Here is a 55,637-nt window from a genome sequence, read left to right on the forward strand (position 1 = left end):
GCGGCCAGCGCGGCGCCCCACGCGGCGGCCTGCGGCCGTGGCCGGACCCGCCCCAGCGCTGGCCACAACCACCACGACACGCGGCACAACAGCGCACCGAATCCAGCCACCACGCCCACGTGGAATCCGGAAATGGCGACCAGATGGGTCAGGCCCAGCGCGCGCAGGTGGTCCCAGTCGGCATCGGACACGCCACGGGTGTCGCCCAGCGCCAGCGCCTGTACGAACCGCGCAGCGGGATGCGCCACCTGCGTGGCAATCACGGCGCTGCTGCGTTCACGCCAGGCCTGCAGACCTTGTGCGGGCAGCCGCTCACGTGCGCTTGCCGGATCACGAACCGTGCCATTGCCGGAAATGCCCCGCTGCAATGCTTGCCGCTCGGCATCGAAGCCGCCCGGATTGATCCGTGAACGCGGCGCCCGCAGGCGCAGTGACAATTCCCAATGCGCCCCGGCGCGCACCGCGTGGCGCCCGCCTTCACTGCCGGCGTTTGCAGCCCCGCGCCACGGATCATTCCAGGTGACCTGCAGGCGTGTGCCACGCAGCGATGGCAGCGTCACGGCCTCGTCCACATACAGCATGAAGCGCGTGTAGCCAGGCCCGCTGTGGGGAAGGTCGATCACCCGCCCCTGCACCCGCACATCCTGCGCCAGCGCAGCGGGAGCTATCTGGTGGTGCAGCGCCCAATGCCCGTGCAGCGTCGCCCATGCCAGCCCGAACACGGCCATCGCCCAGCCCCGGCCACGCCAGCGCGCAAGCCAGCCGGCGCCAGCGGCGACCGCCAACGGCGCGCACAGCCACAGCGGCAGCAGCACCGGCAGCTGCATGCAGGCCAACGCGCCCAGCACCAGCCCTGCGGCACTGCCCCCGCCGAACAGGGGTGGGGCGGATCGTTCGGGAACCATCCGTGCAGCCTGCAATCGACCACGACGGCCTGCCTATCGGGCAATGCCCCGCGCGGGTGTCAGCGCCGAACGGTGCCGCGATGGAAATTCACCCGGAAGCTGGCGCCACCGCCGGCCGCTTCGCCGACACTGACCGAGCCGCCGTGGTGCTGCACGATCTCCTTCACCAGATGCAGGCCCAGCCCACTGCCACTGCCGGCCGCGCGCAGCCGATGGAACGGCTCGAAGATCGCCTCGCGGTCATTGACTGGAATACCGGCACCCTGGTCGCTGACCTCCAGCAGGCCACGCTCATCCAGGCGCACGCAGATGGTGCCGCGACCACCACCGTGGACGATGGCGTTGTGCACCAGGTTGGCGATCACCCGCCCCAGCGCCAGGCTGTCGCCGTGGATCCACACCGGCGCGTCCGGCGCATCCACCTCGAAGCCATAGCCCGCCCCTACCACCAGTGGCGCCAGCTCGGCAGCGGCTTCGCGCACCAGCAGCGCCAGGTCCAGCCGTTGCAGCGCACCGACATTGCGGTCAAGCCGCTGCAGGTCGAGCAGATGCTCGGCCACGTTGCCAAGGCGGGCAACGTCGGTGAGCAGCTGCGACTTGAGTTCGCCCTGCGGCAGCTGTGACAGGCGCGCCTGCACCACCGCGATCGGCACGCGCAGCTCGTGCGCGGCATCGGCGAGGAACTTGTCGCGCGCCGCGTAGCCCTGCTGCACCTTGTCGATCGCATCGTTGAACGCTTCCACCAGCGGCGCAACCTCGGTCGACACCAGCTGCGCGTCCAGCCGCGCGCCCGGCTGGCCGATATCCAGCTCCTTGGCCTGCTGCGCGGAACGCCGCACACCGCGCATCGCGCGGTGGATCACCGTCGGCATCACCAGCAGCGTGACCACGATCAGCGGCAGGAAGAACCACAGGCCGATCAGGCGCAACACCATCAGTGCGCCATCCAGCAGCCCGCCCTTCGGTGCGCCACCCACCATCACCGTGATGCGTCGGCCATCCTCGTTGCGGATCATGACCCTGGCCACATCCAGGTAGGGCGGCACCAGCGAACCGAGTTCGGTGGCACCCAGCGTCGGCAACCGCGCCAGCAACGGCGCGTGGATGGCCGGAATCGTGCCGCGTTCCAGCCAGATGCCCTTGTCATCGACCGCCGCGAACCAGAGATTGCCTCCCGCATCCGCGTCCAGCCTGCGCCAGCGCGCTTCATCCAGCACCAACCGGCCGCCCTCACTGTGCACGGCCTTGGCCACCGCCTCGGCCATGAACATGTCCATGCCCCAGGAGTCCTTGTCACCCCAGGTCAGGATCAACGCAACCACCGCGAACAGCACGGTGAATGCCTGCGCCAGGAACAGGCGCCAGGCCAGGCCGAGCGTGATGGAACGGATCGGGCGTGCCATCTCAGGCCTCCGCCAGCAGGTAGCCGACGCCGCGGATCACGTGGATCTCCACGCCCGCCCCGGCCTGTTGAAGCGCCTTGCGCAGCTTGGAGATATGCGCGTCCAGCGCATTGGACTGGATCTCATCATCGAAGCCGTATACCGCCGCTTCCAGCGCACTGCGGGTAACCGTGCGCCCCTGCCGCATCGCCAGCGCCTGCAGCACCAGCACCTGCCGGCGCGGCAGCGGCAGCGGCTGGCCCTCCACTTGAGCCTGCAGCGATTCGAAGTCGAATTCGAGCCGTCCCAGACGCAGGCTCGGTGTCACCATCGCAGAGGGCCGCCGCGACACCGCGCGGATGCGCGCCATCAGTTCCTCGATCGCCACCGGCTTGACCAGGTAGTCATCGGCACCGACATCCAGCCCTTCGACCTTGTCCGACAACGTGCCCTTGGCCGTCAGCATGATCACCGCCAGGTTCGGGCGCAGTGACCGCGCAGTGGCGACAAAACCGGCGCCGTCACCATCGGGAAGCTGGCGGTCGAGCAGCATCAACTGGTGCACCGGATCGCGCAGCGCGATGGCCGCTTCGGCCAGGCTGCCGACCACATCGGCCACCACGCCCTGCCGCTCCAGGCCCGATTGCAGGGCACGGGACAGATCAGGATCGTCTTCGACCAGAAGGATGCGCATCAGGGACTCGGCTGCCGGAAACGGTGCCGATCATAGTGCCTGGCGCCTGCTTTGGGCGTCATTGCGTGCCGATTGTCCAGGCGCAATGTTCTGACAATGTTGGGCCCGCACCATGCGCAGCCATCCCCCGCAAAGTGGCTGATCGATGTCGTCGCTGTCCCCGACCCTGCTTCGCCCCCTGCTGTTCTCCGCTGCCATCGGCCTGCCGTTGATCACGCATGCAGCCGACCGCAGCCCGGGCGTGCAGGCCGGCATCACCGCAGGTGCGACGTCCGGCGCGTATGCGCACTACGACGTCAAGCCACTGGTCGTACCGGCGATTTCCTGGCAGGGCCAGCGCTTCTTCGCCAGCCCCGGCTCGCTGGGCATGTACCTGTACAAGGGCCAGGGCCTGCGGCTGTCGGCAGCACTCACGCCCTACACGCTGCGCTTCAAGACCGACGACGTGAATGATCCGCAGCTGCGCCGCCTGCACAGCCGGCAGATGTCGGCCATGGCAGGAATCAACGGTGAATACAGCGCCGACTGGGGCATTGTCGAGGCCGGCGTGATGCGTGAGATCACCGGGCATGGCGGTGGATTCGAATCGCGCCTGCATTACAGCTATCCGATCCAGGCCGGCCGCTTCACCTGGGTGCCGCGGGTGGGCGTGGTGCACTCCAGCGCACGCCTGCTGGAGTACTACTACGGCATCAGCGACGAGGAAGCACTGCGCTCGGGCCTGTCGGCCTACCGCCCAGGCAGCACGACATCACCGAGCCTGCAGATCGCGGTAAGCACGCCGCTGGGCACCAAGTGGCGTGCGACAGGCGTGGTCGCCAACCAGTGGTTCGGCGATGCGGTGAAGGACAGCCCGATGGCACGACGTGGTACACAGACGTCGGCCTTCGTTTCCCTGATGCGCTCGTTCTGATCGAGCGCCTGCTACGGACAAGGACCCCCCCATGGCCTCCGTCTCCCCTGCTGCTGAAGCGCACGCGATCCTGCGTGCTCCCGACCTGGAAAGCGCCGAGCGCGCCTACCTGGGCCTGATGCCCGACCTGGAACACGTGAACGCGCTGGCGCGGCGCGCGCTGGGACTTTCGCGCGTTGCCGATGCGGCGCGCGGCTACGCGCTGTCGATGACCCTGGTCGGGCTGCGCCTGCAGGAGCTGGAAATGGGTGAGGCCATCGCGAAGGAACAGCGCCAGGCGAGCCTGCGCAGCCTGCGCCAGGCCTTCAACGCCTGAGCGGGCCGCAACGGCGCCTGCAGCCGGTGCTGCAGCGCCGCGCAAGGACTCAGCGGAAGGTGGTCCAGGCCAGGACTGCAGCCAGCAGGGCCACCCAGACCACCGCCTTGAACGTGCCCTCCAGCATGTTGCCGCCAAACAGCAGTTCAAGAACTGGATTGGGCCGGGACACCGGGACATGATCGCTCATCGGGAAATCCTTCTGGTAATGGGAGGAAGGCAGGCGCGCATGCCTGCGCGGGTGCCACTCTAGTACAGGCACGACACCCGTGCGCGCGTGGCGAACATTGGCTTAACAACCTGTGCGCCAGTTCCGGTATGTTCGGCCCAACGCTGCGTTCAAGGATGATCGATGATCAAGCGCGTCCTGTTCCCCATTGTGGCCCTGCTGCTGTCTGCGCTGATCGTCGCGCTGGGATGGCAGAACCGCCAGCTGCGGCAGATCAACCAACAGATGGCCTCGCAGCTGCAGGCGATGCGGCTTGAAGCGCACGGCCTGGCACGCGGCAGCGTTCCCGCCCCGCTTGCGCTGAAGACCACGCAGCAGGCCCGTGTGCAGCTGGGCGGCCCGCGCGCTGCGCCGCAGATCCTCTACTTCTTTTCCACGACCTGCCGCTACTGCCTGGCCTCGATGCCACATGTGCGGAAGATCGCCGCTGCACGGGGTGCCAGCGAACTGATCGGCGTGGGACTTCCTCCCTACGATGAACTGGCCGACTACGCCGGCGCGCACGATCTGCGCTTCCCGGTCGCCATCGACAGCGAAGGCGATGCATCGAAGCGCTATCGCGCAACGGTCACCCCGATGCTGATCGTGCTGGGCAGCGATGGTGGCGTGGCCTACAAGCATGTGGGCCAGCTTGATGAGCAGGTCGTACAGGCCGCCATGACGTCGTTGGCGCCGGACCTCGCCCTGCCCTGACCAGACAGACACCAGCACCTCGACATTACTCCCGCGCCACCACTGGCACTCACGTGCCTTCGGCAACTGCAACACCACAACGCCAACCAAGGAGATACACATGATCGGAAAGAAAGTCCTTTCGTCCGTCGCCGGTATCGTCGTTGTCGCCGCCATGGCCTTCGGCGCCGCCCAGGCCTTCGCCGTCGCGCCCAAGACCGGCTACGCGCCGGGCTGCGAACCGCACCCGAGCTGTCCGTTCGGAAATTCCGGCAAGCCCGGTCAGGTACTGTGCTGTGATCCGTTGTAATCCCATCCGTTCCGAAGCCCGGGTTCTCTGACCCGTTGCCACCGCCGCGACGCTGTTCCGGCTCCGCGGCGGTGGCAGGGCCAGGGGGTACTGGCCACCCCGCCCCGGATTCATCCTCCCCGGACCCGCTTGACGCACGCTTTACCGGCTTTCGTCGCATACCGGTTTCACCGGGCAGGAGGCAGTGCCACGCTGGACTCCCTTCTCCGGAGCACCGTGCCATGCCGATGCTTGCCCTGCTGCTGTTGTGCGCTGGATTGTTCGGCCGCGACGCCGACGCCGACGCCGGGGACACCTCACTACGCCGCCAGATCCTGCAGGCCGACGCCGAACACGCAGGCGCGCCGGCGGCACGCGATCCGGCGACCCTGCAGCTGTACCGGCTGCGCCAGGACCGCGTTCTGCGCGTGGGCTACCAGCCTCTGGCCGCAGACGGCCAGCAGCAACGGTCCAGGTCGGCGCGCTACGCGCAGGTCTGGGAACGCGTCGAGGGCCACTGGAAGCTGCAGCGCATGATCAGCCTCGATGAATGGGTCGCCCAGCGTTGATACGCAGCGAGGCAACCATCACACATGAAAAAAGCCGGCCCAAGGCCGGCTTTCATCGTGATCCACCGCTGCACCGGTCATGCCGGGAGCCAGGTGGTGGGCGGTACAGGGTTCGAACCTGTGACCCCTACCATGTCAAGGTAGTGCTCTACCGCTGAGCTAACCGCCCATCTTGTTCTTGCCGCCCGAAAGCTGGCCTTGCTACGTAAAAACCCGGCGCCAGGGCCGGGCTTTGCAGTTCACGACAGCCCCTTTGCAGGGACTTCGTGGTGGGCGGTACAGGGTTCGAACCTGTGACCCCTACCATGTCAAGGTAGTGCTCTACCGCTGAGCTAACCGCCCGTTTTGCTTCTGCATTTCCGCGATTGCGTCGGTGCAGGCCGCGTATATTACGGATGCCGGCCGTGAAGCGCAACACTTTTGTGAAGATGCGGCTGCGCCGCCGCGTTCAGCCCAGGCTGGCTTCCTTCAGCTGCCGGATCTGGTCGCGCACGCGTGCCGCATCCTCGAACTCCAGGTCCTTGGCATGCTGGTACATCTGCTGTTCCAGCGCCTTGAGCCGGGTGGCCAGCTGGGCCGGGCTGAGCGACCGGTAGTCGGCCCCTTCCTCTGCCACGCCTGCCCGGCTCTTGCCCTTGCCCTTCTTGGCTTCCTTCTCCGCTGCGTCGGACCGGGCGCCTTCCAGAACGTCGACAATCGGCCGCGCCACCGAGCGCGGCACGATGCCGTGCTCCTCGTTGTACTCGACCTGCTTGGCGCGGCGGCGGTCGGTCTCGTCGATCGCCGCCTGCATCGACCGGGTGATCTTGTCGGCATAGAGGATCGCCTTGCCGCGCACGTTGCGCGCCGCACGGCCGATGGTCTGGATCAACGAACCCGTCGAGCGCAGGAAGCCCTCCTTGTCGGCATCGAGGATCGCCACCAGCGACACCTCGGGCATGTCCAGGCCTTCGCGCAGCAGGTTGATGCCAACCAGCACGTCGAACTTGCCCAGGCGCAGGTCGCGGATGATCTCCACGCGCTCGACCGTGTCCACGTCCGAATGCAGGTAGCGCACGCGGATGCCGTGCTCGGTGAGGTATTCGGTGAGGTTCTCCGCCATGCGCTTGGTCAGCGTAGTGACCAGCACGCGGTCGCCGGCCTTGATGCGCTCGTTGGCCTCGCTCATCAGGTCGTCGACCTGGGTGCCGACTGGACGGATCTCCACTACCGGATCGATCAGGCCGGTCGGGCGCACCACCAGCTCGGTGATCTCGTCACCCGCCTCACGATATTCATAGGGGCCGGGCGTAGCCGACACGTAGATCGCACGTGGGCAGCGCTCTTCCCACTCTTCGAAGCGCAGCGGACGATTGTCCAGCGCCGATGGCAGTCGGAAGCCGAACTCGACCAGGGTCTCCTTGCGCGAGCGGTCGCCCTTGAACATCGCGCCGATCTGCGGAATGGTCACGTGCGATTCGTCGATCACCAGCAGTGCGTCGGGCGGCAAGTAGTCGAACAGGGTCGGCGGCGGCTCGCCGGCATTCTTGCCGGTGAGGTGACGCGAGTAGTTCTCGATGCCGTTGCAGAAGCCGACCTCGGCCATCATTTCCAGGTCGAACTGGGTACGCTGGGCCAGGCGTTGGGCCTCGACCAGCTTGTTTTCCGCGTACAGCTGCTCCAACCGCTCCTTCAGCTCGACCTTGATGGTGTCCACCGCCGCCAGCACACGCTCGCGGGTGGTCGCGTAGTGGGTCTTCGGGTACACGGTGAAGCGCTGCATGTTGCGCAGCGTCTCGCCGGTGAGCGGGTCGAACAGGGTGATCTTCTCGACCTCGCCATCGAACAGCTCCAGGCGCAGCGCCTCGCTGTCCGACTCGGCCGGGAACACATCGATCACTTCGCCGCGCACGCGGAACGTACCGCGCTGCAGTTCGTACTCGTTGCGCGTGTACTGCAGCTGGGTCAGGTGATTGATCAGGTCGCGCTGGTCGATGCGCTCGCCCTTGGACAGGATCAGGCGCAGCGACAGGTAATCCTCGGGCGCACCCAGGCCATAGATCGCCGATACGGTCGCCACCACGATCGCATCCGGGCGCGACAGCAGGGTCTTGGTCGCGGCCAGGCGCATCTGCTCGATGTGCTCGTTGATCGAACTGTCCTTCTCGATGAAGGTGTCCGACGACGGCACATAGGCTTCCGGCTGGTAGTAATCGTAGTAGCTGACGAAGTACTCCACCGCGTTGTGCGGGAAGAACGCCTTGAACTCGCCATACAGCTGCGCCGCCAACGTCTTGTTCGGCGCCATGATCAGCGTCGGCTTCTGCACGTTCTGGATGACGTTGGCGATGGTGTAGGTCTTGCCCGAGCCGGTGACGCCCAGCAGGGTCTGCTTGGCGATGCCCGCTTCGAAGTTGCTGGTCAGCTTCGCGATGGCATCGGGCTGGTCGCCCGCCGGCGAATACGGCGAGACGAGTTCAAAACGGTCGCTCATGGTGTTGCCAGTTCCCGGGAAGGGTGAGTATACGGGGCCAGGAGTGACGGCCGGCTGAGGGGTTTCCGGGCAGCCGAGCGCGGCGCTACCTGATGGCGCAGTCCCTGCGAGGCAGCGAGGCTGGATGCATGCGCCTCCTTCCTGCTTCCAACCCCGACACACAGCACGGCATGCATCTGCTCGAACTGCTGGTGGTGGTGGCGGTCCTTGCTGTCCTGCTGGCAGCCGGCTGGCCCGCGCTGCGGGAACTGATGCTGCATCAACGCGCGGAATCCACCCGCCTCAGCCTGCAGTCTTGTCTGGCCACGGCGCGTTACCAGGCCATCATGCGCAGTGCGCTGATCGGCCTGTGCGCAAGCCCCGATGGGCACCACTGCGGCGACGATTGGAGCCAGGGCTGGATCGTGTACAGGACCGACGGCCGGCGACAGCCCCCCTCCTCCGTCGAGTCCATCCTGCTGCACCAGTCCGGCCTGTCCAGCGTCAGGATCAGCGCCGCCAGCAGCAGCGGCCGGCCGCAGATCTACTTCCAGCCGGATGGCCGCAGCCCCGGTGCGAACCTGACGCTGCGCATCTGCGCGGACGACCGGGAGCGCGCCCGGGTCATCGTCGGCAACAGCGGCAGAATCCGCTCGACCCGCAGCCAGGACGGCCCACCCTGCTGACAACAAAAAAGGCCTGCGGATAACCGCAAGCCTTTGATGCGTAATGCTTGGCGCCCGAAGTTGGACTCGAACCAACGACCCCCTGATTAACAGTCAAGTGCTCTAACCGGCTGAGCTATTCGGGCGGGGAGGCGCATTGTAATCACCTCGAACAGAGAGTGCAACACTCTTTCACGCAGCCCTGCAGGCAGCTTCCTGCTCGCGTCACCAGCAGTCGGACAGTGTTGCCTGCGACGTCTTCACGTTGGCCTGGTTGAGCGTCAGGTCGCCACATTTGTCCTTGGTCTGCGCATTGGCCGCCGCTGCAGTGAACGTGAACGTCGACTGCCCGGTCTCCATGGACAGGGTGTAGGCCGCGGTGCCGCCCTCGCGTGGCGAGTTGATGGACTCAGCTCCGCCGGGGAAGGTGAAGCCCACATAGGTGTTGTTGATGGTGTGGTAGCGCTCGGCCAGCTGCGCGTACTCCACCAGATCGGCCTTGGCCTGCGCACGCCGCGACTTGAGCACATGCGCGCTGTAGTTCGGATAGGCGATCGCAGCAAGGATCGCCACGACCGCCACCACGATCATCAGTTCGATCAGGCTGAAACCGCGGGCCAGGCGGCCCGCCATGAACGGTGTGCGCATTGCGGTGGCTCCTGGTGCCGGCGAAGAAGGAACGTCGATCACTGGATCTGCCTCCACGACTGGCGACCGCAGGGGTACGGCAGGTACATCGGATCCGCGCCAGCCACCGAAATCTGCATCACGCAGGCATCGCCCGGAGGTTTCGGCGGCGGACTGCCAGGCTTGCCCGCGTCCGGCGGCGCCAGCCGTGGCACCACCGAGGTGGTGACATCGCGTACCGGCGCGTTGCCGCCGGTATTCAGCGCGACACCCGCCGTCCCTGCGCCCTGCGATTTTCCGTCCGGTGCACCAAAGCGCACCTGCGACATCGATGCCTCGCCACTGCTGGCCTGGAGGCCGAACAGCCAGTTCGAGCCATCCACCGAACAGCCCTGGGCCTCGGAAGGAATATAGGTCGGGAAGAACACCACGCCGGAGACGATGCGCGGATTGCCCACGGCCCGCTCCTTGTTGGCGAGCGTCACTGTCCAGCCACGACTGACCGTGGGAATGCTGCCTGCACTCAGCGTGCGCAGGTTGTCACTGATGCCGGCCGCATACGAACGCAGGTTGGCCGAAGTCAGTGTCGCGGTCGACAGGCCGGCCTCGGTGTCGTTGATGCCGTACAGCGCCTGCAGCGCCGAATCGTTCTCGTCGCCGTAGTAGGAGAAGCTGCCGGTGCCGAAGATCAGCATCACACCGCCGGACGGCCCCGTGGTCACGGTCATGCCGCCGGTGATCGGCTGACGATAGGTCAGGCGATCACTCGCATCGACATGCGTATCGGTGGTGAACAACGGCACCGTCGGTGCAGCATCGTTACGCAGGTCGAACTTCCAGACCGCGCCGCGCTTGTCGGCCGCATAGACAGTATCTGCCAGGCCATCGCGCACCTGTTCGTTCTGCCCCGCTCCACCCCAGCGATCGACCACGACGATGTTGCCCAGCCCATTGCTGCCGGCCGGCAGGTTGGTGCCGGACTCGACGGCTTCGATCATGCGGATGGTCGGCGTACTGCCGGCCACCATGTCGACCACGAACAGGACCGCCTTGCCGCTGCTGCTTTCATAACCATTGCCGAAGATCGCGCGGAAACTCACCGAACCGTCTGCGTTCTTCATCGGCACGATCACCGGCTTGCCCAGCACATGGCCGATGTTGGCCCGAACTTCGCTGTCCAGCGCCGAGTTCAGATCGCTGATCTCCCACAGCAGCGAACCGGTTCCCCCGAAGCTGCCTGGATCGGACACATCCAGTGCGAACACGCTGCGCCCGCCCGCACCTGCAGTACCCACCAGCGAGGTGGTCCAGCCATTGCTGCCGTAGGTGTCGCTGACCGTTATCGGGCCATCGACGTAGTAGCGATGCTGGAAGCGCTGGGTGTTTTCATTGGTCGGATCGTAGGGCAGCAGCAGATTGCCCATATGGCCCAGCGCGGTGGACGGAATGTAGGCGAACAGTTCCTTGCCGCCGTCACTGTCCATTTCCCCGGTCGCGCCCATGCCGCCATCGAAGGCATGCAGCATGCCGTCATTGGCACCGGCATAGACCATGTAACGACGATCATCCCGCTTGGTGGTCATGTACTCGGCGTAGCTGCTGCCGATCGCACCCGGCAGACGGCGGAAACCGTAGTCGTCCAGGGGCGAACTCAGCACCGGCGTGGAGGTGATGATGTCGCCCAGCACGGTGGTGCGGTCACGCAGCTTGCCGCCATTGCGCTTCTCGTTGCCGGTAGCACCCCGCAGATAGGCCACCGCCGTTGCCGAGTCGGTGGCCAGCGTGGTGATCTCCGATTCAGAGCAGATCTTCATGCCCGGATACAGCGAGCCCGACTTGTCGCACAGATTGGCCAGGCTGACGTTGCCACTGGAGAAGTCCACCAGCGCGCCGTTGCGCCAGAAACGGATGCGGCGTGAATCGGCCGCCGGCATCTGCGCGGAGGCTTCCCAGGCCTCCTCCGAAATGACCTTGCGGGTGGATTCTTCCACCTTCAGCTTGAAGGCGTGCAGTTTGCCGTACCAGTCGGTGCCGTTGTTGGTCGCTTCGTAGAACGGCTCCACCGACAACGAGCCTACGCCGATGCGCGCGCCGGTCAGCGAACGCGAGCCGGACGGCGTGGCGCCCTGGGCGACGTTGCTGATGATGCGGCGCATTGCAGCGGTGATATCGCCCGGACGCGTGGCATTGACCATTTCGCCGCGGGTGTCATACACCGCGTTCCACAACTCATCGACCGCTTCCGGCTTGAGATCCTGCGTCGACGTGGGGAAGTTCGGCTTGTTCACATAGGGATTGGGGCTGAGTACCCACGGCCGTTTGGGATCCGGCAGGTACTTGACGCCGAACTCCTTGCCCAGCGTACCCAGGGTCACGCCGTAGAAATTCATGTGCAGGTGCGTCTTGCAGTCCAGCGCCGGGTCCGGATTGGCCCCCTTGCACTCGGAAGGCACTGGCACGGAATTGGTCTCCTTGGTATCCACCAGCGACTTTTCGTAGTACGGCGCCACCAGGTCCTTCATCAACGTCCTGTTGCCGGTTTCGTTGATGTAGCCGTCGGTGAACAGCATGCCGGCATTCTTCTGGCACGACAGCAGCACCGGTGCTTTCGCGTCGGTACGCTTGAACTGCTGGCCCAGGTAATCGGCGGCCGATCGATTGGGCGTACTGCTGCTGGCACGCATGTCCTTCATGATGTCAGCGAGAAGCGTCGACTTCTCATCATCATTGGTCATGTTGTACATCGTGACGTTGCGCCGGTTGTTGATGCGGAACCAGCCAACTCGCAGGTTGGTCTGGTCATGCAGCGCAGTGGTGGCTGCACCGATCAGCGATTCACGACGCGTCCGATACAGGCTGAACCAGCGGGCAAAGTTGCCCATGGCCTCGTTGTACTTGGCCGTGTTCTTGCCGAAATTGTCGAGCTTGATCTCGTACTTGTACAAGGTACCCGGGCGACCGCCCACAGGATTGGTCACCGCCACCGGTGACGCGGTATAGCCATACCCCGCTGGCAACGTTGTCCGATCCGCCAGATAGAACGTGGCCGGGAAGAACACCATGGCCGCACTGCAGTTCGAGGTAAGGGTCACAGCCTTGGAACCGACTACGCTGAAACTGCCGTCGTACGTGCTGTTGTTGCGGTTCAGATCACTACAGCGGTCGCGCTCAATACGCGTGCCCGACGGCAATACCATGCCGCTGTAGAACTGGAATCGCCAGGCCAGGTTGCTGCCATTGACCACGATGGCAGTGCTCGTCGAATCGACGGTCAGGTTCAGCGCACCCGTCTTCAGAGAGAAGGCCCCACTCGGCCGAGGGTCCAGCGGCGCACTCTTGGGATCGATACCCAGCTTCGGGAAGTCGGCATTGGGCTCCGGAAGACCCGTCTTCCAGTACGAGTATGTTTCGCGTGGATCGAAGTAGGAAGCGTTGACGTCCGGAGAACGCACGAAACCGTAGGCATCCAGCGGCGGAAGTGCCAGATTGGAGTCCCGACCGTAGCTTGGAAACACATAGTGGTACAACAGCCCACCATCAACGTAGCCGTTGGCCTCGCTGCCCGTGTAGAAGCTCTTCCCGCCCCAGCGGTAAACGCCGTCGCGGGTATTGTTCAGCACTTCCCAAAGCATCGAACCGGAATCATCCAGCGCCATCAGGAACGCCGGGGCCGTCTGCACCTGGATGTTCAGCGGCGCCTGCGCCAGCGTGCCCTGGGCCTGGGCGGCCATCAGGCTGTAGATGAAATAGCCTCCCCCCAGCGCCAGTGCGGCGCCGCCTGCGGCCATGAAGCGGAATTTGCGCGAAGCCATGGCCTGCGTCCTCAGAGTTTGAATACGGTATCGATCACCACCGACGACGAGCTCGCATCGGCATCGTCGGTAGCGAACCCGGTGATCTGGTAGATCGGTGTGGTGTCATCCAGCGGCCGGCCCATGTCCAGCGACGATTCGCCGACCACGCAGCTGTCGATCTGCCGCACGTTGACGGCCGGCGCCGTCTCGTCGCGCCGGTCCTCCGCCCAACTGGCCGGATCGAAACCGTCATCGCAGACACGCGATACATCCCCCGCCTGCAGCAGGCTGCCCTCGCTCACGCTTTCGCGATTGGTGATCTGCTCGACCGAACGCTCGGCCGCCCGCACCACGCCTTCCGAATTCTGGAAAGCGCGGTTGGCCGCCCGGTAGTTGGCCGCCATCTTCTCCTGCATGCCGGCCACCTGCATGCCGGCGATTCCGAGCAGCGCCAGCAGGATGAGCATCACCAGGGCCACATACAGCACCGCACCGCGCTGCTGGGCGGGAGCGGCGACAGGCCGGAAGGAACGCGGGAAAGGAGTCATGGTCAGTTTCCGAACAGGCGATTGCGCAGCGCAATCGACACTTCATAGCTGGAGCGGTAATGACCGTCGGACTTGTCGCCGTTGGCAAAGCCCACGCCGAGCACAGACAGCGCATTGGCCGAGCGGGTCGAAGACGACGGCGACGGACTGCGTGCCAGCAGCCCCACCTGCACCTGTCCCACGCGCAGCCATTGTGCGGCCCCCTTGGCATCGGCATCGGTGCTGACGCCGTCGGCCGCAGCGAACTGCGTGATGTTGCCGGCTGGTGGCGTGTCCAGGCCGATGTTGGCGGTGTTGTCCAGGCCGTACATCAGCTGCAGGCTTTCGATGCCCTCCACCAGTTCTTCGTTGACCGAGTAGGCGCCGTCACTGTTGGCGCGTGCGCGGCGCAGGCCCGGCTGCTTCGTCTCCGGATTGATGCCCACGTAATAAACCATCGACTCGGCGCGATAGAGCATCGTCTGCCCGGTGGGCTGCGCGGCATAGCGCGACAGGTCGAGCGAAGCGGCGGTGACCCGTGCGGCGCTCAACGTGCCCGCGAACACATCCGCGTGGCCGCAGTCGGCGATGCCGAACAGGGTCGGATCGCCCACGCCACCGCCGGTCAGGCGGGCGACGCGGGTGCTGTCCATGTCCAGCAGCGCGTTGCCGCCGTCCGCGGAAATGGCCGTGACCGGCACGCCTTCCGGCGCGAAAAAGCGCAGGACCAGCACGTCGCTGCCGCCGGCCGGTGCCGGGATGAGCCCTTCGATCGCAGTAGGCAGGCCGGTCGGAGCCGACCAGTCCGCCCCCAGCGTCAGGCTACCGCCTGGCGCCGTCTCAGGCGCATTGAAGCCCTGGATGGACACGCTGAAATCCAGCGGACTGCCATCGCCCGAGGTTGCCCCCAGGTGTGACACCGGGTCGCCCTGGTTCTTCACTACGTGGGCCTGGTCGTTGACGCAGCCCATGTGTCCGGCCATGCGGATGTCGCGCTCCAGGAAATCCAGCGCGAAACGTGCGTTCTCCTGCACGCGGGAGGCGCCCTCGGACAGGCGGGAGGCGGTCTGCGAGGCGATGAACACCTGGACCACGCCCAGCATCAGCACGAGGCTGATCACCAGCGCGACCATCAGCTCAACCAGCGACAGGCCGGTCATGGCGGCACGACGGTTCATGGCCATGCTCACAGCTCCGTATCCAGGGCGAAGGTGGTGGCCTTGTCCGGATGGTCCGGATCCCAGCGCTGGTCGCCCCAGCTGACGGCCACTTTCACCTTCCCGCCGTTGTAGGTGACTTCCGCGCCCGCGTCATCACCCAGGGCCTTCACCACCTGGCATTGCCAGCGCGCGACCTTGGCGGAAATGGCGACGTCGCCGGTGTCGGCACTGCACGCCGTCTCCGCGGTCTTGCTGCCTGCCGCGAACGACGCAGTGGTGTACCACGCCGCCTGGTAGCGGTTGCTGCGCATCTGCTCGGTCAGGTCATAGGCAAGATTGGTGGCCTGGGTGCGGTAGTTGGCACTCTGCACGAAGCGGACGTTCATGGTCTGCAGCAGCGCGAAACCCAGCAGGCCGAACGCCAGCACGATGATGGCGATCAGCACTTCCAGCAGGGTGAAGCCCCCTGCCTGCCGCGCGCGGATGGAGCGGGATTTCATGGGCAGGCTTCCTTGGTGCTGCGGATCTGCCCGGAGGCGTTCACCGTCAATGTGCGCTTGTGCAGCGCGTCCTTGCTGCAGACATCCGGCTCCAGCAGGATCTCCTGATCGGTGCTGGCCCTGCGGCGCCCGCGGCCGTCGAAGGCGATCACCTCCGACGGCCCGCTGACCTTCAGCTTCGGGCTTCCATTGACGAAGCGCAGTACGGTCTCGCCCGACGACATCTCGCCGTCACCGTTGGTATCGGCGAAGGCCAGCATGCCGCCGGACCAGCTGCCGTCGCAGCTGGCGCCATCGCTGCTGCCGCACACGCCGCCGCCGCGGTTGCTGCGGATCGCCTCGCTGCGGGCCAGGCTGAGCAGGCCCAGGATTTCATTGTTGCCCGAGGTCACCCGGCTGGAACGCAGGGTGCCCTGGAAGCTCGGAAACGCGATCGCGGCCAGGATCGCCACCACGGCGATGGTGACCATCAGTTCGATCAACGTGAAGCCGTTTTCCCGGCGCAAAGACATTGGACGCTCCCCAGCGTATTGATGGCCACGATGGGCCATCGTCCTGCCACCAGCAAGCGGCGGCAGGATGAACGGTCAATCCGGGACGACGGGCGTCAAAGGCTTGACGACCCGCCCTTCCCTTTCCGGCCCGGCGCGATCCCCATCGCGCCGGTGCAGGCTCAGGCCAGCACCTGGTAGCAGGGCTGGTATTCGCCGGAGATCTTCATCCGGCGCTGCTCGACGAAGGCGCGCAGCAGCGCGTCCAGGGCCTGCATCATGTCGGTGTCGCCGTGGATCTGGAACGGCCCGAACTGCTCGATGCGGCGCATGCCGTCTTCCTTCACGTTGCCGGCCACGATGCCCGAGAACGCCCGCCGCAGGTCGGCCGCCAGCGCATGCGGCGCACGCCCGTGGTGAAGGTCCAGCGCGGCCATCGCCTCGTGGGTCGGCACGAACGGCTGCTGGTACTCCCACGGAATCTCGATCGACCAGTTGAAGAAGAACGAATCCTTCTGCGCCAGGCGGTGTTCGCGCACGCGCTTGATGCCGTTGGCCATCTTCTTCGCCACCGCCACCGGGTCGCCGATGATGATCTCGTAGCGCTCGGCGGCTTCATCGCCCAGGGTCAGGCGGATGAAGCGGTCGATCTGCTCGAAGTACGGCGCGGCCACGGTCGGGCCGGTCAGGATCAGCGGGAACGGCAGGTCCTTGTTTTCCTCGCGCAGCAGGATGCCGAGCAGGTACAGGATCTCCTCGGCGGTACCGACGCCACCGGCGAACACGATGATGCCGTGGCCGATGCGGACGAAGGCCTCCAGGCGCTTCTCGATGTCCGGCATGATCACCAGGTGGTTGACGATCGGGTTCGGCGACTCGGCGGCGATGATGCCCGGCTCGGTCAGGCCGATGTAACGCGTCACGGTACGGCGCTGCTTGGCGTGGGCAATGGTGGCACCCTTCATCGGGCCCTTCATCGCGCCCGGGCCGCAGCCGGTGCAGATGTCCAGGCCGCGCAGGCCCAGCTCGTAGCCCACCTGCTTGGTGTACAGGTATTCGTCGCGCGAGATCGAGTGGCCGCCCCAGCACACCACCAGGTTCGGATCACCCGGGTTGAGGATGCGGGCGTTGCGCAGCAGGCCGAACACCGCGTTGGTGATGCCTTCGGACGACTCCAGCTCGGCCGCATAGGCCGGGCCCATTTCGATGGCCATGTAGGCCAGGTCGCGCACCACCGCAAACAGCAGTTCAGCGACGCCGCGGATGATCTCGCCATCGACGAAGGCCATCGCCGGCGCGTTGACCAGGTCGATGCGCACGCCGCGATCCTGCTGCGCCACCTGGATGTCGAAATCGGGATACAGATCGCGCGCCGCGCGCGGATCGTCAGAGGCACTGCCGCTGGTCAGCACGGCCAGCGCGCAGCGGCGCAGCAGCTCGTGCATGCCGCCGGCGGAGGCATCGCGCAGGCGCGCCACCTCGGCCCGCGACAGCACATCCAGCCCACCGCGCGGGTAGATCCGTGCGTCCTGCACCGGCAGCGCGCGGGCTGCTTTTTCGTTCGTGGTCATATCCAATTTTTCGCTTCCTTCAAGGTTTCCGACTGTACTGCCGCCCCCTTAAAAAGCAAAACGGCCGGGAAACCCGACCGTTGGATATGTGCCGCCCGTGATCACCTGTCCGGGACCGCTTCGGCGGCAGTGGCGCCGCGCACATTTCTGGATGCTACGCCCATGCAGGGCCGCCTGCAAGGACTTTCGCCTGAACGGAAAACGGCCGGGTTTCCCCGGCCGTTTTCCGCACCGCGTCGATCACACGAGATCAACTATCTGCGGCACTCGAATCCAGGAACCGGATTGGGGGCTATCGGAACAGATGAAGACGGATCCGTGATGGTCCAGGACTCAAAGGCCAACCGCCCATTCAACTCCGCGATTCCGGTGTACATCGCGTGGAACTCTCCGCGCGGACTCTGCTCATAGTAGATAACCCGTGCATAGATCGGATCCGCCAAATATGCAGCCAAGACTGCGGCGTAGCGCTCCTGCACAGGCGAGTCACAGCTCACCACGCCGGCGACGAGCCTATTTGTATCGCCATAGTCTTCCTCTCGGGATGTTTCGCCAGAGCCAGGATAGCCCGGAGTCGGCGGACAGTAGCTAGGGTTGCACCAAGGATCCAGCGCACTAGCCTTCTCGGACACTGCCGTCAGACTCATACCAAATACTACCGAAGCAATAATGACACTCAACTTCATCACGAACCCTCCTTAGTTAAAGTCAGCACTCATCCAATTCAATCAATCAATCAAATGACAACGACTATCGCCGTCGCAAACCCGACCCTCCTTCAGAATCAGAAGCTCAATCAGCCAACGCTCAAATCCACCTGGCTCAGCCAGAAGACGCTGATACATTTCAACCGCAACGGAATGGAAATCATGCAATTCCAACGGAACACCGTCCGCGGCCATTTCAAGCGCATGAACGAAGTTGTCCTGCATAACCTTGATGTAAACCGCAAGGAACGCAAAAAAGTCACATTGAAATTGAATGGAAAACGCGAAGGCAAGCCCTCTCATAAGGCGCCCGTTTCCATCCTCAAATGGGTGAAGGATGTCGATAGCAAGCAGGAGTGCATAAAGGCGCGAAACGGTTTCCATCCCCGCCATCGATCTACACAGCTTCGAGAGGTGCGACTGAACATCTATCTGCGCCGCAACAAAGCTGTATGGCGCCCCCTCGGGCCCTACCCAAACGCGCCTAACCCTGAAGTCACTGCGAACTACGCTATTTGCGGCAAAACGGGAATGCATCGAAATCAACGAACGCGCATGCAAGTCCTGAACACTGCACTTCCCCGCAGACTTCAGATACTCGCCCGCTCTTTTACATTGATAATGCGCTCCACTGTTCGAGCCACACTCGGGACAGAATCGCATTTGGCACGAGAGTACATTGGCGAACATCTCCCTAAATCGCCGGCCCGAAGATTGACCCGAAGCAACCTCATGCAGCAGGAAGTTACAGCCCTTCAATCCGATGATCGCCGACTCGGACAATCCGTACCTGACCTTCATCTTCACCATCCATGGGCAGTCGCGATTCAGCTATAGCAAAGGAAAAACTACTTGTCTATCGCAACAAAGAAAAACGGCCGGGTTTCCCCGGCCGTTTCCACTTACATCTTCAGGCTCTGACGGATCAGAACTTGTACTTCAGGGTCAGCTGCATCGACCAGCGCGACACCGCGGTGTTGCCCTTGTCGTTGTTGTTTTCCCGAACCTGCGCGTTGTCGGTCGAACCGGTGAACGAGTACACGTACTTGCCGGTGGCCGGATCGATACCCGCGTAGTTGGCAACGCGACGGGTCGAGTAGAAGCCGTAGTCGTCGATCAGGCCCCACTTCTTGTTCAGCAGGTTGCCGACATTCATGATGTCCAGGGCAACTTCACCCTTGTGACCCTTCATGAAGCCCGGGAATTCCTGGCTGATGCGGACGTCGAAGCTGTTCACCCACGAAGCGCGGTGCGAGTTCGCCGGGACCACGCTGCCACGGTAGGCATCCAGATCCGGAGTCTTTGCCAGCCAGTCGAAGAACGCCTTCTCCATCGCGGCGCCGCCGGTGAACAGCACGTCGCCCGGGCCCTTCGGCACGTAGAACAGGTCGTTGGTGGTCGCACCGTCGCCGTTCGCGTCGTTGTAGAAGATGTAGCTGTACGGACGGCCCGAACGGCCTTCGTAGAACAGGCCGACGCGGGTAGCGTTGTCACCGAAGAAGTTGTGCTTCCACTCCAGGGTGCCGGTGATGCGGTCCTTCATCGCGTAACGCGAGTTGTAGGCCACGTTCTCGTTGGCGTTGAAGATCAGCGTGTTGTTCCAGTTCGAGGTGTTCTGCGAGCTGGACAGCGGGCTGACTTCGGACGACTTGGTGTAGGTGTAACCCAGCGACCAGCCCCAGTTCTCGGTCAGCGGCTTGGCCAGCGAGAAGGTGGCCTGGGTACCGTGACCCTTGTCGGTGTTGCGCAGGACCAGCACGTCACCGATGTCGGTCGGACGGTTGAAACGATCAACCGCGTTCTTGGTACCGGTGGAGATGCCGTAGTCCACACCCTTGTCGATACGGGTGTTGGCCGAGTTGCGCCCTGCATCGTTCCAGTAGATCGCACGGCCGTCCTGACCGGTTGCGGTCGGAGCCGACACGTCCAGACGGTCGAAGTAGATACCGTCCTTGACCTTGGTGAACAGCAGTTCGGCCGACGCCACGATGCCGTACCACGGCAGCTCATGGTCGAATGCCAGGTTGGCCTTCCACACCGACGGCAGGCGGGTGCCCGGCGCGATGATGTCGACGTTCTGACGGGCCGAAGCCGGGCCACCGGCCGGGATGTACGGGTTGTTGCCATCCGGGGTGAAGGCACCGGCCGGGATGCTGCGCTCGTCGTACTCGATGTAGTTCAGGCCGGTGTTCTGGTAGGCACCTGCCAGCCACACGTTCGGGGCAGCGCCGCCGAACAGGCCCACGCCGCCGCGCAGCTGGGTCGGGCGCTCGCTGTCGAAGGTGTAGTTGAAGCCAACGCGCGGCTGCACCAGGTTCTTGTCGACCAGCTTGGTGTTGTTGAAGCCGTACAGCTGCTCGATGCGCGGGTTGTACAGGCGCTGGGTGCTGAAGTCAGGCATGTCGATGCGCACGCCGAACATCAGGTTCAGGTTGTAGTTGATCGCCCAGGTGTCCTGCACGAACACGCCGGTGTTCTTCAGGGTGAAGTCGGCCGGGATGTCGCTGCGGCTGCCATCGGCGCGCGGCGCACGCAGCTGGTAACGCGACGCCTTGCCCGCCAGGAAGTCGTTGACGCTGTTGAACTCGTACACGCCGTTGAGGTTGCGGCCGTAGAAGTTCATCAGGTCGTTCTTCGAGTAGTCGAAGCCGAACTTGACGGTGTGGTCACCGATGTACCAGGTACCGGCACCGAAAGCGCTCAGTTCCTTCGACTCGACGATGTTGACGTGGGTGTTCTGCTCGGTACCGACGTACAGCGAGTCATTGCCCGACTTGATGCGGATCTGCGGCATGTCGACCAGCGGAACGCGGTTGGCCGAGTAATCCTTGTGCGAGACCTTGAACTCGGTCGAGAAGTTCTCCGACCAGTCACTGAACAGTTCGCCCATCCAGGTTTCGTATTCGGTCGGCTGCTGGTACCAGAAGTTGCTCAGCGAGATGGCGCTGCTGCTGACCTGCGGGAAGCGAACGACGTTCTGCTCCATCTTGTTGTAGCGCAGGGCCGCACGGTGGTTCTCGTTGATGTTCCAGTCCAGCTTGACCGCGTACTCTTCGATCTCGGTCTTGCTGTTCGGCGCAGACAGGCTGCCCGGGTCATAGCCCAGCTTGCCCAGGAAGTTCTGGACATCGGTGATCTGCTGCTGGGTGATCGTGCCACGGCCGATCGGCGTGTCGCTCAGGGAAACGCCAGCCGCCGCGCGCTCGTACTTTTCATAGTTGGTGAAGAAGAACAGCTTGTCCTTGACGATCGGGCCGCCGAAGGTCATGCCGTAGGTCTTCTCGTCCTTGAAGCCGTTGAAGTCCTGCTTGTCACCTTCCAGGCGCGAACGGACCATGTCCTTGTCGCGGTAGGAACCGTAGATGGTGCCGTGGAATTCATTGGTACCCGACTTGGTGACGGCGTTGATCACCGCACCGGTACCACCGGAAATGGTGGTGTCGTAGTTGGCCAGGTCGATGTTGATTTCCTGGATGGCGTCCATCGACACCGGCTGACGCTCGGTCGGCAGGTTGTTGGAGCCCAGGCCGAACGGATCGGAGGCGCTGATGCCGTCGATGCGGATGGCGTTGTAACGGGTGTTCTGGCCGCCGGCCGAGATCGCGCCGTCAGCCTTGCTGACCTGCGAGATGCGCGGGTCCAGACGGATGTAATCCTGGATGTTGCGGCTGGCCGACGGCAGCGCATCCATCGTTTCACGGGTCACGTTGGTGCCGGTGCCCATCTTGTTGGCACTGAACAGGTCCAGGCCGCCAGCGGTGGCGACGACGTTCACGGCGTCCAGGTTGGTGGCAGCCAGATCACCGCCGAGGTTGGCGTTGACGGTGTTGACCTGGTTCAGGTTCAGGTAGACACCTTCTTCGGTCTTGGTGCCTTCACCGGACTTGGTGATGGTGATGGTGTACGGGCCACCCACGCGCAGGCCGCGCGCATTGTAACGACCCGCCGCATCGGTGGTGGCACGCGAAACGGTGCCCGACTCGGTGTGGGTGATGGTGACTTCAGCGCCGGCGACAGGCTGGCCTGCGGCGGACATCACCTGGCCGCCGACGCCGGCGGAGGTGCTGCTCTGGGCGAAGGCGGGAGCGGCGGCAAGTGCAGCCACGAGACCAAGGGTAAGCTTGGACATCCGGAGTGGGTGGGTCATTTTTCGGTAGCCTCGATGCGAGTTGGCGATGGCGGAAAAAAAGCGCATCCAATCAGCCCTGCGGGTGGCTGGTCGGAGAGTTATCTGGGGTTCCCTACCGCTTGGCTGAAGGCAGCCATAACGGTTAACACTAGATTAACACGCTACGCCATCAATGTGACGGTTGTGAGACAAACGGCACCGGATCGCAACGCAATCGTGACGGGTTCTTCACTCCGCCTTTCCCCGGGACTCACGCGCCGGGGGATGCTCCACTGGCATCGAGAATCTGGCCCCGCCAGGCCTGACCGGCAAGGGACAGCAGGGTCACGGCGGCCGCTGCCGCCTGCTCAGGCCCCTGAGCCGCCGGATCCTGGTCAACCGAATAGGCTCGGGCACGCAGCGCCGTACGCAGCGGCCCCGGGTACAGGCCACTGACCCGCACCGGGCTGCGGCCGAGCTCGTCATGCAGGCTGGTGATCAGGCCCCGCAGGCCATGCTGGGCCACGCCATAGCCGCCCCAGTAGGCCTGCCCGACCCGCTCCGGGGCGTCGACGGCAAACACCAGGGCGGCATCCTCACGTTGCCGCAGCAGCGGCAGGCAGGCCTGGGCCAGCCACGCAGGGGCCGTCAGGGTGACGTGCACCGCGCGGGCGAAACTGGCCGGATCGGCCAGCTCGAACGGGGTCAACCCGGGAAAGTGCGCAGCGCAGACCAGCAGCCCGTCCAGCCGCCCCAGTTCACGCTGAAGCGCCTGGGCCAGCTCGGCATAGTCGTCCGGGCCTGCCCCTTCCATGTCCAACGGGTACAGCAGCGGTTCCGCGCCAACGGCCTGGACCTGGGCGTAGACCCGGTCCAGCCGGCGCGGCTTGCGCCCGAGCAGCACCACCGTGGCCCCGGCCGCCGCGGCCGCCACCGCCGCCGCACTTCCCAACCCACCGCCCGCGCCGGCAACCAGCACCACGCGATCCTGCAACGGGCGGCCATCGAGCGCCCCGTCGGTCGGTGACGTCGATGGCCAGGCATTCATCCCTGGGTCGCCTCTTCGACGATGCGCTTGAGCTCGCCGGATTCGAACAGCTCCAGAACGATGTCGCAGCCGCCGATCAGCTCACCATTGATGAACAGCTGCGGGAAGGTCGGCAGATTGGAGAAGCGCGGCAGGTTGGCGCGGATCTCGGGCTCTTCCAGCACGTTGACAGTGCGCAGGGTGGCAGCGCCGGCCGCCATCAAGGCCTGTACGGCGCGGCTGGAGAAGCCGCACATCGGGTACTGCGGGGTGCCCTTCATGAACAGCACGAGCGGGTAACGATCGACCTCGGCCTGGATTTGCTGCATCACCGCCACAACCACACTCCTTGCTTCGCCGGACAAACCGACCGCGGTGGTCGGCTAGACTGCCCACGGTAGCCGCCATTGTAAGCGGATGGAACCGGCTGCCGCCGCCCCTCTGGCCACGAACCTGTCCATGCCCGTCGAATTGCCCGCCCTGCCCTACCTTCCCGGCTCCCTGCAGCCACACCTGTCCGCACAGACCCTGGAACTGCACCACGGCCGCCACCACCGCGCCTACGTCGATGCGGTCAACGCCGGCATCCTGGGCACCGAGTGGGAAGACGCGTCACTGGAAGAGATCGTCCGTCACGCCCAGGGCAAGTTGTTCGATGCCGCCGACCAGGCCTGGAACCACGGCTTCTACTGGCAGTGCCTGCGTCCGCGCGGCGGTGGTGAGCCGCAGGGCCGGCTGGCCGAACTGGTCAAGCGCCAGTTCGGCGACGCGCAGCGCCTGCGCGAGGAATTCAACCGCACCGCGCTGGGCCTGTTCGGCTCCGGCTGGGTGTGGCTGGTGCAGCACCCGGGCGGGCAGCTGGGCATCCAGGCCACCCGCAATGCCGGCACCCCGCTGACCGGCGACAGCACGCCGCTGCTGTGCTGCGACGTCTGGGAGCACGCCTACTACACCGACTACCAGAACGACCGTGCGCGTTACCTGGACGCGTTCTGGCAGATGGTCAACTGGGAATTCGCCGAGAGCCAGCTGCGCTGAGCCCGCTGTTCGACCGTGGGTAGTGCCGGCCGCTGGCCGGCAACCCACCAGGCGCTCAAAGATGCCGGGGCTGCCGGCCAGCGGCCGGCACTACCGGGAAGATGAGCGTGGCATCACGCGCTCTCGTGTGCGGCCACCGCGTCCATCACCCGCGCCGAATAGACCAGCGCGGCGCCGGCATTGAGCGACACGGCCACGCCCAACGCTTCGGCAATCTCCTCGCGACTGGCGCCGTGCTTCAACGCGGCATCCACGTGCACGGTGATGCAGCCATCGCAGCGGGTAGTGACCGCCACCGCCAGCGCGATCAGCTCACGGGTCTTCGCATCAAGGTGGTTGGTCTGCGCGCCGGCGTTGGACAGGGTGGCGTACCCCTTCACTGTATCCGGCGAAAGCTTGCCGATCTCGCCGATGCGGCCCTTCAGTTCCTTGCGGTAGGCATTCCAGTCAAGCATGGTCGTGACTCCTGGGAAAGGAGCCCCACGCTACCACCGGGAACGTTGCGCCGATGCCTGCACCGGCGCGCCACATCGTTGCATTGCCGGCCAGCGGCCGGCACTACCGGGCTCAGCGATTGCGTAGTGCGTGCACAGCCGGCGCTACCTGGGACGAGCGGCCCAGCTCCAGGCCAACCTGGTCCAGCGCATCGGCCAGTGCCGCAGCATCGTCATCGCGCAGCGTGGCATGACCGACCTTGCGGCCCTCACGTGGCTCCTTGCCGTAGTCGTGCCAATGGCCGCTGGCCTGGGCCAGCACCGGCGCAGGATCGGGCATCGCGCCCAGCCAGTTCAGCATGCAGGCATGCCCGAGCATCCGGGTGCTGCCCAGCGGCAGGCCCAGCACGGCGCGCAGATGGTTCTCGAACTGCGAGGTCTCGCTGCCTTCGATGGTCCAGTGGCCGGAGTTGTGCACGCGCGGCGCCATCTCGTTGGCCAGCAGTTCGCCATCGCGGCAGAACAGCTCCAGCGCGAACACACCCACGTACTGCAGGTGCTCGGCAACGCGACGGGCATAGCCGATCGCGGCCTGCTGCTCGGCGTCGGACAGCACGGCCGGCGCCACGCTGGCCGACAGCACGCCGTCGACATGCCAGTTGCCGGTAACCGGCCACGCCTCGAAGCTGCCATCGCGGCCACGCACGGCGACCACGCTGACCTCGCGCTGGAAGGCCACGAAGCCCTCCAGGATCAGGCCCGTGCGCTCGACCTGCGCACCCAGCGCATCCCACGCGGCGTCGATGTCGGCTTCGCTGCGCAGGCGGAACTGGCCCTTGCCGTCATAGCCGAGGCGGCGGGTCTTGAGAATGCACGGCAGGCCGAATTCGGCCGCCTTCGCGGCCAGCTCGTCGCGGCTGCGGATGTCTGCGAAGGCCGGCAGCGGGATGCCCAGCTGCTGGAACAGGGTCTTCTCGCTCAGCCGGTCCTGGGCCACGGCCAGCGCGGCCGGCGGCGGGTAGACCGGCACGCGGTCGGCCAGGAACTGCGCACTGTCGGCAGGCACGTTCTCGAAATCGAAGGTGACCACATCCACCTTCGCCGCGAAGTCCGCCAGCGCCTGGCGGTCATCGAAGGCACCGACCGTCAGGGGCGCCAGCGGGCCACTGCAGGCGTCGGCCGCCGGATCGTACAGTTCGAAGCGCAGTCCCAGCGGCGCACCGGCCAGGACCATCATGCGGGCGAGCTGGCCGCCGCCCAGGATGCCGACGGTCAGGCTCATTGGCGCGGGTCGTCGTGGGCCATCACGTCTTCGGTCTGGCGCGCACGGAAGGCGTCGAGCGCCTGGCCGATCGCCGGCTGGTCGCTGGCCAGCATCGCGGCAGCGAACAGCGCGGCATTGGAGGCGCCGGCATTGCCGATGGCGAAGGTGGCGACCGGGATGCCGGCCGGCATCTGCACGATCGACAGCAGCGAATCCATGCCGTTGAGGGCCTTGGACTGCACCGGCACGCCCAGCACCGGCACGGCGGTCTTGGCGGCGATCATGCCCGGCAGGTGCGCGGCCCCGCCGGCACCGGCGATGATCGCGCGCAGGCCACGCGGGCCCGCCTGCTCGGCATAACTGAACAACACATCCGGCGTCCGATGCGCGGACACCACCTTCACTTCGAACGGAACACCCAGGGCTTCAAGCTTCTGGGCGGCGTGCTGCATGGTTTCCCAGTCGGAACGGGAACCCATGACGATGCCGACAAGCGGCGCGATCGGGTTGGGGGTCATTGGCCGTCACCTGCCTTAAAGACGTATTCTAGCCGTCTTCCACGCAAGACGAAGAATCATGGATCGCAAGCTGCTCGACCTGCTGGTGTCGCCGGACACCCGCCAGCCCCTGTCCCTGCTGGATGGCAAGGGCCTGGAGGCCCTCAACAAGGCCATTTCCGCCGGCGCGGTGAACAAGGCCGATGGCAACCCGCTGGCGCAGCCGCTGCGCGAAGCGCTGGTCACCCGCGACCGCAAGCAGGTGTTCCGCGTCGACGACGGCATTCCGGTGCTGCTGGCCGAGGAAGCCATCCCGACCGCCCAGATCGCCGACTTCCCGGCCGCATGAGCACGCTGCCGACGCCGGATGCGGCCGTTGTCGCCGCCGATGTCGCGCGTGCGCTGGCCGAGGACCTGGGCAGTGGTGACGTCACCGCCGCCCTGCTGCCCGACCAGGCCGACAGCGCCTACCTGCTGTGCAAGCAGGACGGGGTGATTGCCGGTCGCCCCTGGTTCGATGCCACCCACCGTGCGCTCGACCCGGACGTGCGGATCGAGTGGCAGGTTTCCGAAGGCGACGCGGTCACCGCAGGCACCGTGCTGGCCCTGCTGCACGGCCGCAGCCGCAGCCTGGTCAGCGCCGAACGCACCTCGCTGAATTTCCTGCAGACGCTGTCCGGCACCGCCACCACCACTGCCCGCTATGTGGCCGCCGTGGCCGGTACCGGCACGCGCATCCTCGACACCCGCAAGACCCTGCCCGGGCTGCGCCTGGCGCAGAAGTACGCCGTGCGCTGCGGCGGCGGCGACAACCACCGCTTCGGTCTGTACGACACGGTGATGCTGAAGGAAAACCACATCCGCGCCGCCGGTTCGCTGGCCGCCGCCGTGGCAGGCGCACGCCGGCAGTGGCCCGCGCTGCCACTGGTGGTCGAGGTGGAGGATCTGGCGCAGCTGCGCGAGGCGCTGGAGGCCGGATGCGAACGCATCCTGCTGGATGACTTCAGCCCGGACCTGCGCCGCGAAGCGGTGCGCATCACCGCGGGCCGTATTCCGCTGGAAGTCTCCGGCAGCGTCGGCCTGGGTGGCCTGCGCTCGATCGCCGAGGATGGCGTGGACTGCATTTCCATCGGCGGCCTGACCAAGCATGTGCAGGCCATCGATCTGTCGTTGAAGCTGGGCCCGCCGCCGGGTTGAGGTGACGGTTGCGTAGTGCCGGCCGGCGGCCGGCACTCCCGCTCTCACACCCTGCGTTCACGACGGCACTGCGACGCTGCGGCCATCCCCCACAGGAGCCGCGCATGCGCCGGATGCTCTTGCCTGCCTGCCTGCTGCTCGCGGCCGCCCCCTTTTCCGCAGCGGCTGCGGAGGCCTGTGACGTGCCGCCCCGCTTCGGCCTGAGCCCGTTGGCAGTGGCCATCCGCAACACCGCCTGCAACGAACACCGGCTGTGGTTCCGGCCCTTCATCGATCGCGATGGTCGCGCTGCTAGCCTCAGCGTCACCGAGGCCGAGAGCGAGCATCTTGCCGACAACGGCCTGATCGCCTGGCAGCGCGTGGCCGGCTATTGGCGCGACAGCGGCACGCTCAATGCAATGGGCAGCATCGCGGGCGCCAGCAGCTGCCTGGCGCCGCTGGGCACGCGTTACACCGACAGCGATTGCCGCGCCTTCCTGGTCGACAACCCCTGGTCGGCGGCCTTCATTTCCTGGGTGATGGTGCGTGCCGGCGTGCCCGGCTTCAACACCTCGCCACGCCACATCGACTACATCCGTGCCGCCTACCAGGGCGGCCCTTCCGGTGTGCCCTATCGGCTGGTCGATCCCGCGACCGCAAAGCCCGCGCCGGGCGATCTGCTGTGCTTCCTGCGCGACCGCAGCAGCACGCTGAGCTACGGCGGGCTGGTGCAGGCGCTCGGCAACGGTTCGGTGGGCCACTGGAAATCACATTGCGAAGTGGTGGTGGCGGCCAACCTCGGCGGCGACCAGACCCTGTACCTGGTGGGGGGCAACGTGATGAATACCGTGGCGATGCGCCTGCTGCCGCTGGATCGTAGGGGGCTGATCCAGCTGCCTCCGGCACGCGAACGCAGCAGCACCGGCATCGACCCCAGCTGCACACCGGGCCGCGAAGACGAATGCAGCTTCAACCGCCAGGACTGGGCAGCGCTGCTGCAGCTGACCGCCACATCACCCCTGGTGATGCCCCCGACCACTGCGACGCCGATGCAGACCGCTCCGGCGCCGCAACCGGCCATCGTGCCCGCGCAACCAGTGTCCAGCGAACCGCAGCCGCGGCGGTGACTGCAGCGCTTGATCCAGCGCGCGTTCGCCGCCATCTTTGCGGGATCGACCTCTGACCGCTGACGCCATGCCCACCCTGCTGCTGTTGCTGATTGCCGGCGGAATCATCTATTTCTTCTGGAACGCCGCACGTTCGGCCGCCGAGCGCGCGGTCGAACTGGGCCGCAATGCCTGCCGCGCCGCCGACGTGCAATGGCTGGACCAGGCGGTGCACGCCACCGGCCTGCGACTGTCGCGTGGCGAGGACGGCCGGCTCGGTTTCGAGCGCACCTTCAAGTTCGAGTATTCCTATGACGGCATCGATCGCCACGTGGGCCGCATGGTGCTGCGTGGCGACCAGCTGATCTCCTTTACCGGCCCCGGCGCGGCGCGGATCAGTCAGATCCGGCCGGATGTGGACGATGCCGAGGATGCCTGAAATGAAAAACGCCGCCCATCGGGGCGGCGTCGGAAAGATTACTTGACCACGCGCAGGTTCGGGCGACCCTTGGGCGGCGGGCTGGCCGGCGGCGTATCGTCCGGCGGCGTACCTTCGTCATGCAGCAGTTCATCGCTGGTCGGCGCGGTCTCGTTGCCCGGGATGTCGTCCGGCAGCGCCATGCCCTGCCCGGTCTCGCGGGCGTAGACGGCCAGCACGGCACTGATCGGCACCTGTACCGGATAGCTGGTGCCGGAGAAGCGCGCCGAGAAGCTCACCATCTCGTTGTCGATCATCAACCGCACGACGGCACGTTCGGCGATGTTGAGCACGACCCGGCCATCCTTGACCGCCGAAGGCGGGACCTGCACGCCGGGGACGCCGGCGTCGACCAGGATGTGCGGGGTCAGCTGGTTGTCGTTGATCCATTCCACCAGCGCCCGCAGCAGGTACGGGCGGTGGCTGGTCATGTGGAAGAAGTCTTCGGTCATGCGTGAAGTGTACGCGCCCGGCGCCCCGCCGGGGCGGATCGCCTGCACACCGGTCGGCGTGCAGACGGGTAAGGCCTGGCCGGATCAGACCGGCAGATCGCGCAGCTTCTTTTCCTGCTCGGTCAGGCTGCGGACGAAACCCGGGTGGCGGAAGATGCGGTTGCCGTAGTCCTCGATCGCCTTGCCGTCCTTCGGCAGCGGCACGTCCAGTGACTGCAGGCGCCAGATGATCGGTGCCATCGCGCAGTCGGCCAGGCTCATTTCCGGATTGAGGAAGAACTTGCTGGCCTTGAACAGCGGCAGCGACGCAGTCAGCAGTTCCTTCAGGCGCTTGCGACCGGCCTCGGCCTGGGTCTTGTTGCCCAGCTGGATGGCCTGCACCTGCGGCACCCAGTCGTGCTCGATGCGCAGCATGGCCAGGCGGATGCGTGCGCGCGAGAGCGGATCGACCGGCATCAGCGGCGGATGCGGGTAGCGCTCGTCCAGGTATTCGCTGACCACCGACGCGGCATACAGCACCAGTTCGCGCTCGACCAGGGTCGGCACCGAGTGGTACGGATTGAGGTCGATCAGGTCTTCAGGCGGGTTCTGCGGATCGACCGGAACGAAGTCGAAGGTGACCCCCTTGGCCGCCAGGACCAGGCGTACACGGTGGCACAGCACATCGTCGTTCGAGGAAAACAGCGTCAGTGTATTGCGCATGCGTACGCTCGCCGCCATCAAAGGCTCTCCTACGACAGGAGACCGCCTGCCGCATCGGCGCCGCCAGCACCGTGCCAGCGGTCGACTCCTCCCCGAGTGTGCAACCGGCCATCACAAAAGCCAATAGGCCCGTGCGATGGCCGGCCGCAGAATCAGTGAACGTCCTTCCAGTATTCCTTCTTCAGCAGGTACAGCAGGAAGGTCAACAGGGCCAGGAACAGGATCACCCACACGCCCAGCTGCTGCCGCTTCAGCGCGGCCGGCTCGCCGGCGTATTCGAGGAAGTTGGTGATGTCCCGCACGGCCTGGTCGTACTGGCCGGCATCGACCGAACCCGGTGTTTCGATCTTGAGCCCGGTCACCGGCGGGTCCATGCCCGGCGCGTCGGGCTTGCCGTGCACGGCATGCTGCAGGCCCTGCATCTCCCACAGCGGGTTGGGCATGGACGCGTTGGCAAACAGCGCGTTGTTCCAGCCCAGTGGCCGGCTGCTGTCCAGGTAGAACGACTTGAGGTAGGTGTAGACCCAGTCACTGCCCCGCACCCGCGAGATCAGGCTGAGGTCCGGCGGCATCTTGCCGAACCATTTCTCGGCATTCTCCTTGGGCATCGCCACCGGGATCGGGTCGCCGATCGCCGAGCCGGTGAAGTTGAGGTTGTTCATCACCTCTTCCTCGGTCAGGCCCAGGTCCTGCGCCATCCGCGAATAGCGCAGGTACTTCAGCGCGTGGCAGCCGGAACAGTAGTTCATGTACAGCTGCGCGCCGCGCTGCAGCGATGCGCGGTCACCGAGGTCGTTGCCGGCCTGCAGCAGCTTGGTGCCGCCCTCGGCGGCGGAGGCCAGGAAACTGCCCAGCATCAGGGTGGCCGCCAGGGCCAGCCGGACCATCCAGCGCTCAGTCATGCGTGGTCACCCTCTCCGGTACCGGCTTGGTCTTGTCCAACCTTGTCCATAGCGGCATGGTGATGAAGAACGCGAAGTACAGGAAGGTCAGCACCCGCCCGATGTAGGTCTCGTGCACGTCGGTGCCGGGGCCGGAACCGATCACGCCCAGCCACACGAAGCACACCGCCAGCACGCCCAGCATCACCTTCGAGATCCAGCCGCGGTAGCGCACCGACTTCACCCGCGCCTTGTCCAGCCACGGCACCAGGAACAGGATCGCGATGGCCGAGAACATCACCAGCACGCCGCCCAGCTTGTTCGGCACCACGCGCAACATCGCGTAGTACGGCGTGTAATACCAGACCGGCTTGATGTGTTCCGGGGTGACCAGGCGGTTGGCCTCGGTGAAGTTGTCGTGTTCCAGGAACAGGCCGCCGAAACCGGGCGCGAAGAAGATGATGAAGGCGGCGATGATCAGCAGGAAGCCGGCGCCGACGCCATCCTTGAGCGTGTAATACGGGTGGAACGGAATGCCATCGGCCGGGGCATTCGGCGACCAGCGGTTGCCTTTCGGCCCCTTCTTGATCTCCACGCCATCCGGGTTGTTCGAGCCCACTTCGTGCAGCGCGCCCAGGTGCAGCACCACCAGCAGCAGCAGCACCAGCGGCAGGGCGATGACGTGCAGCGCGAAGAAGCGGTTGAGCGTGGCGTCGCTGGGCAGGTAGTCGCCCATGATCCATTCGGTCAGGCCGTTGCCGATCACCGGTATCGCGCCGAACAGCGAGATGATCACCTTGGCGCCCCAGAACGACATCTGGCCCCACGGCAGCACGTAGCCCATGAAGGCTTCGGCCATCAGCACCAGGTAGATCAGCATGCCGAGGATCCACACCAGCTCGCGCGGCTTCTGGTAACTGCCGTACAACAGGCCGCGGAACATGTGCAGGTAGACCACGATGAAGAACAGCGAGGCCCCGGTGGAGTGCATGTAGCGGATCAGCCAGCCCCACTCCACGTCACGCATGATGTATTCGATGGAACCGAACGCCTCGGCGGCGTTGGTCTTGTAGTGCATCGTCAGGAAGATGCCGGTGACGATCTGGTTGACCAGCACCAGCAGCGCCAGCGAACCGAAGTAGTACCAGATGTTGAAGTTCTTCGGCGCGTAGTACTCGCTGACATGCTTGCGGTAGACCGGCATCAGGCCCGGCGCGCGGGCATTGACCCAGTCGGCGACGCCGCTGGCGGTACGGGCGAGGATATTGGCCATCAGGCTGCCCCCTGCGGATCGACACCGATGATGATGGTGTTGTCGTCCTGGTAGTGGTGCGCGGGCACCTTCAGGTTGATCGGTGCCGGCACGTCCTTGAAGACGCGGCCGGACATGTCGAAGCGCGACTTGTGGCAGGGGCAGAAATAGCCGCCCTTCCACTGCGGGTCATAGGGCTCGGGCCGGATCTCGGCGACCATTTCAGGCGAGCAACCCAGGTGCGTGCACAGGCCGACCAGCACGGAGATGTCCGGCTTGATCGAGCGCAGCTCGGGATTCTGCTTCAGCACGTAGTCCGGCTGCTGGTCCTTCTCGCCGGACTCGGGGTCCTTGAGGCGGCCATCCAGTCCGTGCAGCGCATCGAGGATCGCCTTGGACCGCTTGACGATCCAGATCGGCTGGCCGCGCCATTCCACGATCAGGCGTTGGCCTTCCTGCAGGGCGCTGATGTCGGCCACCACCGGTGCGCCGGCAAGCTTGGCGCGGGCACTGGGGTTCCAGGACTTGATGAAAGGAACTGCGGTGAATCCGACGCCGACGGCGCCCACCACGGCTGTGGTGGCAGAAAGAAAACGCCGACGTCCGGTGTTGACTGGATCGTGTACCCCATCGTTGGCCATCCGGCACTCCGATATTGATTAGGTAGCTTTAAGGCTGCCAGCGGATCCGGTGGGGGCCAGAGCCGCATTGAATCTTGGACGAGTGTAGCGGAACCGTCGCGCGCCACACAACGCACTGCAACAACATTGATTGCGGGGTTGCCGGCCAGCGGCCGGCACTACCATTCAAAGGCGTGCCGACCAACGGTTGGCACCTACTGGTGGCTCAGGGCACTGCGGTAGCGGTCGGCCAGCTGGCCGACCCGGCGCACGTAATACTGGGTTTCACTGTAGGGTGGCACGCCGCCGTGGCGGTCGACCGCGCCCTCGCCCGCGTTGTAGCCGGCTGCCGCGAGGGTCAGGTCACCGTTGAAGCGCTTCAACAACCATGCAAGATACTGCACGCCGCCGCGGATGTTCTGCCCGGCGTCGTAGGAATCACTGACGCCGAAGCGGGCGGCAGTCGGTGGCATCAGCTGCATCAGGCCCTGCGCACCGGCACGGCTGAGCGCGGTCGGGTTGTAGGCGGATTCGGCGTGGATGATCGCGCGCACTACGGCCTCCTCAACACCGAACTCGCGCGCGGCCGAGGTGATCTCGCTCTGGAACGCCGTAGTGTTCAGGCGCACCGTGCCGAAGTCCACGCGCGGATTGACCCCGCAGGCGTAGCAGCGCTCCATGAAGCTGTAGCGGATGGTCCGCACCGGGCCCAGGTTGGCCACCTGGGTCGGCCGCGCACTGGTGTAGTGGCGCACGCCATCCTTCATGAAGGAATAGACCTGGCCGCTGACCATGCGCCCAGCGCGCCCGCCCGCTGGTGCCGCAGCCGCGGTGGGCGTCGGCGCGACCGCCGGGGCAATCGCCGCCGACGCCGCGGTGCTGGCCGCCACGGCCACCGGATTGCGCTCGATGCTGGCCACGGTGGTGGCTGGCGCGGGTTTCGGTGCGGCCACCACAGGGCGCGGCGCCGGGCGGGTATCGCGGCTGTAGCTGATGGCGCTGCAGCGGGCCCCGGCCACGCGTTTGCTGACGTAACTGGTGACGCCGTCGGCGCCCTGGCACTTGTACAGGGTTCCGGCGCTGGCCGGCGCAGCGGTCAGCGCAGCGATGATGATCGCCGTTGTCCCCAGTATCCCCTTCATGGCGGCGAGTGTCCCAGCTTCGCCGGGGCTTGCCAAGCGACGTGGCTCAGCCTGTGACCGTCGGCACAGCCAGCAGCTGGCCCAGGCCCGCCAGGCGCTGCGCCAGTTCGTCGCGCAGCTCCGGGGGCGTGGTCCACAGCGCCACGGGCACGCGGTCCAGGCTGAGGATCTGCGCCAGCATCATGCCGCGGCTCTCGGCCCCCATCCGCAACAGGCAATGGTCGGTGCCATCGGCCTCCAGTACCCCGCACCACGGCGGAATCCGGCCATCCAGCTCGGAATGGCTGCCGGCCAGGCGCAGGATGGCCTGGAGCGCGAACGGCGCCTGGCTGACCGCCTGCCGCACCATCACGTCCGGCGGCACCGGGGTGCGCCGATGCAGGCCCGGCTCGGTGCATTCGCGCACCGCGCCCATCCGGTCCACGCGCAGGGTGCGCCAGTCCTGGCGGCCCAGATCCCAGGCCAGCAGGTACCAGCGGCGGCCATAGTTGACCAGATGCTGGGCTTCGACCTCACGCTGGGTGACCGCGTCCTGCGCACTGCGGTACTCGAAGGCCAATCGCGACGCCTGCCGGCAGTGCTGGGCCAGCCGTCCGAGCAGGCGCGCATCGGTGGCGGGCAGGTCCGACAGGGTGGCGGTGGCGGCGTGCACCTCGCCGGCCTGCTGGCGACGACGGGTCGGCACCAGCGGATCCAGCTTGGACAACAGGCCACGGGCGGTGTCGTCGATGCCGGCGACGGTGGCCGAGGCCGCGCGCAGAGCAATGGCCAGGGTGGTTGCTTCCTCTTCGTCCAGCAGCATCGGCAGTACCGGCGCACCGGCCCCCAGCTGGTAGCCACCGCCGACCCCGGCCGAGGCCTGTACCGGGTAGCCCAGTTCGCGCAGGCGCTCGATGTCGCGGCGGATGCTGCGCCGGTCCACGCCCATGCGTTCGGCCAGCTCGGCCCCCGACCACTGGCGGCGGGCCTGCAGCAGGGCGATCAGGCGCAGCAGTCGATGGGCGGTATGGCGCATGAAGGATCGAGGACAGAAGTCGTCCGCAATAGTGCCCCAGGATGGCCTCCAGTTCACCACCCACCGCAAGGAGCAATGCCATGACCTCACGCCAGATCACCCTGTACCACGCCGCCCGTTCACGCTCGAGCGGCGCCGTGGCCCTGCTCGAAGCGCTGGGTGCCGACTACCGCATGCAGGTGCTGGACCTGAAGGCCGGCGCCAACCTGGCCCCGGCCTACCTGGCCATCAACCCGATGGGCAAGGTGCCGGCCATCGTCCACAACGGTGCGCTGGTGACCGAACAGGTGGCGATCTACCTGTACCTGGCCGACCTGTACCCGGAAGCCGGTCTGGCCCCGCCGATCGGCGATGCCCTGCGCGGGCCCTATCTGCGCTGGATGGCCTTCTACGGTGCCTGCTTCGAGCCGGCGATGATCGACAAGGCGATGCACCGCGAGCCGCCGCCACGCCTGATGTCGCCTTACAACGACGCCGAGACCGTGCTGCAGGTGATCGAGGCCCAGCTGGCGCAGGGACCGTACCTGCTGGGCGAGACGATGAGCGCCGCCGACGTGCTGTGGGGCAATGCGCTGGCCTGGACCAGCGCCTTCGGCCTGGTGCAGCCGGCGCCGGCCACGGCCGCCTACATCGAACGGATCAGCGCGATGACGGCGTTCGACCGTTCGCGGCAGATCGACGCGGAGCTGGCGGCGGCGTAACCGCGTCGCGCCCCCGCCGGGGCCGACCACCCACCGGCGGACGGCGGGAGGGCCGGGATGCGGGTAGAATTGCCCGCTTTCCCGCCACCCGAATGGATTAAGCGCCATGACCGGGACGCCAGACGTCTTTCCACCCGCCCCCGGCGGTACCCCGCTCGTTGCCCTGCCCGCCGGTCCGCGCAAGCCCGACCAGGTGAAAGGCAAGCTGTACATCAAGACCCACGGTTGCCAGATGAACGAGTACGACTCGGCCAAGATGGCCGACGTGCTTGCCGCCAGCGATGGCCTGGAACTGACCGACAGTCCGGACGACGCCGACGTCATCCTGGTCAATACCTGTTCCATCCGCGAGAAGGCGCAGGAGAAGGTGTTCAGCCAGTTGGGCGTGTGGAAGGGCCTGAAGAACAAGGGCCGTGAAGTGATCATCGGCGTGGGCGGCTGCGTCGCCTCGCAGGAGGGCGAAGCGATCATCAAGCGCGCGCCGTTCGTGGACCTGGTGTTCGGCCCGCAGACCCTGCACCGCCTGCCAGAACTGATCCGTGCCCGCCGCGAGCAGAAGCGCCCGCAGGTGGACATCAGCTTCCCCGAGATCGAGAAGTTCGACCGCCTGCCCGAGCCGCGCGCCGAGGGCGCCTCAGCCTTCGTGTCGATCATGGAAGGTTGCTCCAAGTACTGCTCGTTCTGCGTGGTGCCCTACACCCGCGGCACTGAAGTCAGTCGTCCGTTCGAGGACGTGGTGGTGGAAGTGGCCCAGCTGGCCGCGCAGGGCGTGCGCGAGATCAACCTGCTCGGCCAGAACGTCAACGCCTATCGCGGGCCGTATGGCGATGGCGAGTTCGCCGACCTCGGCCTGCTGATCCGCACCATCGCCGAGATCGACGGTGTCGGCCGCATCCGCTTCACCACCTCGCACCCGCTGGAGTTCAGCGATTCGCTGATCGATGCGTTCCGCGACGTGCCACAGCTGGCCAACTTCCTGCATCTTCCGGTACAGGCCGGCAGCGACCGCGTGCTGTCGGCGATGAAGCGCGGCTACACCGCGCTGGAATTCAAGTCGAAGATCCGCAAGCTGCGCGCGGTGCGCCCGGACATCTCGATCAGTTCGGACTTCATCGTCGGCTTCCCCGGCGAGACCGATGCCGATTTCGAGAAGACCATGAAGCTGATCGAGGACATCGGCTTCGACCACAGCTTCTCCTTCATCTACTCGCGCCGCCCGGGCACGCCGGCCGCCGACCTGGAAGACACGATCAGCGATGCGGAGAAGCACGCGCGCTTGTCGCGCCTGCAGGAACGGATCAATGCGCACGCCGCCGGCATCTCCGAGAAGATGGTCGGCACCGTGCAGACCGTGCTGGTGGAAGGCCCGTCGCGCAAGAACCCGAACGAGTTGACCGGCAAGACCGAGAACATGCGTTCGGTGAATTTCCCGGCGCCGGCGCGCCTGATCGGCCAGTTCGTGGACGTGGTGATCACCGAGGCGCTGACCAATTCGCTGCGCGCACGGGTGGTGGCGGAATAAGGCGTGCCGACCAACGGTCGGCACCCACCGGCATTGATGCCGGCCAGCGGCCGGCACTACCGGATGGCATGCTTCAATCCAGGCGCTTGCGGAAGCGCAGGATCGCCAGCGTCATCATCACCACGATGAAGGCCAGCAGCGCCAGCGCGTCGTGCCACAGCTCCCACAGCGAGGCGCCGCGCAGCATGATGCCGCGCACCAGGCGCAGGAAGTGGGTCAGCGGCAGCACTTCGGCCAGCCACTGCACCGGCCGTGGCATGCCGGCGAACGGGAACATGAAGCCGGACAACAGGATCGACGGCAGGAACAGGAACAGCGTCATCTGCATCGCCTGGAACTGCGAGCGCGCGCGCGTGGAGATCAACAGGCCCAGCGCCAGGTTGGCCAGCACCAGCAGCACCGCGGCCAGGTAGATGTCCAGCAGGCTGCCGCGGATCGGCACCTGGAACAGCCAGGTGCCCAGCACCAGCACCAGCGTGGTCTGCAGCAGGCCGATGGCCGCATAGGGCAGCACCTTGCCCACCATCAGTTCGCTGCGCGATACCGGCGTGGCGATCAGCAGCTCCATGTTGCCGCGCTCGCGTTCGCGCACCACCGCCACCGCCGTGAACATCACCAGGGTCATGGTCAGGATCACCCCGATCAGCCCCGGCACGATGTTCACCGCTGATCTTCGCTGCGGGTTGTAGAAGCTGGTCACGCTGACCTGGCCGCTGGCAATGCTGCCTTCGCGCAGCGGCCGCGTGTTGCTGGTCGGGCGCGTATCCAACGGCACCTGCGCCAGCTGGATCGCCGCACTCTGCACCACGGTGTCGCTGCCATCGACCAGCACCTGCACCGCTTCGCGCCCATCGAAACGACGGCGCTCGAAATCGGCCGGCACCACGATGCCGACGCTGATCTCGCCGCGGCGCAGCGCCTGCATCAGCTGATCCGGGCTGTAGGCTTCGCTGCGCGGGGTGATCACACCGGTGGCGACCATGTCCTGCACCAGCGCGCGCGAGGCCGCGCTGTTCGCCTGGTCGGCGACACCGGCATCAAGATGGCGCAGGTTGAGGTTGATCGCATAGCCGAACAGCAGCAGCTGCATCACCGGAATGCCGACGATCATCGCCAGCGTGATGCGGTCACGCCGCAGCTGGCGCAGCTCCTTGAGCATGATCGCCCACAGCCGGCGCAGGTTCATGCGGCCGGCTCCCGGCCACGACCTCGGGTAGCGGCGACGAACACGTCTTCCAGGTTCGGCGCCACCGCCTCGATATGCGCCTGTGGATCGGCACCGGCCAAGGCGCGCTGCAACGTCGCCATGTCGGCCGCGTCTTCACTGCACAGTACGCGCAGCTGCGTGCCGATCTGCGCCACGCTCAGCACGCCGGGCAGTTCGGCCAGCGCGCGGCTGGCCTGGCGCGGCTGCGAGGAAGTGACCTGCAGCGTGCGCCCCTGCAACCGCGCACAGAGTTCGGCCGGCGTGCCATCGGCCACCAGCGCGCCGCGATCAAGGATCGCCAGACGGTGGCAGCGCTCGGCTTCATCCATGTAGTGGGTCGAAACCAGCACGGTGGTGCCGGCGTCGGCCAGTTCGAACAGCGCCTCCCAGAAATCGCGGCGCGATTCGGGGTCGACCGCACTGGTCGGCTCGTCCAGGAACAGCAGCTCGGGCGCGTGCACGACGGCGCCGGCCAGGGCCAGGCGCTGCTTCTGGCCGCCGCTGAGCGTACCCGCCAGTTGCGGCTGGCGATCCTGAAGCCGGTACTGCTGCAGCAGCGTATCGATCCGCTGCCGGGCCTGCGCGCGCGGCAGATCCTGGATGGCGGCAAGGAACTCCAGGTTCTCGCGCACCGACAGGTCTTCGTACAGCGAAAAGCGCTGGGTCATGTAGCCGATGCGGCGGCGCAGCGCCTCGGCCTGTTCCGGCACCGACAGGCCGAGCACCTCGATCTGCCCGGCACTCGGCTCCAGCAGGCCGCACAGCATGCGGATCGTGGTCGACTTGCCCGAGCCGTTCGGGCCGAGGAAGCCGTAGACCTGGCCGCGAGGCACGGTCAGGTCGACATTGTCCACGGCCAGCAGGTCGCCGAAGCGGCGCGTCAGGCCCTGTGCATGCACCGCGATGTCGTCGCCGGTGTTCAGAAGCTCACCCGCACCGGCAGCCCGGCCGGCAGCTTCTGCATGTCGGTCGCCTCGTCCACTTCGATCTCGGCCAGGTAGCTCAGCCGCGCCACGTCGTCGCCGGTCAACGCGTAGTACGGCGTAAATGAAGGCTCGCTGCGGATCGAGCGCACATGCGCCTTCAACGCAGCGGCCTGCCCTTCCAGATGCACCTGCGCGGACTGCCCGACCTTGACCTGCAACCGCAGTGGCTGCGGCAGGTAGACGCGCGCATAGGGGCGCTCGCCGACCAGCATCACCGCCAGTGGTGCGCCGATCGGCGCCTGGTCGCCCTGCCGATAGGGCAAGGCGTCGACCACGCCATCGCGGGGGGCGCGCAGCTGCAGCTTCTGCAGGTTGACGCCCTGCACCACCTGCTGGGCCTGTGCGGCATCGGCGGCCGCCTGGCCCTGGGCGATATCCTGCGCGCGGCTGCCGTGCACCAGCTCCAGCCAGGCCTGCTCGGCGGCACGCACGCTGGCTTCAGCGTTGCCGGCGGCGGCCCGTGCGCGGTCCAGCTCGGCGGCGGCGATCAGGCGTTGGCGCGCCAGCGGCTGCACGCGCCGGTAGTAGGCACTGGCTTCCACCGACTCCGCCCGTAGCGCGGCCAGCTGTGCCTGGGCCTGCGCGATCTGCTCCTGCCGTGGGCCGATCTTCAGTTCTTCCAGCTGCGCCTGCGCGCGCGCGGTGTCGGCCTGTGCGGCGGCGAACTGGGCATCGCCACGGGCCGGATCCAGCTGCATCAGCACGGTGCCGGCCTTGACCGGCTGGCCTTCGCGCACCTCCACCGCTGCGATCACTTCGGCCGCCGGCGCCGGCACGGTGATCCGGTCCCATTCCAGCGTTCCCAGTGCAGTCGGTGGCGCCTGGCCACAGCCTGCCAACAGGGCGAGGCCCACCAGTCCGAACCCACGCATGCCGTTGCCCATGACCATCCCCTCCAGCGACGGCGCTACGGTGCCATCAGCCCCGTGCACCCGCGATGATGCCGATCCGCCCTGGCGGTTTTTTCACCTCACCATGGCAGGCCTTGTGCCGCCAGGGTCTGGCCCACCTATCCACAGGTTGATTCGGCATCATTCCACAGCCGGTGTGGAAAAGCGGCAGGGGGATGGGCGGATTGCTCGCCTGGCAATGGAACGTGCGCCGGCGGCAGGATGGACCGCATGGCGACAGGAGCGGTCAATCCTTCTCTTCGCCTGGGAACCCAAGCTTCGTGGTACCAAAGCCATACTTGGTTTCCATCAGCTTCTTCACCGGGCCCATTCCCTCCACGCTCATCTTGCCGTCCGGCGTGCCGCAGCGTGTACCGACCTGCGTCCTGGCGTACTGCAGCTCGGCTTCACGGCTGCGCTTGGGCCGAGGATCGGGCTCCCACCAGGGGAAATGGGCGTAGGGCTTGTTGGTCGAGACTTCGTAGCGCCAGCACACGAACGACAGGGTCTCTCTACCGGCAGCGTCATAGTCGTACACGCGGTAAGAGCTGTAACCGCTGGTGAGGGGCGTGAGCTTCAATACGCCCTTGTCTGCGTAGGCGCGCAGGTTCTCGGTGTAGGCGTCACCAGAGACAGGGCCGGACAGGATCACCCGCGTGAGCTTGCCATTTGCGTCGTAGTTTTCCTGACGATTCAGATCCAGCGTGCGCCACTGACGTTCACGGGGGTACTTTGCGCGGGGAGCAAAGATCTCATAGATCTCGCTCCCGGTGCGATGCTGATAACTGCGCACACGTGTGTAGCCACCAATGCCACTGAACTGCGCACCTGCAGCACTCAAAGGTACGGCCTCGGCGGGAAACGTGTAGCGAAGCACCTCGCCTTGTGTGGAGGCTCTCTGCGAAAAAATCGGCGTCATGTCGAAGGGCGCAATGGTCGCAGAATAGCTCTTCAAACGAACCAATCCGTGCTTTTCGTTGGAATCGAAGTGAACTTCACGTGGAATCTGATCAGCGCTGCCGTCCTTCAAGTAGACCACCCCCTGCCCAGACCAAGCGCCATTGCGATCGTCACTGCCCGCTGGCAGAACAAGCGGCGCGCCCTTCTGTGCAGATGTTGGATTTGGCTTACGCATATCCATGACTTCAACGCGACCATCTGGATAGTAGGTGTACCCGTTGACCTGAGACGGCACCGTTTCCATGCTGAGATCCGAGCATTGGAAACCAGGCTTCAATGACACCTCTGCCCCCGGCGACCCAGAAGCCATGATTACGCGGCCAGCGTTGTCATAACGAACACAGGCCTCCGCAACATTCATCCGATAGAAGTCCCGGACACTTTCCTCGCGCCTGCCTTGAAACATCGGCCGGGACAACCGGACTTCCCCCAGCCTACCCGCTGAATCGTAGGAATATGCACGAACTTCATCGAGGTAGAAGTAGGGAAAAACTTTCTTCACAACTGGGTTCTCTGGTGGCAACTCCTTCCCCACTGGAGATAACGCACCTGCATCTGCTACCGATCTTCTTGCCCAGTTCTCAACCCGGCAGACACGCTTCCCGCCTATACCATCCGACTCAAGATAGATGATCTGCCCACCATCCTGATCGAACCCTCTGTTACGAACCAGAGAAGCATCCGGCACAATTTCCGGAAGACTCACCCTCCTGTCTTCAGTAATCCTTGGAAGACGGTAAGTTACCTTTTCCGCGTTTGATGGCGACAGCCGCATTTCCATTCCGGCTGTAGGTGCCACCAAAGGAGCTTCAGCATCGTTACAAGCAGCGCGAACAGTTGTGTTGGCGGCGAGCGCTCCGACTACGAGTAATGTTGCAGAGATGCACCCAACTTTCATGCCTGATGCCCTTCGTCGTTGCCGCCTTGGCGACTTGCCATCAGCGTACCCGATGCTGGACCCGCTGGAACCAGTACGTTCGCGATGATCTCCGTTGGCATCAGAGCCGCCGGATCGTCCATTCCATGCCCCCACATCAAAGGCATTGCCACCCAGAATCCCTTCAAACCACCCTCCAGGTTGCTGGGGCCCAAATATGACATCACTTTCTCCACATTGTGGCGCCCTACCTTCAACGTACGCACGTTGACGACTTCACTCACTTCACGCATGAACTCTGGCGAAAGATCCGAGGGCTGCGCATAGAGCATCCGACCCACCTTGCTCCCATCGTCAACCAATCCTGCCGACGGAAAGCCACTGAACACTGCATCGTAGCGACTCATTGCGTCTCGCGGCACATTGGGAAACACACGCTGATACAGCGAAGCATTTAACTCAGCGATCCCTTGCACCTTCTTCCAAGTTGCCCCAGACGCAGGCTTTCCAACGTCTACAAGAGAGGACCTTTTCCGGAAAGGAGGATGATTTGGGTTGCCCTCAACGGCGGTGTACCCTTGCAGCTTCCCAGGAACATCTTCGATCTCCTCCCCCAGAAACTTCCTCCAAAGCTTCATCCGCAGATCCCGCGCAAACTTCCGGGTTATCACCTGCACGCCATTGCCCAGGTCCATCGACTTGGCCGCACCATCCACGATCACTGCGGCGATCTCGGTGTCACCTGTGCCCAGCAGGCTGCGGTCGTTGCAGTTCGCACTTCCAATGATGGCCACGGCGTCGTCCACGATCAGCAGCTTGGAGTGTACGTAACACTGCTCGGTCACCACGTACAAGGGGGTGGCCTGGTCGGCGCCGATCGTATGCGGTGCGAAGTGGTTCTTGTGGTTGATGTCGGCCAGGACCCCATAACTTCTCAGGTTCATTACCGACAGGTATTCCTTCCAGCGCCCGGCCTTCACCTCTGCCTGCAGGTCGGCCTCTTCCACGCTCGCCTCGCGGATGTCCTTGTCGCGCGCGATCAGTGAACGGCAGATGCGGCGGATCAGGCTGTCGTCGCCACGCAACAGGGTCTGCTGCACCCAGTACTGCTGCTTCAGCACGGCACCGTCGAACAGGCTGCCTTCCGGATGCACGGGCAAGGTGATGTACACATGGAAGCCCTGTCCGGCCACGATGGCGCGGCGGATGCGCGCAGCGATGGCCGCCACCAGCGGGTTGCTGGCCGCTGACTTCACGCCCTGCTTGCGCTTCACCAGGTCCTGCACAACGCCGGTTTTCCCGATGGGCCCACTCATGGCCACGCCCTTGTCGACGTAGCCGGCCTTCTCTTTTTCGGCTTGGGTCATGGGCCGCCGCTCGCCGCCCTTGATTGCCGTCTCCACCGTCCTGCCGGCTTCAGCGTCGGACCATCCGCATTCGGAAATCAGGAATTGGGTCTCGAGGTAGACAAATGCGCGCGCCGAGGCGATGCAGTTGACCATCGCATCGAGGATCGAATGCATCGGCTGGTTACGCTCCCAGTACGGCTGCAGGCAACTGGCATCGTCCAGATTCAGGCCGAGTTCCTTGCAGCCCTTCTTCTCCAGCGCATGCAATGCCGTACCCGAGGAACGCACGATCTGTACGGTGACGTCGCCGGCCGTGCCCGGCCGGGCCAGGTCACCGAACAACGCCTGCATGCCGCCCATCGCCTGCAGCCATTGATCGCTCAACGGCGTCAGTTCCATGCCACGTGCCAGCGTGGTCTGCTCCGGCAGGCCGGCGCCTGTCCAGTCGTTGGCACCGCGGATGCCCCGGTTCAGGACCTTGCGCACCGCCGTGCCGATTTCACGGTCGCCGCGCTGGTTCTGCCAGACCATGGCGTTCCAGCGGTGCATGAAGTTGCGGCAGATGTCGAACACTGCCGGTCCCTGCAGGCGCGCGTGCACGTCCTGCCACGGCATGCGCGGCTGGCGGCCGCTGTCGAGCAGGCGCTGGATGCGATCCACCGGCTCGTTGATCCACTTCACCAGCGATTCCCACGCCTGTTTGGCCTTGTTGAACTTGTTCTCGATCTCGGCATATTTGGCCTTGGCGTCCGTGACCAGCGAGTCAGGATCACGCACGTATCCCACGACCGTGGTGGCCGTCTTGATCGGGCCCAGAATGGCGTCCTTGATCGCAGCCTTGCGCTCATCGACCCACTCGCCGAACTTCTTCGCCTGGATCTTCGTGAAGCCTTCCACCGCGCGCCCTGCGGCGGCGGCGGCCTCGCCGACGTTCAGCTTGACCGCCTCGTCGGCGGCCCGGTTGGAAGCGGCGATGACGTCGGCGTATTCCTTTTCGATCTCGGTCAACCACCCTTGAATGGCCAGGAAGGTCTTGGCGACCGAACGCTGTACCTTCACGGCTTCTTCCATGCCCGGAATGACCATCTCGGCAAGCTTGCGGATGCCTTCGCGCTCCAGCGCGTCGGGCACGCCCAGCTTGTCCGCATAGTCCTGCAGTTCGGCCAGTGCGGCGCCGGCATCCCACTGCGCCTTCATCCGGTCCAGCGCGATGGCCAGGCCCGGCACGTATGCCTGGGCAAAGCCGGGGCGGACACGGCCGACCGCGTCCGGGCTGGTATCGGGCTTGTCCAGGGTCAGGTCCTGCTCAGCCCTCGTCATGCCCCGAAACTTGCTCAGGCAATTGTTGTAGTGGTCATTGAGCACATGCAGCGTCGGGTCGCAGACCACGTCGAAGTTGCCGTCGTCCCAGCGCCCGTGGGCGATGTCCAGGCCGCCGACGAAGCCGATCTTCCCGTCCACCACCAGGATCTTCTGGTGGTGCGAGAAGGCGATGTTGAAGGCATCGGTGCGGCCGGTGGCCGGGTTGTGCAGGCCGACCTGCACCTGCCCCGGCGTATTGGCATCCTGCATCTTGTACAGGGCCGTACGCGCCTCGTTTTCGTGGGTGTAGGCCGCCGCCTCGACACTGTCGTAGAGCAGCACCCGCACATCCACGCCGCGCTGGTTGATGGCATCGAACAGCAGTTCACTCAGTCGGCTGGCGTGGGCACCGCCGCGGCTGTCCAGCTCGGTGTCGAAGTTCATCTGCCAGTCGGCGATGAATATGAACTTCTGCGCGCCGCGGATGGCATCGGCCATCGCCTTCATCGCCGAGCGGCCATCGGTGTAGGCGTCGACCTTGTTGCCGCGCCGCACCGGCGCGAACTGGCGGTCCGGTGGCGCGTAGTAGTCACCGCTGCTGGTGCCCTTCTGCCCGTCCAGGCAGGTCAATGCGGTATGCGGGACGCTGCCCAGCTTGGTGCCGTCTGCCATCACTGGATCTCCTTGCGCTGGGCCGGGTCGGCGTCGATATGCGACTGGAACTCGTACTCGGCACGCTGCCGGTAGGCATACAGCGCCGCATCATCGGGAAGGTCGGCCAGGGTTTTGCCGTAGTTGATCGCTTCAAGCGTGTCCATGGTGGCGCGCACGCCTGGCGAGCTGCTGTAGGGGCGCGGACGCTGCAGGGGAATCACGTCGATGCCATGCACCAGGAACAGCCGCCCCGGGAACCGGCCGGCATCGTTCCAGATCTTCGCGCACAGGGCGTCGTCCAGGCTGACGTCGCCCTGCTCGTCGGCCTGCCCTTCGGCAACGGTCTCGGCCCAGTTGGCCGGCACCAGCGCGCCATCTCGCATGTCCTCGTCCAGCGCCCGGCGGGTACGCACGATCTTCCAGGGCTGGCCTGCCAGCGGATGCCCCTGCGGCCCCGGAATGTCCTGCAGGCGGAAGGCCAGCTTCGGAATCTGCTCGCTGAGGGTGCTGGTCGGCATGTCCGGGAGCGCGTAGCTGAGCTGCGCAGGCCCGACGAAGGATTTCTGCCCGGCGTGCACGGTGATGGTGCCGGGACAGTTCACCACCAGGTTGCCGCCCTCCAGGGTGAGGCTGGCGCCACCGGCGGTGGCGATATGCAGGGTGCGCGGCGCGGCCAGTTCCACGGCCGCCTGGGCGCTGGCGGCACGCAGAGAGGCACGCGATTGCACGTTGATCTGCGCGGACTGGGCGCGGACGTCCAGCGCCGCCTGCCCCGCCACGACGCTCAATGCAGCCTCGCCGGCAAAGGTCCGGCCACTGGCTGCGAGCACGCCCACGGCCTGCATCGCGTGCAGGCGCGCGCTACCGGCCACGCTGGCATCGCTGTGCTGGCCACTGGCCAGCACCACATGCCGGGCACTGCTCCACTGCAGCGCCTGCCCGGCCACAATGGCCAGGCCGGCATGGCCGTGCAGCCCGAGCATGGGCTCTTCGGTATGCGGCACGGCGCCGCCGGTGGGCCGACCCTCACCACCTGCGCGGGCCTGTGCGTAGTCCTGCCCGGGCACGCTGGCGCGCGCGACCCGCTGCAGGCCCGCCAGGCCCGCGCTGTCGTCCGGCGGAGCGTGGCTGGCCATGCCGACCGCCCGGTGGGTGGTCGCCATCGCGTGCCAGGACCCGGCCAGGGTTGACGCCTGCTGCAGCAGCGCACTGGCGGCAACGGCCTCACCGGCCGGCGAAGCGGGCGCGCGGGGGTGTGCGATCAGCCATGCGCCACGCTCGGCGCGCAGTGCACCCCAGGCATCGGTACGCAGTTCCGCGCCCTCGCCGCGCAGGGACCCGCGATGGTTGTCGGCCTGGTGCCGCAGGTGGCCAAGATTCAGTTCGCTGATGGCATGGCTGCTGGCCAGCTGCAGGCGCAGCTGCGCATCGGAGTCGTCGAATACCAGGCGGTTGTAGCCGGTACCGGACCACTCCCGTGACTGGATGCCCCACAAGGCACCGGCATGCCGGTGCTGGCCTTCACCGGGCGCCATCGCATGCCAGGCAGGGGCGTGGCCGCCGGCCGCATTGCCCTGCGCACTCGGACGCCTGTCGGCGGCCTGGGCGAACAGGCCTGCGTCGCTACCGGCTGCAGCCGCACCGGCAGGCGTGGGAGCAGCGCCGGCATCACCACGGCCGTTGTACAGCGCGCCCAGCACCAGTGGCCGGTCGATGTCGCCCTCAAGGAAGCCGACCAGCACCTCCTGGCCTACGCGCGGCAGGAACTGCGAACCCACGCCTGGCCCGGCGTAGCGCTGCGCCACCCGCATCCAGCACGTTGCCTCGGCGTCGGTGGCCCCCTGCAGATGCAGGCGCACACGGACCCGGCCCCGGCTGTCGGCATGCAGATCGGCGTCACTCCGGCCATCGCCGGCGATGACCCGGGCGGTCTGGTAGCCCGGTGCAAGCGGCCGCGGGTTGATGCGTTCCCCGGTCCCGTCCTGCAGTATCGGGCGCCATGGCTGCCGCTGGTCGACGGCCCGGAACCGGTTGGCGTAGCCCAACGCCGAGGACGCCTCGAGCGGGGCTCCCGGCAGCCCTGCGCTGGCCGCGAGCCAGGGCGCAGGTGGCTCGGCCCGCCGCTGCCCGCGCCCCTGCGTGATCGGCGGCGGGTTGCAACCGTGGTGCAGTACCTCGGTTGGAAGGAGGGTCGGGGCGGCGGCGGTTCCGGCCGCCAGCACGCGGATGAAGCGGCCCGCCTGCAGGCTTCGAACGCTGCCGGTGCCCAGCCAGCCGGCCAGGCCCGCCTCGTGCGCTTCGGCTACCCGGCGCGCCCGGCGCTGCCCATCGGCCGCCTGGGCGAAGGCATGCGCGCCCACCGGGTCGTAGATCTCGCGCGGACTCTGGCCGCCCGCCTGCAACGGCAACTGGACATGGCGGAGCACCGGCCCCCGGTAATCGCTGGTGACCAGCGACAACCGGTTGCTGCCCAGCAGGCGACGTGCGCCCAGCTGCTGCAGCGTGTCCGCCGCTTCGGTACCGTCATTGCGATGGAAACGGATGCCGCCATCGCGGGCGGACTGAGGGTTCTCCGGCTGCGCTCGACTGTCGGAAAACAGCACGAGGGTCAGCCGCCCGCCGCTGTCGCTCTCGAATGCGCCGGCAATTCCCTCTTCGGCCAGCAGGCGCTGCACGAAGGCCAGGTCCGGCTCGCGATACTGCACGCAGTAGCTGCGCGCAGGCGCCTCGGCCAGAGCGGCTACCGCGTCCTCGCTCCAACGCCAGCAGGCCAACTCACCATGCCCGCCCAGCACGTCCTCGACGATGTCGCGCACGGTGCGTTCCTGGTACACGCGACTGTGCCGCGCATGCCCCAGCAGCCAGGTCCATGGGACACAGTGCAGGCGATAGCGCGCCAGGCCGCCCTCGCTGTCCAGCCGATGGGCAGCGGCAACATACCCGCAGCGCAGATGGTCCTGGCCATCGTCCAAGCGGGTGACCAGCGCCGCCTCGCGACCCGGCCATTCACCGAACGCGAGGCCCGCGTCCGGGTGCAGCACATCCACCCAGTAATCGAATCCACCGCCCAGGCATTCATGGCCCCACCATTGTTCGACGAACAATTGGGGCAGGCCATCGGCCCGCAGGCGGTGCAGTTGGCGGTCGGGCTCCAGCCCGACCAGCGAAGCAAGCGCGGTATGCGCGAGTGAAGCATCCATGTCATTTCCTGTGCCAGGCGCTCCTGCCCTGGCGATGGCCTACCTGCCACTTCCGCGTTGCTACGGGCCGGGCAGCGCGCTGCACCGATCCTCGCGGAAGACCCTGTTCCCTTGGGGCTCCGGGCTGATAGTCATCCGCGACCCGGCCGCCGTCAAGTTTCCGGCACGCCCTCACCGCCGCCGGTCATGACGTTTTTTTCACCATCGGCTCATGGCGCCTGTGGCACAAGGAAGGAAGGTATCTATCCACAGCTTTCTTCCAGCCCGGTCCACACGCCATGTGGAAAACGCCCGGCGCTGGCCGTGCGACCCTGCCGCGCGCTACCCTTGCCGCCTGAATCCACTGTGGTGCAAGGCTTCCGCCCTACCCGATCAATGAAAAGCATCGAGCATCGAGACTTCACCCTGTCGCCGGAAGACAACGAGCGGCTGGCCAACCTATGCGGTCCGTTTGACGGGCATCTGCGACAGATCGAGCTGAAGCTCGGCGTGGAGATCGCCAACCGCGGCTTCGTGTTCCGCATCAGCGGACCGGAAGAGGCCATCGTCGAAGCACAGAAGCTGGTCGAGGCGCTGTACGCCGAGGCCGGCGAGACCACCTTCGACAACCATGCCATCCATCTGCGCCTGGCCCAGGCCAACGTCGAGCAGATCGCCGAGCGCTCCTACGAAGCGCAGGACGTGGCGATCAAGGTCAAGCGCGGCACGGTGCGCGGACGCGGTGCGAACCAGGGCCGCTACCTGCACCAGATCGCCACCCACGACATCAACTTCGGCATCGGCCCGGCCGGTACCGGCAAGACCTTCCTGGCCGTGGCCAGCGCGGTCGAAGCGCTGAATGAATCGCGCGTGCAGCGGCTGATCCTGGTACGCCCGGCGGTGGAAGCCGGCGAGAAGCTGGGCTTCCTGCCCGGCGACCTGAGCCAGAAGGTCGATCCCTACCTGCGACCGCTGTACGACGCCCTGTATGAAATGATGGGCGTGGAGAAGGTGGTCAAGCTGCTGGAGAAGAACGTCATCGAGATCGCGCCGCTGGCCTACATGCGCGGCCGCACGCTGAACGATGCGTTCGTGATCCTGGACGAGGCCCAGAACACCACCATCGAGCAGATGAAGATGTTCCTGACCCGTCTCGGCTTCGGTTCCACCGCGGTGGTCACCGGCGACCTGACCCAGACCGACCTGCCCAAGCACGTGCGCTCCGGCCTGCGTGACGCCATCGATGTGCTGCGGGGGGTCGAAGGTGTCAGCTTCACCTTCTTCGAATCCCGCGACGTGGTCCGCCACCCGCTGGTCGCGCGCATCGTCAGCGCCTACGACCGCCGCGACCTGCATCAGATCCAGCCTGGAGCAACTCCATGACCCGTGGTCCCGTGCGACTGGATGTCGCCGTCAATTACGCCCTGCCGCGCACTGGCCTGCCGGCAGCGGTCAGCTTCCGCAAGTGGGTGGCCGCCGCATTGAAGGGCCGCATCCGCGAGGCCGACCTGGCCATCCGCGTGGTTGACGCCAAGGAGGGGCAATCGCTGAACCGCCACTACCGCGGCAAGGACTACGCCACCAACGTGCTCAGCTTCCCGGCCGAATTGCCTGAAGGCCTGCCCAAGGGCGTCAAGTTCCCGCTGCTCGGCGACCTGGTGATCTGCGCGCCGGTGGTGGCGCGTGAGGCCGACGAACAGGGCAAGGCGCTCAACGCCCACTATGCGCACCTGACCGTGCACGGCGTGCTGCACCTGCTCGGCTGGGACCACGAAGACGACAAGGAAGCCGAGGCGATGGAACAGCTGGAGCGCGAGATCCTGGCCGAGCTCGGCATTGCCGATCCTTACGCCGGCGAGCGCTGAGCAGGCCAGGCGCCCATCACCCGGGGCCGATAAGGAAGACGCGAGGAACAAGGATGATCCAGCAAGGCAGCTTCATCACGCTACTGATCGTGGGCGGCCTCTTCGCCGCCCTGCTGGTGCTGGGCACGCGCACCATACGGCGCATCGGCGCCACCGATCCCGCCGGGCAGCACCGGCTGCTGCGCAGCCTGGCGCTGCTGTCGCCCCTGTGCCTGGTGGCAGGGCTGGCGATCGGCATGATCGGGCCGTACCTCAACAACCGGGCGCAGCCCGCACACGGCCCCGGCCTGTTGACGATCTCGATGCTGCTGATGATGGCGGGTGCGCTGGCGCTGCCCGTGCTGTGGCGGATGATGCTGCATCGACGCCTGGGCCGCCCCGCCAACGCACTGCCGTTCTTCCACGCCTCGCGCACCTCGCTGCTGGTGCTGTTCGTACTCGCTGCGGTCTACATGAAGCTGACCCGGAATGCGGCGCCGGACCCGATGCCCTGGCTGATGAACGCTGGCCTGGTGCCGACCGTGGCCTGGGCCATCACGGGGCTGCTTCATCTCGCGATGCTGTCGGTGCTGATCACCCTGCCGCTGATGTTCCTGCGTGCAGTGATGATCGTTGTCGCCCGTCCTATCACCCGGCCGTTCACCCGTTCCCCGGGGCTATGATGGCGCCCCACCGCCTGCGGATACCGCCCGTGTCACTGCGCTGCTGCCTGATCCTGCTGGGTGCCCTTGCCGCCCCGCCCGCCTTCGCCTCCAGCCTGGACCTGCCGGCGCTGATCGAGTGCCGCCAGGGCGTGGCCGATCTCGCTGCGCTGGCGCCGCTGCTGGCCGACCCGCTGAAGGCCGTGGCCCAGGGCCTGCAGCCGTTGCCGCAGGGCAACCAGTTCATGAGCGAGTACCGGCTGGCCCAGCCGATCACCGTCTTCGGCGTGGCCACCGAGCGGGTGGCGATGGCCGGCGCCAGCATCATGGCGATCCTTGACCAGGCCGACCCACGGCCGCTGGCCAAGCGGCTGGGGCTGGAAACCGGCTACGACCAGGACGGCAAGTTCATGGCCGGCCGCGAACTGGTCAGCCGTGATGTGACCGACCCGAAGACCGGTGAGGCCCAGATCGAGTCGATCATCCTCAGCGTCTCCACCGTGGCCTCCCATCCCGGCAAGACCCTGGCCGGCTGCACCTACAGCCTGGACCTGCCCGAGGAAGAAGCCCCCGCGCGGCCTGAACTGGCCCCGCCGCCGATCACCGGGCCCGGCAGCGACGGTCACTGACAGGCCGTCACATCCTGCTAGACTGGGGCCAACGCCCGGCCTGCCGGGTGCCTTTTTTCCAGAGATGTCAGAAGACGACAGTAGTAGCTCCCCTGCGGAGCACAGTGAAAAGAAGCGCGGCTGGCTTGAACGCCTGACGTCCGCCTTCTCCGGCGAACCCCACACCCGCGACGAGCTGGTCGCTGTCCTGCACACCGCGCAGGAAGAGGGGCTGATTGCCGCCGATACCCTGAAGATGATGGAAGGCGCCATTTCGGTGGCCGAGCTGACCGTGGGCGACGTGATGATCTCGCGCTCGCAGATGGTCTCGCTGCCGGTCGAAGCGCCCTTCCTGGAACTGATGAAGCAGGTGGTCGAGTCCGGCCATTCGCGCTTCCCGGTTCATGGCGAGAACAAGGACGACATCCTCGGCATCCTGCTGGCCAAGGACCTGCTGCGCGGCGTGGTGGCCGACAACGGCCCGGCCAACGTGCGCGAGCTGCTGCGACCGGCAGTGCTGATTCCGGAAGCGAAGAAGCTCAACGTGCTGTTGAAGGAATTCCGCCTGTCGCGCAACCACATGGCCATCGTGGTCGACGAGTACGGCGGTGTCGCCGGCCTGGTCACCATCGAGGACGTGCTGGAGCAGATCGTCGGCGAGATCGACGACGAGCATGACGAAGCCGAGGATCCGTCGGCGCAGATCGCCATCCAGTCCGATGGCCAGTACGTGGTCGATGCGCTGACCCCGATCGGTGACTTCAACGAGCGCTTTGGTGCCACGTTCTCCGACGAGGACTACGACACCATCGGTGGCCTGGTCACCGAGGCCGTGGGCCACCTGCCGGAAGTGGGCGACGAACTGGCGCTGGACCGCTTCATGTTCCGCGTGGCCCGCGCCGATGCGCGCCGGGTGCAGGCCTTCCACGTGACCGTGCTGCCGCCGGACGCGCAGGACGACGCTTGAAGCGCGGTGCCCCCAACCTGGCACTGCGCCTGACGGTGTGGCTGGCACTGTGTGTGCTGGCCATGGTCCTGCCGCTGGCCGCCTCCGCGCAGCCGGCGGCAGCTGCACCTGCCGCGCCCGTCGCCAGCGCCGAGGCCCCTGCCCCACGCATCGGCGTGGTGACCATGCAGCCAGGCACGGTGTTCTTCGAGCGCTTCGGCCACGACGCCATCGTCGTGATCGATCCGGCCAGCGGTGAAGCGACCTCGTACAACTTCGGCTACTTCGATCCGTCCGAGGACGATTTCATCAGCCGCTTCGTGCGCGGCGACATGATGTATTACCTGGTGGCGCTGCCGCTGCAGCAGGACCTGTCGTACTACGACGAGACCGGCCGTGGCGCCAGCGTGCAGTGGCTGGACCTGCGCCCGGACCAGGCGCGTGCGCTGGCCGCCGACCTGGCCGAGCGGGCCAAGCCGGAAAACGCGCGCTACCACTACGATTACTACACCGCCAACTGCGCCACGATGGTGCGCGATACCGTGGACAAGGCGCTGGGCGGCGGACTGCAATCGCAGCTGTCGGGGCGCTCGCGCGGCAACACCTATCGCAGTGAATCGGTGCGCCTGGCCTCGCCGGCAGCGTGGATGTGGCTGGGCTTCGACGTCGGCCTCGGCCCGTTCGCCGACCAGCCGCTGTCGCGCTGGCAGGAAGCGTTCGTACCCATGCGCCTGGCCGATGCGCTGCGCCAGGCACGCAACAGCGATGGACGGCCGCTGGTGCAGTCCGAACAGGAACTGTTGCCGCACCGCATCGACCCGGAACCGAAGGAGTTCGCGCGCCGCTGGTGGCCGTGGCTGCTGTGCGGCCTGGTGATCGCCGCCGGCGTACTGGCGCTGCGCAGCCGCCCGCGCCTGCTGGCCGGGTTGGCCCTGCCGTTCTGGCTGCTGTGTGCCATCGCCGGCAGCCTGCTGGTGTTTCTGTGGGGCTTCAGCACGCACTACGCCGCCTGGGCCAACCGCAACCTGCTGCTGCTTTCGCCGCTGGCGGTGCTGCTGCTGCCGGGTGCGATCGCCCTGCTGCGTCGGCGCGTGCCGGGCCGCATGTTCAGGATCGTGCTGTGGCTGCTGGCGGTACAGGCCGTGGCCGCGCTGGTACTGCACTGGCTGAGCCTGCAGGCGCAGTACAACGTGCAGTGGATCGTGCTGCTGCTGCCGGTGCACGTCGCCCTGGCGTGGGTGCTGGGGCGCCGTCCTCACTTGTCCGAAACACGCCGCTGACGCACGATGGCGGGCATGTCATTGCCCGCCTCCGCTTCCGCACCTGCCTCGGCCAACCCCGCCTGCGTCATCAACTGCGTCCACTACGATGACGACGGCAAGCGCCACGACATCAGCCTGGACGCCATCAGCGATGTCATCGCCAGTGGCAACGGCTTCGTCTGGGTAGGCCTGTACGACCCCAACGATGATGTGCTGCTGAAACTGCAGGAGGAATTCTGCCTGCACGACCTGGCCATCGAGGATGCGCGCAACGCGCACCAGCGGCCCAAGGTCGAGACCTACGGCAATTCGCTGTTCGTGGTGGTGACCACCGCGCAGATGGTCGATGAGCGCATCCAGTATGGCGAAACCCACGCCTTCCTTGGCCCGCGCTTCCTGGTGACCGTACGCCATGGTGCATCGCTGTCCTACGCGCCGGTTCGCGCGCGCGTCGAGCGCGAACCGCAACTACTGAAGATGGGCCCGTCGTACTGCCTGTATGCCGTCGCCGACTTCGTGGTCGACAACTACCTGCCGATCGTGCACCGCTTCCGTGACACCCTGGACCTGCTGGAAAAGGACATCTTCGCTGACAACTACAAGCGCAGCACGGTGGTGCGGCTGTACGAGCTCAAGCGCGAACTGAACAAGATGCGGATGGCGGTGGCGCCACTGCAGGACGTGCTGGCGCAGCTGCGCCGCTACCAGGGCGATCTGATCCCCGACGAAGTGAAGCTGTACGTGCGCGACGTGCACGACCACGCCGTGCGCATCAGCGATGTGATCGACACCCTGCGCGAAATGCTGGGCACCGCGCTGAGCGTGAACCTGTCGCTGGTGACGCTGGCGCAGGGCGAGACGGTCAAGCGCCTCGGTGCATGGGCCGCACTGCTGGCGGCGCCGACGTTGATCACCAGCTGGTACGGCATGAACTTCAGCCACATGCCGGAGCTGAGTGAACCGTGGTCCTATCCGCTGATGATCGTCGGCGTGGGCGGCGTGTGCGTGGGGTTGTACCGGTTGTTCAAGCGCG

At 66.0% G+C, this 55,637-nt stretch carries 52 protein-coding genes and 3 tRNA genes (1 of these 55 cut by a window edge); 20 read left to right on the forward strand and 35 right to left on the reverse strand.

Features of this window, described 5'->3' with window-relative positions; all coding sequences use genetic code 11:
- The 3 genes from SSKA14_RS24205 to SSKA14_RS16670 form a co-directional block, all read right to left on the reverse strand.
- Positions 1–905: ComEC/Rec2 family competence protein (locus SSKA14_RS24205; RefSeq protein ID WP_232281437.1), on the reverse strand; the 905-nt coding region annotated here is incomplete at its 3' end.
- A gap of 59 nt (positions 906–964) precedes the next feature.
- Positions 965–2,308, reverse strand: a complete 1,344-nt coding sequence (locus tag SSKA14_RS16665) for a HAMP domain-containing sensor histidine kinase (protein ID WP_008267420.1) — start codon at positions 2,306–2,308, stop codon at positions 965–967.
- Between the two features lies 1 nt (position 2,309).
- On the reverse strand, positions 2,310–2,981 hold the full coding sequence (locus SSKA14_RS16670) for a response regulator transcription factor (RefSeq protein ID WP_006429911.1): 672 nt from the start codon (positions 2,979–2,981) through the stop codon (positions 2,310–2,312).
- Between the two features lie 145 nt (positions 2,982–3,126).
- Between SSKA14_RS16670 and SSKA14_RS16675 the strand changes: the two genes are divergently transcribed.
- Positions 3,127–3,894 (forward strand): MipA/OmpV family protein, encoded by a 768-nt coding sequence (locus SSKA14_RS16675; RefSeq protein WP_008264774.1) that lies wholly within the window; start codon positions 3,127–3,129, stop codon positions 3,892–3,894.
- 31 nt (positions 3,895–3,925) lie between these two features.
- Entirely contained in the window at positions 3,926–4,210 is a 285-nt protein-coding gene (locus SSKA14_RS16680; RefSeq protein WP_008265603.1) for a hypothetical protein, read from the forward strand.
- Between the two features lie 49 nt (positions 4,211–4,259).
- On the opposite strand, the gene SSKA14_RS24015 is transcribed toward SSKA14_RS16680, so the two are convergent.
- Positions 4,260–4,400: a hypothetical protein gene (locus SSKA14_RS24015; protein WP_008268513.1), complete on the reverse strand. Its 141-nt coding sequence runs from the start codon at positions 4,398–4,400 to the stop codon at positions 4,260–4,262.
- A gap of 162 nt (positions 4,401–4,562) precedes the next feature.
- Here SSKA14_RS24015 and SSKA14_RS16685 point away from each other — a divergent pair, with 162 nt between their 5' ends.
- From SSKA14_RS16685 to SSKA14_RS16695, 3 genes are all read left to right on the forward strand, one after another.
- Entirely contained in the window at positions 4,563–5,132 is a 570-nt protein-coding gene (locus SSKA14_RS16685; RefSeq protein ID WP_008266634.1) for a TlpA disulfide reductase family protein, read from the forward strand.
- A gap of 100 nt (positions 5,133–5,232) precedes the next feature.
- Complete coding sequence (locus SSKA14_RS16690; RefSeq protein ID WP_008268658.1) at positions 5,233–5,421, forward strand: hypothetical protein; 189 nt, start codon at positions 5,233–5,235, stop codon at positions 5,419–5,421.
- A gap of 221 nt (positions 5,422–5,642) precedes the next feature.
- Positions 5,643–5,969, forward strand: a complete 327-nt coding sequence (locus SSKA14_RS16695; RefSeq protein WP_008267001.1) for a hypothetical protein — start codon at positions 5,643–5,645, stop codon at positions 5,967–5,969.
- Positions 5,970–6,063: 94 nt separating this feature from the next.
- On the opposite strand, the gene SSKA14_RS16700 is transcribed toward SSKA14_RS16695, so the two are convergent.
- The 3 genes from SSKA14_RS16700 to uvrB form a co-directional block, all read right to left on the reverse strand.
- Positions 6,064–6,138: transfer RNA gene (locus SSKA14_RS16700), tRNA-Val, on the reverse strand.
- Positions 6,139–6,236: 98 nt separating this feature from the next.
- Positions 6,237–6,311: transfer RNA gene (locus tag SSKA14_RS16705), tRNA-Val, on the reverse strand.
- 106 nt (positions 6,312–6,417) lie between these two features.
- Complete coding sequence (gene uvrB / locus SSKA14_RS16710) at positions 6,418–8,442, reverse strand: excinuclease ABC subunit UvrB (protein ID WP_008266925.1); 2,025 nt, start codon at positions 8,440–8,442, stop codon at positions 6,418–6,420.
- Positions 8,443–8,570: 128 nt separating this feature from the next.
- Between uvrB and SSKA14_RS16715 the strand changes: the two genes are divergently transcribed.
- Positions 8,571–9,107 (forward strand): GspH/FimT family protein, encoded by a 537-nt coding sequence (locus SSKA14_RS16715; RefSeq protein WP_269724179.1) that lies wholly within the window; start codon positions 8,571–8,573, stop codon positions 9,105–9,107.
- A 48-nt stretch (positions 9,108–9,155) separates the two neighbouring features.
- On the opposite strand, the gene SSKA14_RS16720 is transcribed toward SSKA14_RS16715, so the two are convergent.
- The 12 genes from SSKA14_RS16720 to grxD form a co-directional block, all read right to left on the reverse strand.
- Positions 9,156–9,232 (reverse strand) — tRNA-Asn (locus tag SSKA14_RS16720).
- 79 nt (positions 9,233–9,311) lie between these two features.
- The gene (locus tag SSKA14_RS16725; protein WP_040008194.1) at positions 9,312–9,734 is read right to left on the reverse strand and encodes a type IV pilin protein; all 423 of its coding nucleotides are present in this window, start codon (positions 9,732–9,734) and stop codon (positions 9,312–9,314) included.
- A gap of 38 nt (positions 9,735–9,772) precedes the next feature.
- Positions 9,773–13,525 carry a PilC/PilY family type IV pilus protein gene (locus SSKA14_RS16730; RefSeq protein ID WP_008267181.1) on the reverse strand — a complete coding sequence of 1,251 codons (3,753 nt, stop codon included), beginning with the start codon at positions 13,523–13,525 and terminating at the stop codon, positions 9,773–9,775.
- A gap of 11 nt (positions 13,526–13,536) precedes the next feature.
- Positions 13,537–14,055: a PilX N-terminal domain-containing pilus assembly protein gene (locus SSKA14_RS16735; protein ID WP_006429636.1), complete on the reverse strand. Its 519-nt coding sequence runs from the start codon at positions 14,053–14,055 to the stop codon at positions 13,537–13,539.
- A gap of 2 nt (positions 14,056–14,057) precedes the next feature.
- The gene (locus SSKA14_RS16740) at positions 14,058–15,218 is read right to left on the reverse strand and encodes a PilW family protein (RefSeq protein ID WP_008266297.1); all 1,161 of its coding nucleotides are present in this window, start codon (positions 15,216–15,218) and stop codon (positions 14,058–14,060) included.
- Positions 15,219–15,220: 2 nt separating this feature from the next.
- Complete coding sequence (pilV, locus tag SSKA14_RS16745; protein WP_008267795.1) at positions 15,221–15,694, reverse strand: type IV pilus modification protein PilV; 474 nt, start codon at positions 15,692–15,694, stop codon at positions 15,221–15,223.
- Positions 15,691–16,206 carry a GspH/FimT family pseudopilin gene (locus SSKA14_RS16750; protein WP_008265299.1) on the reverse strand — a complete coding sequence of 172 codons (516 nt, stop codon included), beginning with the start codon at positions 16,204–16,206 and terminating at the stop codon, positions 15,691–15,693. The genes pilV and SSKA14_RS16750 overlap by 4 nt, the downstream gene beginning before the upstream one ends.
- Before the next feature lie 161 nt (positions 16,207–16,367).
- Entirely contained in the window at positions 16,368–17,756 is a 1,389-nt protein-coding gene (gene ppnN, locus SSKA14_RS16755; protein WP_006429576.1) for a nucleotide 5'-monophosphate nucleosidase PpnN, read from the reverse strand.
- Positions 17,757–18,484: 728 nt separating this feature from the next.
- Positions 18,485–19,273, reverse strand: a complete 789-nt coding sequence (locus tag SSKA14_RS16760; protein ID WP_083797389.1) for a Fic family protein — start codon at positions 19,271–19,273, stop codon at positions 18,485–18,487.
- A 115-nt stretch (positions 19,274–19,388) separates the two neighbouring features.
- Positions 19,389–22,610 carry a carboxypeptidase regulatory-like domain-containing protein gene (locus SSKA14_RS16765; protein WP_040008205.1) on the reverse strand — a complete coding sequence of 1,074 codons (3,222 nt, stop codon included), beginning with the start codon at positions 22,608–22,610 and terminating at the stop codon, positions 19,389–19,391.
- Between the two features lie 232 nt (positions 22,611–22,842).
- Positions 22,843–23,619 (reverse strand): SDR family NAD(P)-dependent oxidoreductase, encoded by a 777-nt coding sequence (locus tag SSKA14_RS16770; protein WP_008267354.1) that lies wholly within the window; start codon positions 23,617–23,619, stop codon positions 22,843–22,845.
- Entirely contained in the window at positions 23,616–23,936 is a 321-nt protein-coding gene (grxD, locus tag SSKA14_RS16775; protein WP_006429513.1) for a Grx4 family monothiol glutaredoxin, read from the reverse strand. Before grxD ends, SSKA14_RS16770 begins: the two co-directional genes overlap by 4 nt.
- A gap of 121 nt (positions 23,937–24,057) precedes the next feature.
- Between grxD and SSKA14_RS16780 the strand changes: the two genes are divergently transcribed.
- The gene (locus tag SSKA14_RS16780) at positions 24,058–24,636 is read left to right on the forward strand and encodes a superoxide dismutase (protein WP_040009764.1); all 579 of its coding nucleotides are present in this window, start codon (positions 24,058–24,060) and stop codon (positions 24,634–24,636) included.
- 113 nt (positions 24,637–24,749) lie between these two features.
- On the opposite strand, the gene SSKA14_RS16785 is transcribed toward SSKA14_RS16780, so the two are convergent.
- The 3 genes from SSKA14_RS16785 to purE all read right to left on the reverse strand — a co-directional run bounded on the left by SSKA14_RS16785 (position 24,750) and on the right by purE (position 26,852).
- Complete coding sequence (locus SSKA14_RS16785; protein WP_008268125.1) at positions 24,750–25,091, reverse strand: carboxymuconolactone decarboxylase family protein; 342 nt, start codon at positions 25,089–25,091, stop codon at positions 24,750–24,752.
- A gap of 112 nt (positions 25,092–25,203) precedes the next feature.
- Positions 25,204–26,352 (reverse strand): 5-(carboxyamino)imidazole ribonucleotide synthase, encoded by a 1,149-nt coding sequence (locus tag SSKA14_RS16790; RefSeq protein WP_008267377.1) that lies wholly within the window; start codon positions 26,350–26,352, stop codon positions 25,204–25,206.
- Complete coding sequence (gene purE, locus SSKA14_RS16795; RefSeq protein WP_005412808.1) at positions 26,349–26,852, reverse strand: 5-(carboxyamino)imidazole ribonucleotide mutase; 504 nt, start codon at positions 26,850–26,852, stop codon at positions 26,349–26,351. Before purE ends, SSKA14_RS16790 begins: the two co-directional genes overlap by 4 nt.
- A gap of 58 nt (positions 26,853–26,910) precedes the next feature.
- On the opposite strand from purE, the gene SSKA14_RS16800 reads away from it, so the two are divergent.
- The 4 genes from SSKA14_RS16800 (at position 26,911) to SSKA14_RS16815 (ending at position 29,552) form a co-directional block, all read left to right on the forward strand.
- The gene (locus SSKA14_RS16800; protein ID WP_005408847.1) at positions 26,911–27,180 is read left to right on the forward strand and encodes a Trm112 family protein; all 270 of its coding nucleotides are present in this window, start codon (positions 26,911–26,913) and stop codon (positions 27,178–27,180) included.
- On the forward strand, positions 27,177–28,028 hold the full coding sequence (gene nadC, locus SSKA14_RS16805; RefSeq protein WP_008266269.1) for a carboxylating nicotinate-nucleotide diphosphorylase: 852 nt from the start codon (positions 27,177–27,179) through the stop codon (positions 28,026–28,028). The genes SSKA14_RS16800 and nadC overlap by 4 nt, the downstream gene beginning before the upstream one ends.
- Before the next feature lie 104 nt (positions 28,029–28,132).
- Positions 28,133–29,134 carry a DUF2272 domain-containing protein gene (locus tag SSKA14_RS16810; protein ID WP_008266497.1) on the forward strand — a complete coding sequence of 334 codons (1,002 nt, stop codon included), beginning with the start codon at positions 28,133–28,135 and terminating at the stop codon, positions 29,132–29,134.
- Between the two features lie 67 nt (positions 29,135–29,201).
- Positions 29,202–29,552 (forward strand): DUF3301 domain-containing protein, encoded by a 351-nt coding sequence (locus SSKA14_RS16815; protein ID WP_008265042.1) that lies wholly within the window; start codon positions 29,202–29,204, stop codon positions 29,550–29,552.
- A 38-nt stretch (positions 29,553–29,590) separates the two neighbouring features.
- On the opposite strand, the gene SSKA14_RS16820 is transcribed toward SSKA14_RS16815, so the two are convergent.
- The 7 genes from SSKA14_RS16820 to SSKA14_RS16850 all read right to left on the reverse strand — a co-directional run bounded on the left by SSKA14_RS16820 (position 29,591) and on the right by SSKA14_RS16850 (position 35,655).
- Positions 29,591–30,043, reverse strand: coding sequence for a ClpXP protease specificity-enhancing factor (locus tag SSKA14_RS16820; protein ID WP_008264860.1), 453 nt, complete (start codon positions 30,041–30,043; stop codon positions 29,591–29,593).
- A gap of 84 nt (positions 30,044–30,127) precedes the next feature.
- Complete coding sequence (locus SSKA14_RS16825; protein ID WP_005415948.1) at positions 30,128–30,763, reverse strand: glutathione S-transferase N-terminal domain-containing protein; 636 nt, start codon at positions 30,761–30,763, stop codon at positions 30,128–30,130.
- A 134-nt stretch (positions 30,764–30,897) separates the two neighbouring features.
- On the reverse strand, positions 30,898–31,647 hold the full coding sequence (locus SSKA14_RS16830; RefSeq protein WP_040008211.1) for a cytochrome c1: 750 nt from the start codon (positions 31,645–31,647) through the stop codon (positions 30,898–30,900).
- Positions 31,640–32,899 (reverse strand): cytochrome bc complex cytochrome b subunit, encoded by a 1,260-nt coding sequence (locus tag SSKA14_RS16835; RefSeq protein ID WP_008266017.1) that lies wholly within the window; start codon positions 32,897–32,899, stop codon positions 31,640–31,642. The genes SSKA14_RS16830 and SSKA14_RS16835 overlap by 8 nt, the downstream gene beginning before the upstream one ends.
- Positions 32,899–33,519, reverse strand: coding sequence for a ubiquinol-cytochrome c reductase iron-sulfur subunit (gene petA, locus SSKA14_RS16840; RefSeq protein ID WP_004151998.1), 621 nt, complete (start codon positions 33,517–33,519; stop codon positions 32,899–32,901). Before petA ends, SSKA14_RS16835 begins: the two co-directional genes overlap by 1 nt.
- 194 nt (positions 33,520–33,713) lie before the next feature.
- Positions 33,714–34,640 (reverse strand): lytic transglycosylase domain-containing protein, encoded by a 927-nt coding sequence (locus SSKA14_RS16845; RefSeq protein ID WP_008265740.1) that lies wholly within the window; start codon positions 34,638–34,640, stop codon positions 33,714–33,716.
- Between the two features lie 46 nt (positions 34,641–34,686).
- On the reverse strand, positions 34,687–35,655 hold the full coding sequence (locus tag SSKA14_RS16850) for a YafY family protein (protein ID WP_008267925.1): 969 nt from the start codon (positions 35,653–35,655) through the stop codon (positions 34,687–34,689).
- Between the two features lie 80 nt (positions 35,656–35,735).
- Here SSKA14_RS16850 and SSKA14_RS16855 point away from each other — a divergent pair, with 80 nt between their 5' ends.
- Together SSKA14_RS16855 and miaB are read left to right on the forward strand one after the other, a co-directional pair.
- Positions 35,736–36,356: a glutathione S-transferase family protein gene (locus SSKA14_RS16855; RefSeq protein WP_008264796.1), complete on the forward strand. Its 621-nt coding sequence runs from the start codon at positions 35,736–35,738 to the stop codon at positions 36,354–36,356.
- 106 nt (positions 36,357–36,462) lie between these two features.
- Complete coding sequence (gene miaB, locus SSKA14_RS16860) at positions 36,463–37,878, forward strand: tRNA (N6-isopentenyl adenosine(37)-C2)-methylthiotransferase MiaB (protein WP_040008215.1); 1,416 nt, start codon at positions 36,463–36,465, stop codon at positions 37,876–37,878.
- A 73-nt stretch (positions 37,879–37,951) separates the two neighbouring features.
- On the opposite strand, the gene SSKA14_RS16865 is transcribed toward miaB, so the two are convergent.
- From SSKA14_RS16865 to SSKA14_RS16890, 6 genes are all read right to left on the reverse strand, one after another.
- Positions 37,952–39,064, reverse strand: a complete 1,113-nt coding sequence (locus tag SSKA14_RS16865; protein ID WP_008265309.1) for an ABC transporter permease — start codon at positions 39,062–39,064, stop codon at positions 37,952–37,954.
- Entirely contained in the window at positions 39,061–39,984 is a 924-nt protein-coding gene (locus SSKA14_RS16870; RefSeq protein ID WP_008265130.1) for an ABC transporter ATP-binding protein, read from the reverse strand. Before SSKA14_RS16870 ends, SSKA14_RS16865 begins: the two co-directional genes overlap by 4 nt.
- A 20-nt stretch (positions 39,985–40,004) precedes the next feature.
- A complete protein-coding gene (locus tag SSKA14_RS16875; RefSeq protein ID WP_008268523.1) occupies positions 40,005–40,961 on the reverse strand; it encodes an HlyD family efflux transporter periplasmic adaptor subunit in 957 nt (318 codons plus the stop codon).
- A 247-nt stretch (positions 40,962–41,208) separates the two neighbouring features.
- Entirely contained in the window at positions 41,209–42,627 is a 1,419-nt protein-coding gene (locus tag SSKA14_RS16880) for a hypothetical protein (RefSeq protein ID WP_157635956.1), read from the reverse strand.
- Positions 42,628–42,815: 188 nt separating this feature from the next.
- Complete coding sequence (locus tag SSKA14_RS16885) at positions 42,816–46,121, reverse strand: phospholipase D-like domain-containing protein (RefSeq protein WP_008264816.1); 3,306 nt, start codon at positions 46,119–46,121, stop codon at positions 42,816–42,818.
- Positions 46,121–49,303 (reverse strand): type VI secretion system Vgr family protein, encoded by a 3,183-nt coding sequence (locus tag SSKA14_RS16890; protein WP_083797390.1) that lies wholly within the window; start codon positions 49,301–49,303, stop codon positions 46,121–46,123. Before SSKA14_RS16890 ends, SSKA14_RS16885 begins: the two co-directional genes overlap by 1 nt.
- A gap of 375 nt (positions 49,304–49,678) precedes the next feature.
- Here SSKA14_RS16890 and SSKA14_RS16895 point away from each other — a divergent pair, with 375 nt between their 5' ends.
- The 7 genes from SSKA14_RS16895 to SSKA14_RS16925 form a co-directional block, all read left to right on the forward strand.
- A complete protein-coding gene (locus tag SSKA14_RS16895; protein WP_006429312.1) occupies positions 49,679–50,665 on the forward strand; it encodes a PhoH family protein in 987 nt (328 codons plus the stop codon).
- Complete coding sequence (gene ybeY, locus SSKA14_RS16900; protein WP_040008224.1) at positions 50,662–51,147, forward strand: rRNA maturation RNase YbeY; 486 nt, start codon at positions 50,662–50,664, stop codon at positions 51,145–51,147. Before SSKA14_RS16895 ends, ybeY begins: the two co-directional genes overlap by 4 nt.
- A 53-nt stretch (positions 51,148–51,200) precedes the next feature.
- The gene (locus SSKA14_RS16905) at positions 51,201–51,809 is read left to right on the forward strand and encodes a hypothetical protein (protein ID WP_008268409.1); all 609 of its coding nucleotides are present in this window, start codon (positions 51,201–51,203) and stop codon (positions 51,807–51,809) included.
- Positions 51,809–52,417: a hypothetical protein gene (locus SSKA14_RS16910; RefSeq protein WP_040008227.1), complete on the forward strand. Its 609-nt coding sequence runs from the start codon at positions 51,809–51,811 to the stop codon at positions 52,415–52,417. Before SSKA14_RS16905 ends, SSKA14_RS16910 begins: the two co-directional genes overlap by 1 nt.
- 64 nt (positions 52,418–52,481) lie before the next feature.
- Positions 52,482–53,363 carry a transporter associated domain-containing protein gene (locus SSKA14_RS16915; RefSeq protein ID WP_005408827.1) on the forward strand — a complete coding sequence of 294 codons (882 nt, stop codon included), beginning with the start codon at positions 52,482–52,484 and terminating at the stop codon, positions 53,361–53,363.
- 62 nt (positions 53,364–53,425) lie between these two features.
- Positions 53,426–54,622, forward strand: a complete 1,197-nt coding sequence (locus SSKA14_RS16920) for a DUF4105 domain-containing protein (protein ID WP_050413421.1) — start codon at positions 53,426–53,428, stop codon at positions 54,620–54,622.
- Positions 54,623–54,628: 6 nt separating this feature from the next.
- On the forward strand, positions 54,629–55,637 hold the 5' portion of the coding sequence (locus SSKA14_RS16925) for a magnesium and cobalt transport protein CorA (RefSeq protein WP_008267704.1). 14 nt of this gene lie beyond the right edge of the window; 1,009 of the gene's 1,023 nt are visible here — the first part of the coding sequence; its start codon is at positions 54,629–54,631; its stop codon lies beyond the right edge, outside the window.

This window comes from Stenotrophomonas sp. SKA14, from assembly GCF_000158575.1.
Classification (GTDB): domain Bacteria; phylum Pseudomonadota; class Gammaproteobacteria; order Xanthomonadales; family Xanthomonadaceae; genus Stenotrophomonas; species Stenotrophomonas forensis.

What these genes read in the sequence shown, in the direction of transcription:
- SSKA14_RS16665 (WP_008267420.1), bottom strand. Translation starts at nt 2,308, where the DNA reads ATGGCACGCCCGATCCGTTCCATCACGCTCGGCCTGGCCTGGCGCCTG.
- SSKA14_RS16670 (WP_006429911.1), bottom strand. Translation starts at nt 2,981, where the DNA reads ATGCGCATCCTTCTGGTCGAAGACGATCCTGATCTGTCCCGTGCCCTG.
- SSKA14_RS16675 (WP_008264774.1), top strand. Translation starts at nt 3,127, where the DNA reads ATGTCGTCGCTGTCCCCGACCCTGCTTCGCCCCCTGCTGTTCTCCGCT.
- SSKA14_RS16680 (WP_008265603.1), top strand. Translation starts at nt 3,926, where the DNA reads ATGGCCTCCGTCTCCCCTGCTGCTGAAGCGCACGCGATCCTGCGTGCT.
- SSKA14_RS24015 (WP_008268513.1), bottom strand. Translation starts at nt 4,400, where the DNA reads ATGAGCGATCATGTCCCGGTGTCCCGGCCCAATCCAGTTCTTGAACTG.
- SSKA14_RS16685 (WP_008266634.1), top strand. Translation starts at nt 4,563, where the DNA reads ATGATCAAGCGCGTCCTGTTCCCCATTGTGGCCCTGCTGCTGTCTGCG.
- SSKA14_RS16690 (WP_008268658.1), top strand. Translation starts at nt 5,233, where the DNA reads ATGATCGGAAAGAAAGTCCTTTCGTCCGTCGCCGGTATCGTCGTTGTC.
- SSKA14_RS16695 (WP_008267001.1), top strand. Translation starts at nt 5,643, where the DNA reads ATGCCGATGCTTGCCCTGCTGCTGTTGTGCGCTGGATTGTTCGGCCGC.
- uvrB (WP_008266925.1), bottom strand. Translation starts at nt 8,442, where the DNA reads ATGAGCGACCGTTTTGAACTCGTCTCGCCGTATTCGCCGGCGGGCGAC.
- SSKA14_RS16715 (WP_269724179.1), top strand. Translation starts at nt 8,571, where the DNA reads ATGCGCCTCCTTCCTGCTTCCAACCCCGACACACAGCACGGCATGCAT.
- SSKA14_RS16725 (WP_040008194.1), bottom strand. Translation starts at nt 9,734, where the DNA reads ATGCGCACACCGTTCATGGCGGGCCGCCTGGCCCGCGGTTTCAGCCTG.
- SSKA14_RS16730 (WP_008267181.1), bottom strand. Translation starts at nt 13,525, where the DNA reads ATGGCTTCGCGCAAATTCCGCTTCATGGCCGCAGGCGGCGCCGCACTG.
- SSKA14_RS16735 (WP_006429636.1), bottom strand. Translation starts at nt 14,055, where the DNA reads ATGACTCCTTTCCCGCGTTCCTTCCGGCCTGTCGCCGCTCCCGCCCAG.
- SSKA14_RS16740 (WP_008266297.1), bottom strand. Translation starts at nt 15,218, where the DNA reads ATGGCCATGAACCGTCGTGCCGCCATGACCGGCCTGTCGCTGGTTGAG.
- pilV (WP_008267795.1), bottom strand. Translation starts at nt 15,694, where the DNA reads ATGAAATCCCGCTCCATCCGCGCGCGGCAGGCAGGGGGCTTCACCCTG.
- SSKA14_RS16750 (WP_008265299.1), bottom strand. Translation starts at nt 16,206, where the DNA reads ATGTCTTTGCGCCGGGAAAACGGCTTCACGTTGATCGAACTGATGGTC.
- ppnN (WP_006429576.1), bottom strand. Translation starts at nt 17,756, where the DNA reads ATGACCACGAACGAAAAAGCAGCCCGCGCGCTGCCGGTGCAGGACGCA.
- SSKA14_RS16760 (WP_083797389.1), bottom strand. Translation starts at nt 19,273, where the DNA reads ATGGTGAAGATGAAGGTCAGGTACGGATTGTCCGAGTCGGCGATCATC.
- SSKA14_RS16765 (WP_040008205.1), bottom strand. Translation starts at nt 22,610, where the DNA reads ATGACCCACCCACTCCGGATGTCCAAGCTTACCCTTGGTCTCGTGGCT.
- SSKA14_RS16770 (WP_008267354.1), bottom strand. Translation starts at nt 23,619, where the DNA reads ATGAATGCCTGGCCATCGACGTCACCGACCGACGGGGCGCTCGATGGC.
- SSKA14_RS16780 (WP_040009764.1), top strand. Translation starts at nt 24,058, where the DNA reads ATGCCCGTCGAATTGCCCGCCCTGCCCTACCTTCCCGGCTCCCTGCAG.
- SSKA14_RS16785 (WP_008268125.1), bottom strand. Translation starts at nt 25,091, where the DNA reads ATGCTTGACTGGAATGCCTACCGCAAGGAACTGAAGGGCCGCATCGGC.
- SSKA14_RS16790 (WP_008267377.1), bottom strand. Translation starts at nt 26,352, where the DNA reads ATGAGCCTGACCGTCGGCATCCTGGGCGGCGGCCAGCTCGCCCGCATG.
- purE (WP_005412808.1), bottom strand. Translation starts at nt 26,852, where the DNA reads ATGACCCCCAACCCGATCGCGCCGCTTGTCGGCATCGTCATGGGTTCC.
- SSKA14_RS16800 (WP_005408847.1), top strand. Translation starts at nt 26,911, where the DNA reads ATGGATCGCAAGCTGCTCGACCTGCTGGTGTCGCCGGACACCCGCCAG.
- nadC (WP_008266269.1), top strand. Translation starts at nt 27,177, where the DNA reads ATGAGCACGCTGCCGACGCCGGATGCGGCCGTTGTCGCCGCCGATGTC.
- SSKA14_RS16810 (WP_008266497.1), top strand. Translation starts at nt 28,133, where the DNA reads ATGCGCCGGATGCTCTTGCCTGCCTGCCTGCTGCTCGCGGCCGCCCCC.
- SSKA14_RS16815 (WP_008265042.1), top strand. Translation starts at nt 29,202, where the DNA reads ATGCCCACCCTGCTGCTGTTGCTGATTGCCGGCGGAATCATCTATTTC.
- SSKA14_RS16820 (WP_008264860.1), bottom strand. Translation starts at nt 30,043, where the DNA reads ATGACCGAAGACTTCTTCCACATGACCAGCCACCGCCCGTACCTGCTG.
- SSKA14_RS16825 (WP_005415948.1), bottom strand. Translation starts at nt 30,763, where the DNA reads ATGGCGGCGAGCGTACGCATGCGCAATACACTGACGCTGTTTTCCTCG.
- SSKA14_RS16830 (WP_040008211.1), bottom strand. Translation starts at nt 31,647, where the DNA reads ATGACTGAGCGCTGGATGGTCCGGCTGGCCCTGGCGGCCACCCTGATG.
- SSKA14_RS16835 (WP_008266017.1), bottom strand. Translation starts at nt 32,899, where the DNA reads ATGGCCAATATCCTCGCCCGTACCGCCAGCGGCGTCGCCGACTGGGTC.
- petA (WP_004151998.1), bottom strand. Translation starts at nt 33,519, where the DNA reads ATGGCCAACGATGGGGTACACGATCCAGTCAACACCGGACGTCGGCGT.
- SSKA14_RS16845 (WP_008265740.1), bottom strand. Translation starts at nt 34,640, where the DNA reads ATGAAGGGGATACTGGGGACAACGGCGATCATCATCGCTGCGCTGACC.
- SSKA14_RS16850 (WP_008267925.1), bottom strand. Translation starts at nt 35,655, where the DNA reads ATGCGCCATACCGCCCATCGACTGCTGCGCCTGATCGCCCTGCTGCAG.
- SSKA14_RS16855 (WP_008264796.1), top strand. Translation starts at nt 35,736, where the DNA reads ATGACCTCACGCCAGATCACCCTGTACCACGCCGCCCGTTCACGCTCG.
- miaB (WP_040008215.1), top strand. Translation starts at nt 36,463, where the DNA reads ATGACCGGGACGCCAGACGTCTTTCCACCCGCCCCCGGCGGTACCCCG.
- SSKA14_RS16865 (WP_008265309.1), bottom strand. Translation starts at nt 39,064, where the DNA reads ATGAACCTGCGCCGGCTGTGGGCGATCATGCTCAAGGAGCTGCGCCAG.
- SSKA14_RS16875 (WP_008268523.1), bottom strand. Translation starts at nt 40,961, where the DNA reads ATGGTCATGGGCAACGGCATGCGTGGGTTCGGACTGGTGGGCCTCGCC.
- SSKA14_RS16885 (WP_008264816.1), bottom strand. Translation starts at nt 46,121, where the DNA reads ATGGCAGACGGCACCAAGCTGGGCAGCGTCCCGCATACCGCATTGACC.
- SSKA14_RS16890 (WP_083797390.1), bottom strand. Translation starts at nt 49,303, where the DNA reads ATGGATGCTTCACTCGCGCATACCGCGCTTGCTTCGCTGGTCGGGCTG.
- SSKA14_RS16895 (WP_006429312.1), top strand. Translation starts at nt 49,679, where the DNA reads ATGAAAAGCATCGAGCATCGAGACTTCACCCTGTCGCCGGAAGACAAC.
- ybeY (WP_040008224.1), top strand. Translation starts at nt 50,662, where the DNA reads ATGACCCGTGGTCCCGTGCGACTGGATGTCGCCGTCAATTACGCCCTG.
- SSKA14_RS16905 (WP_008268409.1), top strand. Translation starts at nt 51,201, where the DNA reads ATGATCCAGCAAGGCAGCTTCATCACGCTACTGATCGTGGGCGGCCTC.
- SSKA14_RS16910 (WP_040008227.1), top strand. Translation starts at nt 51,809, where the DNA reads ATGGCGCCCCACCGCCTGCGGATACCGCCCGTGTCACTGCGCTGCTGC.
- SSKA14_RS16915 (WP_005408827.1), top strand. Translation starts at nt 52,482, where the DNA reads ATGTCAGAAGACGACAGTAGTAGCTCCCCTGCGGAGCACAGTGAAAAG.
- SSKA14_RS16920 (WP_050413421.1), top strand. Translation starts at nt 53,426, where the DNA reads ATGGTCCTGCCGCTGGCCGCCTCCGCGCAGCCGGCGGCAGCTGCACCT.